57 protein-coding genes and 1 pseudogene are annotated in these 55,443 nt (G+C 60.1%); 29 read left to right on the plus strand and 29 right to left on the minus strand.

The annotated features are described in order from the left end of the window. Window positions 1-498 precede the first annotated feature (498 nt). The 5 genes from EJD88_RS07440 (at window position 499) to EJD88_RS07460 (ending at window position 3,465) form a co-directional block, all read left to right on the plus strand. Window positions 499-828 (plus strand): hypothetical protein, encoded by a 330-nt coding sequence (locus EJD88_RS07440; protein WP_158877496.1) that lies wholly within the window; start codon window positions 499-501, stop codon window positions 826-828. Between the two features lie 74 nt (window positions 829-902). Next, on the plus strand, window positions 903-1,274 hold the full coding sequence (locus EJD88_RS07445) for a PH domain-containing protein (RefSeq protein ID WP_053257892.1): 372 nt from the start codon (window positions 903-905) through the stop codon (window positions 1,272-1,274). Window positions 1,275-1,517: 243 nt separating this feature from the next. Continuing rightward, window positions 1,518-2,681: an S-type pyocin domain-containing protein gene (locus EJD88_RS07450; RefSeq protein ID WP_158877498.1), complete on the plus strand. Its 1,164-nt coding sequence runs from the start codon at window positions 1,518-1,520 to the stop codon at window positions 2,679-2,681. Window positions 2,682-2,695: 14 nt separating this feature from the next. After that, window positions 2,696-2,983 (plus strand): colicin E3-like toxin immunity protein, encoded by a 288-nt coding sequence (locus tag EJD88_RS07455; protein WP_158877500.1) that lies wholly within the window; start codon window positions 2,696-2,698, stop codon window positions 2,981-2,983. Next, entirely contained in the window at window positions 2,980-3,465 is a 486-nt protein-coding gene (locus EJD88_RS07460; protein WP_158877502.1) for a hypothetical protein, read from the plus strand. The genes EJD88_RS07455 and EJD88_RS07460 overlap by 4 nt, the downstream gene beginning before the upstream one ends. Before the next feature lie 8 nt (window positions 3,466-3,473). Here EJD88_RS07460 and EJD88_RS07465 read toward each other — a convergent pair whose 3' ends face one another. The 3 genes from EJD88_RS07465 to EJD88_RS07475 form a co-directional block, all read right to left on the minus strand. Next, window positions 3,474-4,046 (minus strand): hypothetical protein, encoded by a 573-nt coding sequence (locus tag EJD88_RS07465; protein WP_099587295.1) that lies wholly within the window; start codon window positions 4,044-4,046, stop codon window positions 3,474-3,476. A gap of 201 nt (window positions 4,047-4,247) precedes the next feature. After that, the gene (locus tag EJD88_RS07470; protein ID WP_099587294.1) at window positions 4,248-4,625 is read right to left on the minus strand and encodes a cytochrome c family protein; all 378 of its coding nucleotides are present in this window, start codon (window positions 4,623-4,625) and stop codon (window positions 4,248-4,250) included. A 41-nt stretch (window positions 4,626-4,666) separates the two neighbouring features. After that, window positions 4,667-5,200: a demethoxyubiquinone hydroxylase family protein gene (locus EJD88_RS07475; protein WP_256674393.1), complete on the minus strand. Its 534-nt coding sequence runs from the start codon at window positions 5,198-5,200 to the stop codon at window positions 4,667-4,669. 172 nt (window positions 5,201-5,372) lie between these two features. Between EJD88_RS07475 and EJD88_RS07480 the strand changes: the two genes are divergently transcribed. From EJD88_RS07480 to EJD88_RS07490, 3 genes are all read left to right on the plus strand, one after another. Continuing rightward, the gene (locus EJD88_RS07480; RefSeq protein WP_099587293.1) at window positions 5,373-5,753 is read left to right on the plus strand and encodes a response regulator; all 381 of its coding nucleotides are present in this window, start codon (window positions 5,373-5,375) and stop codon (window positions 5,751-5,753) included. A gap of 194 nt (window positions 5,754-5,947) precedes the next feature. After that, window positions 5,948-6,562, plus strand: coding sequence for a biliverdin-producing heme oxygenase (locus EJD88_RS07485; RefSeq protein WP_158877504.1), 615 nt, complete (start codon window positions 5,948-5,950; stop codon window positions 6,560-6,562). Further along, window positions 6,559-8,802, plus strand: coding sequence for an ATP-binding protein (locus EJD88_RS07490; protein WP_158877506.1), 2,244 nt, complete (start codon window positions 6,559-6,561; stop codon window positions 8,800-8,802). Before EJD88_RS07485 ends, EJD88_RS07490 begins: the two co-directional genes overlap by 4 nt. Before the next feature lie 27 nt (window positions 8,803-8,829). On the opposite strand, the pseudogene EJD88_RS07495 reads toward EJD88_RS07490, so the two are convergent. Beyond that, a pseudogene (locus EJD88_RS07495) lies at window positions 8,830-9,176 on the minus strand (sensor histidine kinase); the annotation flags it as partial. Between the two features lie 41 nt (window positions 9,177-9,217). Between EJD88_RS07495 and EJD88_RS07500 the strand changes: the two are divergent. The 4 genes from EJD88_RS07500 to EJD88_RS07515 all read left to right on the plus strand — a co-directional run bounded on the left by EJD88_RS07500 (window position 9,218) and on the right by EJD88_RS07515 (window position 13,506). Beyond that, the gene (locus EJD88_RS07500; protein WP_158877508.1) at window positions 9,218-10,003 is read left to right on the plus strand and encodes a VacJ family lipoprotein; all 786 of its coding nucleotides are present in this window, start codon (window positions 9,218-9,220) and stop codon (window positions 10,001-10,003) included. A 129-nt stretch (window positions 10,004-10,132) separates the two neighbouring features. Further along, complete coding sequence (locus EJD88_RS07505; RefSeq protein WP_158877510.1) at window positions 10,133-10,336, plus strand: hypothetical protein; 204 nt, start codon at window positions 10,133-10,135, stop codon at window positions 10,334-10,336. A gap of 120 nt (window positions 10,337-10,456) precedes the next feature. Then, window positions 10,457-12,355 carry an alkaline phosphatase D family protein gene (locus EJD88_RS07510; RefSeq protein ID WP_158877512.1) on the plus strand — a complete coding sequence of 633 codons (1,899 nt, stop codon included), beginning with the start codon at window positions 10,457-10,459 and terminating at the stop codon, window positions 12,353-12,355. A 137-nt stretch (window positions 12,356-12,492) separates the two neighbouring features. After that, complete coding sequence (locus tag EJD88_RS07515) at window positions 12,493-13,506, plus strand: sensor domain-containing diguanylate cyclase (RefSeq protein ID WP_158877514.1); 1,014 nt, start codon at window positions 12,493-12,495, stop codon at window positions 13,504-13,506. Window positions 13,507-13,511: 5 nt separating this feature from the next. Here the strand turns inward: EJD88_RS07515 and EJD88_RS07520 are convergent, their stop codons facing one another. Beyond that, window positions 13,512-14,540, minus strand: coding sequence for an amino acid ABC transporter substrate-binding protein (locus EJD88_RS07520; RefSeq protein WP_158877516.1), 1,029 nt, complete (start codon window positions 14,538-14,540; stop codon window positions 13,512-13,514). 223 nt (window positions 14,541-14,763) lie between these two features. Here EJD88_RS07520 and EJD88_RS07525 point away from each other — a divergent pair, with 223 nt between their 5' ends. Both EJD88_RS07525 and EJD88_RS07530 read left to right on the plus strand, forming a co-directional pair. Continuing rightward, window positions 14,764-16,014 (plus strand): aspartate aminotransferase family protein, encoded by a 1,251-nt coding sequence (locus tag EJD88_RS07525; protein WP_158877518.1) that lies wholly within the window; start codon window positions 14,764-14,766, stop codon window positions 16,012-16,014. A gap of 225 nt (window positions 16,015-16,239) precedes the next feature. Then, the gene (locus EJD88_RS07530) at window positions 16,240-16,956 is read left to right on the plus strand and encodes a hypothetical protein (protein WP_158877520.1); all 717 of its coding nucleotides are present in this window, start codon (window positions 16,240-16,242) and stop codon (window positions 16,954-16,956) included. Between the two features lie 57 nt (window positions 16,957-17,013). Here the strand turns inward: EJD88_RS07530 and EJD88_RS07535 are convergent, their stop codons facing one another. Continuing rightward, the gene (locus EJD88_RS07535) at window positions 17,014-18,096 is read right to left on the minus strand and encodes a pyridoxal phosphate-dependent aminotransferase (RefSeq protein WP_158877522.1); all 1,083 of its coding nucleotides are present in this window, start codon (window positions 18,094-18,096) and stop codon (window positions 17,014-17,016) included. A 144-nt stretch (window positions 18,097-18,240) separates the two neighbouring features. Then, window positions 18,241-19,596: a serine hydroxymethyltransferase gene (glyA, locus tag EJD88_RS07540; protein WP_158877524.1), complete on the minus strand. Its 1,356-nt coding sequence runs from the start codon at window positions 19,594-19,596 to the stop codon at window positions 18,241-18,243. 306 nt (window positions 19,597-19,902) lie between these two features. Between glyA and EJD88_RS07545 the strand changes: the two genes are divergently transcribed. Further along, window positions 19,903-20,505, plus strand: coding sequence for a helix-turn-helix transcriptional regulator (locus tag EJD88_RS07545; RefSeq protein WP_158877526.1), 603 nt, complete (start codon window positions 19,903-19,905; stop codon window positions 20,503-20,505). Then, window positions 20,492-21,370, plus strand: coding sequence for a queuosine precursor transporter (locus EJD88_RS07550; RefSeq protein ID WP_099587279.1), 879 nt, complete (start codon window positions 20,492-20,494; stop codon window positions 21,368-21,370). Before EJD88_RS07545 ends, EJD88_RS07550 begins: the two co-directional genes overlap by 14 nt. 77 nt (window positions 21,371-21,447) lie before the next feature. Here EJD88_RS07550 and queC read toward each other — a convergent pair whose 3' ends face one another. From queC to hmpA, 8 genes are all read right to left on the minus strand, one after another. Beyond that, a complete protein-coding gene (gene queC / locus EJD88_RS07555; RefSeq protein WP_158877528.1) occupies window positions 21,448-22,158 on the minus strand; it encodes a 7-cyano-7-deazaguanine synthase QueC in 711 nt (236 codons plus the stop codon). A 104-nt stretch (window positions 22,159-22,262) separates the two neighbouring features. Next, window positions 22,263-23,150, minus strand: coding sequence for a heme o synthase (cyoE, locus tag EJD88_RS07560; protein WP_019817484.1), 888 nt, complete (start codon window positions 23,148-23,150; stop codon window positions 22,263-22,265). Between the two features lie 11 nt (window positions 23,151-23,161). Further along, a complete protein-coding gene (cyoD, locus tag EJD88_RS07565) occupies window positions 23,162-23,503 on the minus strand; it encodes a cytochrome o ubiquinol oxidase subunit IV (RefSeq protein ID WP_010206434.1) in 342 nt (113 codons plus the stop codon). Continuing rightward, window positions 23,503-24,129 carry a cytochrome o ubiquinol oxidase subunit III gene (locus EJD88_RS07570; RefSeq protein WP_017734786.1) on the minus strand — a complete coding sequence of 209 codons (627 nt, stop codon included), beginning with the start codon at window positions 24,127-24,129 and terminating at the stop codon, window positions 23,503-23,505. Before EJD88_RS07570 ends, cyoD begins: the two co-directional genes overlap by 1 nt. 3 nt (window positions 24,130-24,132) lie before the next feature. Further along, window positions 24,133-26,151, minus strand: a complete 2,019-nt coding sequence (gene cyoB / locus EJD88_RS07575) for a cytochrome o ubiquinol oxidase subunit I (RefSeq protein ID WP_033896216.1) — start codon at window positions 26,149-26,151, stop codon at window positions 24,133-24,135. A 3-nt stretch (window positions 26,152-26,154) separates the two neighbouring features. Further along, window positions 26,155-27,096 carry a ubiquinol oxidase subunit II gene (gene cyoA, locus EJD88_RS07580; RefSeq protein ID WP_043205874.1) on the minus strand — a complete coding sequence of 314 codons (942 nt, stop codon included), beginning with the start codon at window positions 27,094-27,096 and terminating at the stop codon, window positions 26,155-26,157. Between the two features lie 794 nt (window positions 27,097-27,890). Continuing rightward, the gene (locus EJD88_RS07585) at window positions 27,891-28,397 is read right to left on the minus strand and encodes a disulfide bond formation protein B (RefSeq protein ID WP_032885619.1); all 507 of its coding nucleotides are present in this window, start codon (window positions 28,395-28,397) and stop codon (window positions 27,891-27,893) included. 164 nt (window positions 28,398-28,561) lie between these two features. Continuing rightward, a complete protein-coding gene (gene hmpA / locus EJD88_RS07590) occupies window positions 28,562-29,743 on the minus strand; it encodes an NO-inducible flavohemoprotein (protein ID WP_099587276.1) in 1,182 nt (393 codons plus the stop codon). A gap of 147 nt (window positions 29,744-29,890) precedes the next feature. Between hmpA and norR the strand changes: the two genes are divergently transcribed. Continuing rightward, entirely contained in the window at window positions 29,891-31,435 is a 1,545-nt protein-coding gene (gene norR / locus EJD88_RS07595) for a nitric oxide reductase transcriptional regulator NorR (RefSeq protein WP_158877530.1), read from the plus strand. Window positions 31,436-31,579: 144 nt separating this feature from the next. On the opposite strand, the gene EJD88_RS07600 is transcribed toward norR, so the two are convergent. Further along, entirely contained in the window at window positions 31,580-32,455 is an 876-nt protein-coding gene (locus tag EJD88_RS07600) for a DMT family transporter (RefSeq protein WP_158877532.1), read from the minus strand. A gap of 138 nt (window positions 32,456-32,593) precedes the next feature. Between EJD88_RS07600 and EJD88_RS07605 the strand changes: the two genes are divergently transcribed. After that, window positions 32,594-33,466, plus strand: coding sequence for an AraC family transcriptional regulator (locus EJD88_RS07605; RefSeq protein ID WP_099587273.1), 873 nt, complete (start codon window positions 32,594-32,596; stop codon window positions 33,464-33,466). Here the strand turns inward: EJD88_RS07605 and EJD88_RS07610 are convergent. The 3 genes from EJD88_RS07610 to EJD88_RS07620 all read right to left on the minus strand — a co-directional run bounded on the left by EJD88_RS07610 (window position 33,463) and on the right by EJD88_RS07620 (window position 39,353). After that, window positions 33,463-35,964 (minus strand): LuxR C-terminal-related transcriptional regulator, encoded by a 2,502-nt coding sequence (locus EJD88_RS07610; RefSeq protein ID WP_158877534.1) that lies wholly within the window; start codon window positions 35,962-35,964, stop codon window positions 33,463-33,465. The two genes, EJD88_RS07605 and EJD88_RS07610, sit on opposite strands and share 4 nt — an antisense overlap. A 222-nt stretch (window positions 35,965-36,186) precedes the next feature. Then, window positions 36,187-37,545: a DUF1329 domain-containing protein gene (locus EJD88_RS07615; RefSeq protein ID WP_099587271.1), complete on the minus strand. Its 1,359-nt coding sequence runs from the start codon at window positions 37,543-37,545 to the stop codon at window positions 36,187-36,189. A 26-nt stretch (window positions 37,546-37,571) separates the two neighbouring features. Further along, a complete protein-coding gene (locus EJD88_RS07620; RefSeq protein ID WP_099587270.1) occupies window positions 37,572-39,353 on the minus strand; it encodes a DUF1302 domain-containing protein in 1,782 nt (593 codons plus the stop codon). Between the two features lie 79 nt (window positions 39,354-39,432). On the opposite strand from EJD88_RS07620, the gene EJD88_RS07625 reads away from it, so the two are divergent. Then, window positions 39,433-39,675 (plus strand): hypothetical protein, encoded by a 243-nt coding sequence (locus tag EJD88_RS07625; RefSeq protein ID WP_158877536.1) that lies wholly within the window; start codon window positions 39,433-39,435, stop codon window positions 39,673-39,675. Between the two features lie 161 nt (window positions 39,676-39,836). On the opposite strand, the gene EJD88_RS07630 is transcribed toward EJD88_RS07625, so the two are convergent. The 4 genes from EJD88_RS07630 to EJD88_RS07645 form a co-directional block, all read right to left on the minus strand. Beyond that, window positions 39,837-40,748 (minus strand): SDR family oxidoreductase, encoded by a 912-nt coding sequence (locus EJD88_RS07630; RefSeq protein WP_099587269.1) that lies wholly within the window; start codon window positions 40,746-40,748, stop codon window positions 39,837-39,839. Window positions 40,749-40,866: 118 nt separating this feature from the next. Then, window positions 40,867-41,769, minus strand: a complete 903-nt coding sequence (locus tag EJD88_RS07635) for an alpha/beta fold hydrolase (RefSeq protein WP_099587268.1) — start codon at window positions 41,767-41,769, stop codon at window positions 40,867-40,869. After that, window positions 41,769-42,551, minus strand: a complete 783-nt coding sequence (locus EJD88_RS07640; RefSeq protein ID WP_112196715.1) for a class II aldolase/adducin family protein — start codon at window positions 42,549-42,551, stop codon at window positions 41,769-41,771. Before EJD88_RS07640 ends, EJD88_RS07635 begins: the two co-directional genes overlap by 1 nt. 185 nt (window positions 42,552-42,736) lie before the next feature. After that, on the minus strand, window positions 42,737-43,195 hold the full coding sequence (locus tag EJD88_RS07645) for a flavodoxin (protein ID WP_158877538.1): 459 nt from the start codon (window positions 43,193-43,195) through the stop codon (window positions 42,737-42,739). A gap of 128 nt (window positions 43,196-43,323) precedes the next feature. Between EJD88_RS07645 and EJD88_RS07650 the strand changes: the two genes are divergently transcribed. Next, window positions 43,324-43,791, plus strand: coding sequence for a PAS domain-containing protein (locus tag EJD88_RS07650; RefSeq protein WP_158877540.1), 468 nt, complete (start codon window positions 43,324-43,326; stop codon window positions 43,789-43,791). A gap of 60 nt (window positions 43,792-43,851) precedes the next feature. Continuing rightward, on the plus strand, window positions 43,852-44,457 hold the full coding sequence (locus EJD88_RS07655) for a hypothetical protein (protein ID WP_099587264.1): 606 nt from the start codon (window positions 43,852-43,854) through the stop codon (window positions 44,455-44,457). Between the two features lie 2 nt (window positions 44,458-44,459). Here the strand turns inward: EJD88_RS07655 and EJD88_RS07660 are convergent, their stop codons facing one another. Continuing rightward, window positions 44,460-45,419, minus strand: a complete 960-nt coding sequence (locus EJD88_RS07660) for a MerR family transcriptional regulator (protein WP_158877542.1) — start codon at window positions 45,417-45,419, stop codon at window positions 44,460-44,462. A gap of 214 nt (window positions 45,420-45,633) precedes the next feature. Here EJD88_RS07660 and EJD88_RS07665 point away from each other — a divergent pair, with 214 nt between their 5' ends. Genes EJD88_RS07665 through EJD88_RS07690 form a run of 6 tightly spaced genes read left to right on the plus strand, consistent with a single transcriptional unit; the run spans window position 45,634 to window position 48,564 of the window. After that, window positions 45,634-46,194: an antibiotic biosynthesis monooxygenase gene (locus EJD88_RS07665; protein ID WP_099587262.1), complete on the plus strand. Its 561-nt coding sequence runs from the start codon at window positions 45,634-45,636 to the stop codon at window positions 46,192-46,194. Between the two features lie 57 nt (window positions 46,195-46,251). Next, entirely contained in the window at window positions 46,252-46,962 is a 711-nt protein-coding gene (folM, locus tag EJD88_RS07670; RefSeq protein WP_158877544.1) for a dihydromonapterin reductase, read from the plus strand. A gap of 20 nt (window positions 46,963-46,982) precedes the next feature. Continuing rightward, entirely contained in the window at window positions 46,983-47,543 is a 561-nt protein-coding gene (gene folE, locus EJD88_RS07675; RefSeq protein ID WP_099587260.1) for a GTP cyclohydrolase I FolE, read from the plus strand. A gap of 2 nt (window positions 47,544-47,545) precedes the next feature. Beyond that, complete coding sequence (gene folX, locus EJD88_RS07680) at window positions 47,546-47,917, plus strand: dihydroneopterin triphosphate 2'-epimerase (protein WP_003194073.1); 372 nt, start codon at window positions 47,546-47,548, stop codon at window positions 47,915-47,917. Window positions 47,918-47,933: 16 nt separating this feature from the next. Continuing rightward, window positions 47,934-48,230, plus strand: coding sequence for a DUF1244 domain-containing protein (locus EJD88_RS07685; RefSeq protein WP_158877546.1), 297 nt, complete (start codon window positions 47,934-47,936; stop codon window positions 48,228-48,230). Beyond that, window positions 48,223-48,564, plus strand: coding sequence for a HopJ type III effector protein (locus EJD88_RS07690; protein ID WP_158877548.1), 342 nt, complete (start codon window positions 48,223-48,225; stop codon window positions 48,562-48,564). Before EJD88_RS07685 ends, EJD88_RS07690 begins: the two co-directional genes overlap by 8 nt. A gap of 124 nt (window positions 48,565-48,688) precedes the next feature. Here the strand turns inward: EJD88_RS07690 and trxB are convergent, their stop codons facing one another. After that, window positions 48,689-49,651, minus strand: a complete 963-nt coding sequence (trxB, locus tag EJD88_RS07695; RefSeq protein WP_158877550.1) for a thioredoxin-disulfide reductase — start codon at window positions 49,649-49,651, stop codon at window positions 48,689-48,691. A gap of 281 nt (window positions 49,652-49,932) precedes the next feature. Here trxB and cysZ point away from each other — a divergent pair, with 281 nt between their 5' ends. Together cysZ and EJD88_RS07705 are read left to right on the plus strand one after the other, a co-directional pair. Beyond that, entirely contained in the window at window positions 49,933-50,697 is a 765-nt protein-coding gene (cysZ, locus tag EJD88_RS07700; RefSeq protein ID WP_158877552.1) for a sulfate transporter CysZ, read from the plus strand. Window positions 50,698-50,751: 54 nt separating this feature from the next. Then, complete coding sequence (locus EJD88_RS07705; protein ID WP_158877554.1) at window positions 50,752-51,954, plus strand: glycosyltransferase family 1 protein; 1,203 nt, start codon at window positions 50,752-50,754, stop codon at window positions 51,952-51,954. Here the strand turns inward: EJD88_RS07705 and EJD88_RS07710 are convergent. From EJD88_RS07710 to proB, 4 genes are all read right to left on the minus strand, one after another. Continuing rightward, window positions 51,923-53,026 (minus strand): NADH:flavin oxidoreductase, encoded by a 1,104-nt coding sequence (locus EJD88_RS07710; RefSeq protein ID WP_099587256.1) that lies wholly within the window; start codon window positions 53,024-53,026, stop codon window positions 51,923-51,925. The two genes, EJD88_RS07705 and EJD88_RS07710, sit on opposite strands and share 32 nt — an antisense overlap. A gap of 188 nt (window positions 53,027-53,214) precedes the next feature. Next, window positions 53,215-53,697, minus strand: a complete 483-nt coding sequence (locus EJD88_RS07715; protein WP_158877556.1) for a glutathione peroxidase — start codon at window positions 53,695-53,697, stop codon at window positions 53,215-53,217. 101 nt (window positions 53,698-53,798) lie between these two features. Next, the gene (locus EJD88_RS07720; RefSeq protein WP_099587254.1) at window positions 53,799-54,263 is read right to left on the minus strand and encodes a CreA family protein; all 465 of its coding nucleotides are present in this window, start codon (window positions 54,261-54,263) and stop codon (window positions 53,799-53,801) included. A gap of 15 nt (window positions 54,264-54,278) precedes the next feature. Further along, the gene (gene proB / locus EJD88_RS07725; RefSeq protein ID WP_026013771.1) at window positions 54,279-55,397 is read right to left on the minus strand and encodes a glutamate 5-kinase; all 1,119 of its coding nucleotides are present in this window, start codon (window positions 55,395-55,397) and stop codon (window positions 54,279-54,281) included. Window positions 55,398-55,443 lie beyond the last annotated feature (46 nt).

Here is a 55,443-nt window from a genome sequence, read left to right on the forward strand (position 1 = left end):
AACACCTCTTTTTCAACTTCCTTTTGGCTTCGATGAACTGAAGCAACCCGCTGCCGAAAACTGCGTAACTCATTGTTTACCAAGGAGTTTTCCGTTTCGACTGCGCCGGAAGTGGGGCGAATTATAGGCTTCCAGAATCTGCGGTCAAGCGTTAATTTGGTTTTTCTATCAAATGGCAAGCAGACCTGCAAATCCTTCTATATATAGAACGCCCCCCCACGTAAGAAGGTGTATTTGAAGCTCGCCATCAAGCTACGCGCGGCGTCGACTCGCCAGTGCTGAAAGGTGCTTGGGCATGGGATGACTGCATGGGTTGCGTCCTTGTCTTTGTGGGCGTTTGCCTTGCACCCGATCCATGTGGTGACTGGATACGCTCGCCAAGGCGAGTTGGAACCTGGCCAATAAATATTGTTCCTCCTGCATCCAACCCGGCAGGTCTTTTTTTTCACGCCGATAACGGTGATCATCGCCCTCCCCGCCCCCAGAGGAACCGACACCATGGAATTGACGCTGGAAGCTGTTGCGCTCTTTGCACTCAAACTCGTGCACGAGGAGGACGGCGGCAGTCCGGTATTGAGGGATGACCTGGTGATGGATGGGTATGAGCGGGAGGTGTTTGGGTTGCTTGTGCGGCAAGGGGACTTGCCGACGATCCAGCTCAAGTTGCGTGCGTGTGTTGACCAGGCACTGGCAGCACTGGGCGGCGCGGATACGGTGTTGGGGCGGGAGTTGCAGCGATTGGCGGGTGAGGTACGGCAAGCCCGCACGCTGGAGGAACTGAGCCCACCGCTTGACGCACTCAAGGACTACCTAAAAGCCATCCACTGACGCCATGTGGAGGGCTTGCCCCGATGGACGCCAACGATAACGCGCTCTAATTGACTCACCACAAGGACCGTCAAATGATCGACTTCAACAACAAAGGCTTCTTCAAGCTCAAGCAAAACAACGAATACGCCGAACGCGTCTCGGCCCTGCTGCTGGACGGCGAAGAAGTCATCGACGCCTACAAAGCCATGCGCGACGGCGTGGTCTTCACCACCAAACGTATCATCGCCGTAAACGTGCAGGGCATTACCGGCAGCAAGAAAGACTTCACCTCACTGCCGTACAAAAACATCGTCGCGTACTCGGTGGAAACATCCGGCACGTTTGACCTGGATTCGGAGCTGGAGATTTACTTTTCGTCGCTGGGGAAAGTGAAGTTTGAATTTACGGGGAAGACGTCGATCGTTGAGATTTCGCGGATCATCTCCAAGCATCTGCTGAGCTGATCCGCGGATATACACCGATCACAATGTGGGACGGGCGGTGCGACGATTCGACTTGCCCCCGATAGCGCCCTCCCCCACACCATCAAACCACAGCGGTTTCTTCAGGACCTGGAACGTAGCAAACGTCCCGCTGATATAGAGAGCACGCTTACTTTTCCCACAACCACCATCGAAAAATGCCAATTCCATCCCCCTGACCGCTCCCCGTAGCCTCACTCCCTCGCACAAGGAAGTGAGCCCCTCATGTCAGAACGCTTTTACCCTCCCACCGACGAGCAACTACGCAAGCAGCGCATCCTGACGCCGCATCCAAAGCGTGCCGCCTATTCACCGTCGATTGATTTATTCGAACCATTCCCTGCCGCAAAATCTGCACCCGCAAAAGCGCCTGGCTGTGTTTTCGTGAAGCCTTGCCAACTGCCCGACGGCCACACCCACTACTCAGATCCCACTGCCTACGTACCACTTGAGCTGATCGCGGAGTACGGCCATTTCAGCCTGTTGGGCGGCCGTGAAGTTGACAGCCGGGGCGCTGTTGCCCTGCGCAAGATCAGCGGCAGCGCCTTGCCCGTTGGCTTGGGGCAACTGGCGTTGCGTACGGCGGTGGTGGAGTCGGCCGCTGCCGCAATCGGTTCTGTGGCCGCGCCTCTGTTAGGCGGGTTGGTAGCGCTGGTGTGGCCCGGGGAGCTGGGCGATAGCGCGCTGTATAGCGAGGAGCAATTACGCTCGATGCAGCAGGCGCGTTCGCAGATGCGTTTACATATCGAGCAGCGGGAAGACGGTACGCTCAAGGGCTATGGTTTTTACACCGGCGACAACCCCGCCTGGCAGATGATTGAAGTGGTGCAGCTCCAAACACGCAGCGATCAGTTCGTAGCGGATTTGGGTGAGGGTATTGAGCTGATCTGGACGCCCGCCGTTGACCCAAGTGACACGCTGGGAATTCCGGCGTTGCAGGGTGCGCCGCAGGCGCCGGTGATCTGGATTTACCCGCCTACGGAGAAGGCGGCGCAGATTCTGGTGAACCCGATTTACCCGCCGCAGTATCGGGATTTTATTCTGGTGTTCCCCGTGGGGTCTGGGGTTCGGCCGCTGTATGTGGTGGTGAGTGAGCCGCGGAAAGGGCTGAGAAACTCAGATTACGATTACTTTCCTGCCCCCAGAACAGAGGACATCACTGGTTTTCCAGGTTTGATTGAACTCAAGAAGAAAAATAGTAAACGTAGTGGTGGCGGCCTTCGTGAGCGATGGAAAGACGCCAAAGGAAAGAGGCTTTTTGAATGGGATTCAGAAAAAGGCGAACTTGAAGTCTATAGGTACAGCGATGTGAAACACCTAGGCTCCTTTGACCCCTATACCGCTGAGCAACGCGGCCCGGCAAAAAAAGAACGACGTATACAAAAGTGAGTGGCGGATTCGTTATGACGATGAAAATACGACTGCAATGGTTCAACAAAATAAATGAACACTTGGAGGCAGACGAATACTCAGCAAACTTTGAGGAGGACGACAGTATTCTTAACGCACTTGGTCTACAGGAGGAACCACAAATCTACGCAGGGGGTTTTGACGTTCAGCCAAACTGGATCGCAATTCTCCAACCTCATTTCCGGCAGGTGATAGAGCCGGACCTTTTCGACTACCAAATCTCCTTCCGCTACCAAGGCGCCTGGCCGCCACGTCCAAAACAACCCAAGGAAGCGTCATGAGAGCCACAGCAAAAAAGCCCCTCCTCTACCGCTCCGTCAACACCCGAACCCATGGCGTGCGCCACGGCAGTTGTGGCGCTTACCGGTACGAACGGAATACCAAGACCGAAAAAGACACGCTCGCCACCCGAGGTTCAATGCACAACCATCAACGCCACGGTTTTGATTACACGCCGCTGTTCCGCTTCCTGTTGTCCAAGGTCGGTCAGCCATGGGACGCGGTTTTCAGCGAAGCCAACGCACGCCTGGATCGGCCGAATCCGGTGTTCTGGGTGGTTGCGCTACATGAAAGCGAGAAACAGGATTACGTGAGAACGGATGAAAACAGCTACTACAGCGGCCTATACGTCGACGAAGCAGGCCTGCTGCAAAAGGTAGAACCACAACTGACACCCGAAAACATGAAACCTTATTGCGACTGCTGCACCCACACCTTCAACGGGGTGGTCGTCACGCAAGCGGTGGGCTATGCCCACCGCTGAATAACCGCTTAACCCGCCTTCGTCTCACCCCCCGCCCCACCAATCAACACCCGATTCGCTGGGTCCGTAATATCAAACACCTGCTGCATACACGCCGAACGACTCGGCGAGAACTGGAACTCCACCAGATACACCTTGGCCTTCTCCGGAACGAACGTGCTCACCGGCGGCACGCAGCTGTAAAAATCCCCATTGCCGATGCTGCCAGCGCTGCCGAATACGGTGAGTTTCTTACCCGGATCGGCCTGGGTTTCCAGCTGTGGAAAACGCCGGAACCCGGCGCTGGTTACTGTTTGGACAGTTTTGGCGATCCAGTTGAAGACTTGGCCTTCGCCGTTGTACACCACGGTGCCGAGGATTTCCGGGCGTTGGTCGGGGTCGCCTTCGCGGCTGATGGCGAATTTGACGGGGTTGTTGCCGCCCACGGCTTTCATGATGACTTTGGCGTGTTCGGCGTCGACGGTCACGGTTTTCTGGCGAAACTGGATGCCGTCTTTAAGCAGGGTCGGCGAGGAGTCGCGTTGGTTGGATTGGCAGGCGCACAGGGCAAGGGCGAGAGAGAGCAATGCGATTCGCTTCACGGGATGTCCTTATCGGTGTGAGGGGGGTGTGATGACTGGACTCAGAATTGAACGGAATGTTCCGCACTCTCCAAACCTTGAAGGCTGGCCACGATCTCTCTGGTGAGCGTTTTTTTGTGGAGAGCAGGCTTGCCGATGCCGACCTGATCGAGCATCGGTTGCGCGCGCTCCTGACTACGGCGCAACAATGTGCGCAAGTGATTATTTGGGCTGGAAGGTCTCAAGGTACGCCAGGATATTTTCAATCTTCTCCTGATCACTGATCCCCCAGAAGATCATCCGCGTACCACTCACCACCTTCTTCGGCGCCTCGATGTAGGCGGCGAGTTTGTCCCGCGTCCAGACCACGCCGGAATTTTTCATCGCATCGGAATACTGATAGTCGGTGGTGGTGCCGGCAGGCCTGCCGATGATGCCATTGAGTTCCGGCCCAAACCCGCCGCGCGCGCCTTCGCCGACGCTGTGGCAACCGCCGCAGGTCTTGGTGAACAGCTTGCCGCCCGCCTCGGCATCGCCGGCCGCCAGGGCTGCATGGGTGTTGAAGATCAGGGCGAGGGTCATCACGGCACGGTACTTCATAGGGACTCCACATCGGCTGGTGCGACGATTATGCCTGTTTGTCAGGAACGCATGCCCATCCAGATCACCGCTTCGGTCCATGCAGTGACCACGGGCGTCAGCATTTTGAACCAGGGATCATTCACATCGATCTGCGCCGCCGACTGGTCGTGATGGTGCTGTTCCTCATCCACAATCGAAGCAATGGCCGCCACCGCCAGCGGGTCGATGTTGCGCAGGGCGTGCAGCTGATGGGCCAGATGTCTAAGCACCACGCTTTCGACCGCCACGGTGGTGGTCATGATGGCTTTGCGACCACAGAGACCTGTGAGCAAACCCAACGCCAGCCCACCGAGCCCGCACAGCCAGTAGCTGCGGCAACGCGGGTATCCTCGGCGCTGCAACTCGGCGTTGAACACGGCACGGTGGCGGCGCTCGTCGCCGAGGAACTCGGTGAGTTCCGCGACCAGGCTCGGGTTGAACAGCCGGGCTATAAACAGTTGGCCGCTGTAGATGCAAATCGCGCCATGCTCACCGGCGTGGTCGACTTTAAGCATGCGATTGCCGAGGTCATGGTCGATCAAGTGAACGTTCACGGTTGATAGCCTTTTGCGTGGGTTACAAAGCACAGCCATCGTGCCGCACCTCCCGCCAAATACGCAAACTAGACACTCTGAATGACCACCCATCGTTTAGGACATATCCAATCGAACCTATCCCGCCGCGTTCGACTCCACCTTACTAACCCCTGATGGTGGAGTAAGGATCATGGCTCAGCCATCGATTTTAGTGCTGGAAGACGACGAGATCATTCGCTCGTTAATGGTGGATGTACTGGAGGAATTCGGGGCGCATGTCACCTCGTTTCCTTCGGCGGATGAAGGGATGATTTTTCTGGAGCGTGATGATGAACAGGTCGACCTGATTGTCAGTGATGTTCAGATGCCTGGTTTGCTCAACGGCTACGACTTGAGTCGGGTGGTGGCTCATAGATGGCCGGAAGTGCAGGTGGTGCTGACATCCGGCAACACGAAGATCGCGGCGCAACTGGGGGGGTCGGTGCGGTTCCTGCCAAAACCGTGGAGCGCCGAACACCTGCTTGAGTGTGTGCAAACGGCGCTGACGCAACAAGGCTCGCGCCTGCATTGATGGCGTCGCGACATCACTTAAACCGAACTTTGGGACAAGCGCTGCTGTCATTAATGAGCAAGGAGCGATTTTTCTGATCCGCTGGTCAGGCTCTTCGCCTTGTGCATACAGCCAATGGCCATGAGATGTGTAGAATCGTCGCCCACTTCTATGCGTCATTTACGGCCGGCAGGCCCACAGTTCGAGCTTACTGAATGCATTCACAGGTCCCTGACGTTGCTGCGCCCTCATTGCTGGAAGCGTTGCGCACAGGCACGGCCCTACTGCATGTCGCGCTGGAAAAGCGCCTGCCGTTTTTCAGCGAACAACTGGATGCCGACTGGTATCGACGCTTGCTCCAAGCGTATTACGGTTTTTATGGACCAATGGAAGCAGCGCTGTATGACTGTGAGTTGATCCCCGAAGGATTCGACCCTGTACTGCGTGTGAAAACCCCGACGCTGTTGAACGATCTTCATGCCCTTGGCCTGAATGACGACGCCATCAACGCGCTGCCCTGCCGCCCCCACCTCCCGCCACTCGACACCCCCGCCGCCTGCCTCGGCGCTTTGTACGTGCTGGAAGGCGCCACCTTGGGCGGCCAGGTGTTGCGCCGGGAAATGGCTAAGCGCCTGGACCTGGATGCCGACAACGGCGGTGCGTTTCTCAATGTGTATGGCGCCGAGACCGGTCGGCGCTGGAAAGACTTTCTCGACTATCTGGGCCGCCAGCCGCAGGACGCGTCAGCCAGACAGCGTGCAGTGGACGCGGCCCGTTCGACATTCAGCTGCTTTGAGCAATGGCTCGACAGCCAGGAGGTACTGCTATGAAACCCGATGATTTTGAGGAACTGCTTGCCAACTGTGCCGACGAGCCGATCCGCTTTCCGGGGGCGATCCAGCCCCATGGTGTGTTGCTGACGCTGTCCGATCCCGACCTGAAGATCATTCAGGTCAGTACCAACGTCGCCAGCCTGTTCAACCATGCGCCCGAAGCCCTGTTGGGCCAACCACTGCATACGCTACTGGGCGCCGAGCCTGCTGCCGCCGTGCAACACATGGTTGAGCACAACAACTTTATCGACGCGCCGCCGCTGCACGTGACCTTCAACGGTGCCAAGTTCGACGGCCTGCTGCATCGCCATCAGGGCGTGCTGGTGCTGGAGTTCGAACCCTTGCTGGAAAACTTCCGGCCACGGGCAGTGAAGGGTCGCACCAGTGATCTGGGCAAGATGCTGCAACGTTTGCAGGCGGCGAAAACCCTACAAGCGCTGTACGAAATCAGCGTGAATGAAATCCAGGCCATGACCGGCTACGACCGTGTGCTGATTTACCGTTTCGAAGAGGAAGGCCATGGCCAGGTGATCGCCGAAGCGTCGGCGCCGTCCATGGAACTGTTCAACGGGCTGTTCTTCCCCGCGTCCGACATCCCCGAGCAGGCCCGCGAGCTGTATCGCACCAACTGGCTGCGCATTATTCCCAACGCGGCCTATGAGCCGGTGCCACTGCTGCCCAAGCTGCGCCCGGACAGCGGCGAGCCGTTGGACCTGAGCTTCGCCACCCTGCGCAGTGTGTCGCCGATTCATTGCCAGTACATGCAGAACATGGGCGTGCTGTCGTCCATGAGCATCTCATTGATGAAGGGCGACAAACTCTGGGGCCTGATCAGTTGCGGTAACCGTGAACCACTGCTGGTACCCAACGAGTTGCGCACCGCCTGCCAGACCATCGGTCAGGTATTGTCATTGCAAATCAGCGCCATGGAAGCCCTGGACCTGAGCCGCCAGCGCGAGGAAAAAGTCGAGGCCCTGGCGCTGCTGAATCAGGCGATGAAAGCCTCAGCGGACAACGTGTTCGATGGCCTCGCCCAGCAAGGCCAAGTGCTGATGGACCTGACCCTGTCCGGCGGCATCGCGATCATCGAAGACAAACAACTGCACCGCTACGGCAACTGCCCGGAACCGGCGCAGATCCGCGCGTTGCACAAGTGGCTGCAAGGGAGCGGCGAGCCGGTGTTTTCCAGCCATAACCTGGCCTCGGTCTACCCGCCAGCCGCTGAGTTCCAGCAAGTGGCCAGCGGTGTCCTGGCCATGAGCCTGCCTAAACCGGTGGACAACGGGGTGCTGTGGTTCCGCCCGGAAGTGAAAGAGAACATCAACTGGAGCGGCGACCCGAACAAGCCGCTGGACCTGGAGAACTCCAACGCTGGCCTACGCCTTCGCCCACGTACCTCGTTTGAAATCTGGAAAGTCGAAATGGCCGGCATCTCCACCAAGTGGAGCCATGGCGACCTGTTCGCCGCCAACGATTTGCGTCGCTCCGCCCTGGAAAACGACCTGGCCCGCCAGGTGCTGCGCGAGCAACAAGCCGTGCGCGCCCGCGACGAACTGGTGGCGGTGGTGTCCCACGATTTGCGCAACCCGATGACGGTCATCTCGATGCTGTGCGGCATGATGCAAAAGGCCTTCAGCTCCGACGGCCCACACACTTCGCGGCGGATTTCCTCGGCCATCGACACCATGCAGCAAGCCGCCGGACGCATGAATGTGTTGCTGGAAGACTTGCTCGACACCTCGAAAATCGAGGCCGGGCGCTATGTGGTCAAGCCGGTGGCGCTGGATGTGAGCCAGATGTTCGAAGAGGCCTACTCGTTGCTCGCACCGCTGGCGATGGAAAAAGGCATCGACCTGTCGTTCAACGCCGAGCCTGGTCTGTTGATCAACGGTGACCCGGAGCGGCTGTTCCAGGTGCTGTCGAACCTGATCGGCAACGCCATCAAGTTCACGCCACGCCAAGGCAATATCGGCATCAGCGCCATGAGCAACGGCGAAGAAATCGTGTTCTCGGTGCGCGACTCCGGCGAAGGCATTGCGCCAGATCAGTTGCCCCATGTGTTCGACCGCTACTGGACCCAGACCGAAAACAACCCCACCGGCAGTGGCTTGGGGCTGTATATCACCCAAGGCATCGTCCAGGCCCATGGCGGCAAGATCGTGGCGGAGAGTGAGGTGGGCCGTGGCAGTGAGTTCCGGTTTACCGTGCCGAAGGTGATTGGAGACTCACACACCTGACACTCCCACCGTGATCTGGTGTTGTCATCACACCGGCAACACCACCACCTCCAACCCACCGCCCGGGCGTTCTGCCAGGGTGAGAGTGCCGCCGTGCTCCAGCACAATAGCGCGGGCAGTAGACAGGCCAAGCCCAACACCGCCGGTGCTTTTATTGCGTGAATTTTCCAGGCGATAAAACGGCATGAACACCTGTTCGCGGTGCTCGGCGGCAATCCCCGGCCCGCGATCCCGCACGCGGATCACCACTTGATGCGCCCTTGTTGCAGTTCGATTTCCGGCGCGTGCCCATAGTGAATGGCGTTGTCCATCAGGTTGGTCATCACGCGCTTGAGGCCCAGGGGCCGGCCGAAGTACACCAGGCGTGGCGGGCCGCAGCGCCAGAATCGGCGTCCCTTTTGCGGAGACTGTGCCCATGCGTGCGCTGACCTACCCCCACCACCTGGCTCGCCAGGCGGTACTGTTGCTGACTGTGTCCTACCTGGCGGGCTGTGCGAACCCGACGAAAGCGCCGTCCACCCGCTGCGCGCAGGTGAACTACCCAGTGCATGACCCGGCCGAACGGGTCAACCGTAGTGTGTTTGCATTCAACCGAGCGGTGGACAACTACGCGCTGGCGCCTGTTGCTCGCGGTTACCGCTACCTCCCGGAATTTTTCCAGCAGGGTGTGCATAACTTCGCGAGCAACTTCAGCGAGCCGAAGGTATTTATCAACGATCTACTGCAAGGCAACCCACGCCGTTCGGTCAACACCCTTGGCCGTTTTGCAGTGAATACCACGGTAGGTGTGGTGGGGCTGATTGATGTGTCGGACCGCCTGGGCATCCCGCGCCACTCCGCCGACTTTGGCCAAACGTTCGGCGTATGGGGCGTGGGTGCCGGGCCGATTGTCGAATTGCCATTGCTCGGCACCAGCAACAGCCGCGATGCGACAGGCAAGGTGTTGCGCTTCCTGGTTTCGCCGCTGGGAGACAGCGATACCGTGCAGACATTGGGCACCATCAGCCTGGTGGGCGGAACGGTCGACACCCGGGCGTCATTGTTGCCGCTCACCGATAGCCTGCAAAAACTGCCGGATTACTACAGCGCGTTACGTAATGTGGTGGCACAAAACCGCGCAGCCTTCGTGCTGGAAGGCAAGGAAGGCGCGACATCCCCTGCCACCGAAGGCTGCGCAAAGGGCGCCGCTGATGACTTTTGACTACGCTCGTCACGGCCGTCATATCTTGCAGTAAGGCGTTTATAGCTCGCCCTTCCTCGCCCTCTGTAAGTTTGGCGCCACTTCGCTCTAAAGGGCGAAGTCCCCCTAGACTGATAGAAGGATACTTCCATGCTCAGCCCTATCAACTCCGCAGTGCCCCCCCTTCAATACCCCGCAGCGCCGCAGGATGACGCCGCCCTTCAACGCAAGAAGCGCAGCATCGATGAACCTCGATCGCAACTGGAGCCTCAGGAGTCCGACGGTTCAGCGCGCAACAGCCGACGCACGGGCAGCGGTGGCCTGGACAGCCTGGGCAAGGGTAACCTGCTCTAAATCGTCGCACGAAGGGCTGTGCACAGCCCTTCGTCTCCACAAGCCGCCACGCCTTAACAAAACACTGACATCCATTGCGCTAACCTTGCCGGTTCAACCCTGGCCGGAGCCTTTTACTGCATGCCACATCCCGACACCTTGCCCGCCGTGCTCGCCGGCCCTCTGCTGCGACGCCTCGAACCCCAGCGGCTGGTGCTGTGGCTGGTGGGAAGCCGAGCATTGCCACTGATGCTGAGGCTGCAATGTGCCGAGCAACGCCTGGATATCCCGCTAGGCCAGGACCAGTGCCAAGTCGTGCCGGTGGGACGCGAGGCGTTTGTCCACCTGATTGATGTACGACTGGAGGAAGCGCTGCCGCAGGATGTAGTGATCGACTATGACCTGCTCGTCGACGGCATTGGCATTGCCCAATGGGCACCCCACTTGCTGTACGCCAACGCCCAATATCCGAATTTCGTGCTGCACAGCCGCATCCATCAACTGGTACACGGTTCGTGCCGCAAACCTCACCACAGCGCCGACGAAGGCTTGCTCTGCGTCGATCGCCTGCTGGCCGATGCACAAACACCCGCCGACCGTCCGGCCTTGTTGATGATGAGCGGCGACCAGGTGTATGCCGATGATGTAGCCGGGCCAATGCTGCGGGCGATCCACGGGCTGATTGCGCGCCTGGGCCTGTTTGACGAATCTCTGGAAGGCGCCGTGGTCGACAACAGCGCCAGCCTCTACGCACATAGCGCCAGCTACTACAACCGCGCCGATCTGCTCCCGGCGCTGGACAGCAACGAGACCCTGCGCGAGCGGTTTTTCGGCGGCGTGAAAAAGCCGATTTTCACCAGCAGCACCGCCGACAATCACCTGGTGACCTTTGCCGAGGTCATGGCGATGTACCTGCTGGTGTGGTCGCCCACGCCCTGGAGCCTGATCACTCCGCCGCCGCCCCAACTGAGCGCCGATGAATCCTCGCGCTATACTCGCGAGCAGGTGACGGTGGATAAATTTCGCGAGGGCTTGCCGGGTGCTGCGCGGGTTTTCGCCCATCTGTCCACACTGATGATCTTTGACGACCACGACATCACCGACGACTGGAACCTCAGCGCGCAATGGGAAGAAACCGCCTACGGCCATCCATTTTCCAAGCGCATCATCGGTAACGCCCTGCTCGCTTACCTGCTGTGCCAAGGCTGGGGGAATAACCCGGATGCCTTTGATGAGCTGGTGGGCCAAACCCAGGCACTGGCAACCCAGACGCAGAACAATCATCTGGATGCCATCGCGCAGGACAATTTGCTGGCAACCCTGCTGAAATTCCAGCAGTGGCATTACGTCCTGCCCACCACGCCGGCCCTGGTGGTGCTCGATACCCGCACACGGCGCTGGCGCAGCGAATTCACCCTCAAGCAACCGTCCGGCCTGCTGGACTGGGAAGCCTTGAGCGAACTGCAGCAGGAACTGCTCGATCACCCCTCGGCCATCATCGTCTCGCCCGCGCCGATTTTTGGCGTCAAGCTGATCGAGACCGTGCAGAAAATCTTCAGTTGGTGCGGCCATCCATTACTGGTGGACGCCGAAAACTGGATGGCCCATCGCGGCGCGGCCCAGGTGATCCTCAACATCTTCCGTCACTCGCGCACGCCGGGTAACTACGTGATCCTCTCGGGCGACGTGCACTACTCGTTCGTCTATGAAGTACTGATCCGCCACCGCGACGCTGGCCCCAGGATCTGGCAGATCACCAGCAGCGGCATCAAGAACGAATTCCCACCGCGACTGCTGGAATGGTTCGACCGTCTCAACCGCTGGCTGTACTCGCCGCGCTCGCCTCTGAACTGGTTCACTCGCCGGCGCACCATGCAGGTGGTGCCGCATATTCCGGAACATGCCGAAGCCGGTGAACGGTTGTGGAATTCAGCAGGGATCGGCCAGGTGTTTTTCAACGAGCGGGGGCAGCCTGAGGCTATTTACCAGCACAACGCCGATGGGAAACCTCGGACAAGAATGGCGGCGCCAAAGCAGTAGCCTACTGCCACCATCCAACAGCACCACAACCCCCCTATTCAAAGCGTTCAATCACCGTTGTAAAGTAGCCCCAGCCACGGAGTATCGGCGTCAATATTGGTAGGCCTTGGTTGCCTGCCGCGGCAAGGAATGCGCAGATGAACGATACTTCCGGCAACAACCCGCTCAATCATGCTTTTACTCACTTTAACGCCGACATGTTGCACACCGTGCTGGAGCTGGTCAGCGACGGCATTTGGGACTGGAACGCCAATACCGGGTTCGTCTACCGCAGCCCAGGCTGGTACGAAATGCTGGGCTACCCTAGCCACTCCCTGGAAAACAGTGTGTTCACCTGGGAGAGCGTCATCCACCCGGAGGATTACCCCCACGTGATGACGGTGTTCGATGATTACATCCACCGGCGCACGCCCCATTACCAGACCGAATACCGTTGCCGCAAAAACGATGGCGGCTACCTGTGGATTGAAGACCGTGGTTACGTGATTGCACGCAATGAAGACGGTTCGGTTGCACGCATGGTGGGTGCCCATCGCGATATCCATCTGCGCAAGTCCTCGGTCGAGCAGTTGGAGCGACGCAATCAATCCCTTGAGGCGCTGGTGGCCGAGCGTACGCGCGAGCTGTCGCGGGTCAATCAGCAGTTGCAATTACAACTGGACGAAAACCGCTCACTGGCCGAACGGGATGCCTTGACCCTCGTCGCCAACCGTTACCGCCTGGAAAAAGTGCTGCTGGAAGCCTGCGACCGCGCCCAGCGTTTTCGCCTGCCACTGGCACTGATCGCGATGGATATCGATGACTTCAAGCCGATCAATGACCGACACGGTCACGGCGTAGGCGACCAAACCCTGGTGCAGGTCGTGGAATGCCTGGAGAGCTGCATCCGCCCAGGCGACCTGCTGGCGCGCTGGGGTGGCGATGAATTCATGGTGGTGCTGCCAAAAAGCTCGCTGGAAAACGCCAGGACCCTGGCCGAGAACATCTGCCGAACGATGCGCAACATGCCGATACGCGATGACCTCATCGTCACCCTGAGCCTCGGCGTGGCCGAGCGGCGCATGGATGAATCCCCCGCCGCCCTGATGGCACGTGCCGATCAGGCGCTGTATCGCGCCAAGGCGGCGGGGAAAGATGGCGTGTCGGCGTAGCCCTGTCAGCGCACCGGCGGCGCGTACTGGATGCCGCCGTTGTTCCAAAGGGCATTGAGGCCGCGCTTGATCTTCAACACGCTGCCCTGGCCAATATTGCGCTCGAACACCTCACCGTAGTTGCCCACCTGCTTGACGATCTGCACCACCCAATCCTTGCGCAGTTTCAGGTCCCGACCGTACTCGCCATCAGCGCCGAGCAGCCGCGCAACGTCCGGGTTCCTGGTGGTCTTGGCCTGCTCTTCGACATTCTGCGAGGTGATGCCCATTTCCTCGGCGTTGATCATCGCGAACAGAGTCCACTTGACGATGCTGAACCACTCGTCATCGCCCTTGCGCACCAGCGGGCCCAGCGGCTCCTTGGAGATCACTTCCGGCAACACGACGAATTCATCCGGATGGGCCATCTTGATGCGCTGTGCGTACAGCCCGGACTGATCGGTGGTCAGCACATCGCAACGCCCGGCTTCCAGGCCCTTGGCGCTTTCGTCGGCGGTGTCGAAGGTGATCGGCGTGAACTTCAGGCCGTGGGTGCGAAAGTAATCGGCAACGTTGAGCTCGGTGGTGGTGCCGGCCTGGATGCACACGGTTGCGCCGCCCAGTTGCTTGGCGGCCGTGACACCCAGTTTGTTGTTCACCAAAAAGCCGATGCCGTCGTAGTAGGTGACGCCGGTGAACACCAGGCCCATGCCCGAATCGCGGGAGCTGGTCCAAGTGGTGTTGCGTGAGATCAGGTCGATTTCGCCGGACTGCAGCGCGGTGAAACGCTCCTTGGCGGTCAACTGGGTGAACTTCACTTTGGACGCATCACCAAACACGGCCGCCGCTACGGCGTGACACACATCCACGTCAATGCCGGTCATCTTGCCGTGGCTGTCGGGCACGCCAAAACCGGGCAACCCGTCGCTGACACCGCATTGGATAAAGCCTTTTTTCTGGATCGCGTCCAGGGTCGAACCGGCATGCGCGGTGCTGGCCAGTCCAAAGACGGCGGCGGCACTGATCATGGCCAAGGTGGTTTTAAATGGGTTCATGCGAGGCTCTCCCTGTCGTTCCTTATTATTCGGCACCGCACAGCCTGCGCCGGTTTCTGATGTTGCCGGGGCAGTATTGACGGGTTTGGTGCGCTGCCACAAACGACCTTTTGGCAACAGCTCCTTCCGATTTGGAATGACCCGGCGACTTTATTTCGTTTGCGACAAGGCCAGGCCCACGGCTTAGATAAAAAGACGCCCGTCACTGCCGAGTCCAGGATTCATGAGCCGCGAAACCATCAGCCAGTCGATTTCCATCGTTCATCCCATCAGCCTCAGCCACGGCAGGAATGCCGAGGTCTGGGACACCACGGGCAAGCGCTATATCGATTTTGTCGGCGGCATCGGTGTGCTCAACCTCGGCCATTGCCACCCCGGCGTGGTGCAGGCCATTCGTGAACAAGCAACGAAGTTGACCCACTACGCGTTCAACGCCGCGCCGCATATGCCCTACATCGAACTGATGAACCGCCTGACCGCGTTTATCCCGGTGGACTACCCCATCAGCGGCATGCTCACCAACAGCGGCGCCGAGGCCGCAGAAAATGCCTTGAAAATCGTACGCGGCGCCACCGGCCGTACGGCGGTGATTGCCTTTGACGGGGCTTTCCACGGCCGTACGCTGGCCACCCTCAACCTCAACGGCAAAGTGGCGCCCTACAAGCAAAAGGTCGGCGTCCTGCCCGGCCCGGTGTATCACCTGCCCTACCCCAGCGCCGACAATGGCGTGAGCTGCGCTGAGGCGCTGAAGGCCATGGACCGCCTGTTCAGTGTGGAAATCGACGTCAGCGACGTAGCCTGTTTCATCCTTGAACCGGTGCAAGGCGAGGCCGGATTCCTCGCCCTGGATATCGAGTTCGCCCAGGCCCTGCGGCGCTTCTGCGATGAACACGCGATCCTGCTGATTGCCGACGAAATCCAATCCGGTTTTGGCCGCACCGGCCAGCGTTTTGCCTTCTCGCGCCTGGGCATCGAACCGGACCTGATCCTGCTCGGCAAAAGCATCGCCGGCGGCGTGCCATTGGGGGCGGTGGTCGGGCGCAAGCCGTTGATGGACAACCTGCCCAAAGGCGGGCTGGGCGGCACTTACTCCGGTAACCCCATCGCCTGCGCGGCGGCACTGGCCACGCTGGACGCTATGACGGATGAGGCGTTACACGCCTGGGGAGCCCGGCAGGAGGCCGCTATTGTGAGCCGCTATGAAACCTGGCGTGCGCAGCACCTGACGCCCTTTTTGGGCCGCCTGACCGGCGTCGGCGCCATGCGCGGTATCGAACTGGTGAATGCCGACGGCACACCTGCGCCCCAGCAACTGACCCGACTGCTGGGCCTGGCGCGGGATGCCGGGTTGCTGCTGATGCCCAGTGGCAAGTCGCGGCATATCATTCGGCTGCTGGCACCGTTGACGATTGAGCCCGAGGTGCTGGAGGAAGGGCTGGTTATTCTTGAACGGTGCCTCAAGCAGTTGGAGTAATCGCGTCAGCGCCATTACGCTGGACCAATGCGTGCAGGCTCGCCGATTATCCACGACACCTCTATACCGTAGGTTTGTTTTGCGGACGAGCGGTGCGCTTGCAGCGGGCGCTTACTGCCTTGCACCGCGATTAAGGGCATTGTGCTGCCTTGACCTGATCCCCCTCCCCCCTGAAAATGCGCGACGCTTTTTGTCTTCCCCGTTTACTGAATTAGTGAAATTTCAATGTCCGATTCTTACACCGAACACTCCACCGAAGAATCCGTAGTCGCCCTGCACGCCAAAGCTGAATACGAAAACGCCATCAATCTTTCACAGCATGTGCCAGCCGCCAAGATCATCAGCGAGATGGTGCTGGACGCGTTTCACACCTCCAAGGAAAGCGACCAGATCCGCGAGTTGCGCCTTGCCATCCGCCAGGCCCACGACGCGTTCGATGACGATAAGGCCTACGACCTGATGGGCCAGCTCAAGCAGCTCAAGGACGCCGAAGCCGCCGACAACATCGCGCTGGAAGACCTGAGCAGCAAATTCTCCATCAGCCGCATCCTGTCCAGCTTCAAGGACGACCCCGAGTTCCAGGAGCTGGTCTACGGCCTGGCCCTCAAGGTGCTGAACCAGTCTCACCAGGCCATCAGCAACCCCAGCGCCGGCAAGGGCAAGGCTTCCCGTCCCAAGAAAGAAGCCGAGGTGTTTGTGATCAGCAAGGACGGCATCAGCGTCACCCTGCCACTGCGCACGCCACGCTCCAAGCTGAACATCGACCGCGAGGCGTTTGAGTTCCTGGGCTTCAGCTTTGTGGGTGAAGGCGATGAAGCCGAGCTGGAAGTCGAGAGCTTTGTGGATAACTCGGGGGCTGAACAGCCGCTGACCCGCAAGAGCGTGATCAGCGCACTGCAGCAGCAGAGCGCGTTTGATGGATACAGCATCGCGCAACAGTGACACCACTGAACTGAATGTGGGAGGAGCTGCTCCCTCCCACATGAATTCAATACTGCGTTAGACCGTTGCCGCAAATACCTCGCGAAACCGCGCCATTTCTCGCTTGTTCCCCACCGTCACTCGCACCCACTGCGGCCAGTTTTGCCACACACGCCCGATCAGTACGCCATGGCCGGCAAGTGCGTCGATGACCTGCTCTGCCGGGCGCTTCACGTCGATCATGAAGCAGTTGGCCTGGGATGCCGTGCAGGTAAAACCACTGCCTTTGAGCCAGGAAATGGTGTCTTCGCGCAGTTGGGCATTGAGCGCCTTGCGTTGTGGCAGCAGCTTCACATCTTCCAGGCTGGCGAGGCCGCCGAGCAAGGACGAGCCGGCCGGGACGTTGTCGCCGCCAAACACCGCCAGGCGTTCCAGCAATGCTGGATGGCCGATTGCCAGGCCCAGGCGGGCGCCGGCCATGCCGTAGATTTTCGAGAAGGTGCGCAGCACCAGCAGGTCGTCGTGGTCCTTGACCCAACTCACCACGCTCGGGGCCTCGGCGAAGTCGATGTAGGCCTCGTCCACCACCAGCACACAGCCTTTGGGTTTGTTCGCCAGGGCCTGGCGGATGGCGTCGGTCGACGTCACGGTGCCCGTCGGGTTGTTGGGGTTGCACAGGTAGAGCATGCCGGCCTGGGGGTCAGCCGCCAGCATGGCCGGGATGTCGTGGGCATGCTCGCCGTCGAGGGCGACTTCTTTGACCGGCGCCTTGTTTGATTCGGCGGACTGGCGCGGCACTTCGTAGGACGGCGTAGCCATCACCAGGCCGCGGGTTTCGCTGGTAAATGCCAGCACCGCGTAGCGCAGGGCTGCCATGGAGCCGGAAAACACCGCCACCTTTTCTTCGGCAATCCCTTGTTGCTGGGCAAACAACTCAGCCAAGGCGTACATGTGTTTATAGGGATAACGCCCCGCGGTGGCGATGCCGCGCTGCATCGCTTCGCGGGCCGCCGACGAAGGCCCGTAGGGGCTTTCGTTGTAGTTGAGCAACACCTTGTCAGTCTTGGCCGACGGCGACGCGGCAACCGCCCAATCCAGGCGTCCGAGCAAAGGCAGGGCGGCGCCGAGGGCGAGAAGGGATCGACGACTGACGCTGACCATGGTGACTACTCCTTGTAGGCGGATGATGGATTCGCACTGCTCGTATAGATGAATATGACGAGACAAGGGTCGGCTGATTTAACCGAGCGCCCATGAAAAAGCCCCGTACGGCTTTCGACGACGGGGCTTTTTCATGGGCGGGTTTCAGTGCTCCCAGTAGTCTGCGATGGGGTATTGGGCGCACAAACGCTCAAGTTCAGCGCGAAATTGCAACTGCACAGCGGGCTCGACATGGTATTCGTGTTCGCCAAGCGGCGTGATCTGGCTAAGTACCCGGCACACCAGATCGACGACCTGCCGGCAGCCCTGCGCATCGACATTGCGTTGCGCCATGGAGCCGGTGCCGATACACAGGCCACTGGTAACGGCAGACGAACGGGTCTCGCCAGGTACGCGACTTTTACTGACCACGATTCCGCAGCCTTCCAGCGCCGACTCGGCGATGGCACCGGTCATATCCCCGCGCAGACGGATCAGCACGGTATGGTTTTCACTGCGCCCGCCGACCACTTCATAGTCATGGGCCTGGAAGGCGTAGGCCGTTTCGTCGGCAAGGGCGCGAACACGCCCCATGCAGACGTCGAATTCCGCTGTCATCGCGTAGCCCAGCGCGGCGGCTTTGGCGGCGATCATATTGACCGCCGGCGCGCCCTGCATCCGCGGAAATACGGCTTGATCCAGCACACGGCTGAAGGTCGCCCGCAAGCCCGGCACCTTGGTATGGGCGTCGCGGCCGGACAGGATCAGACCACCACGTGGGCCACCCAGCTGCTTGTGGGTGCAGGTGGTGGTGACATGCGCCGCGTTGATCGGGCTGGGGTGCCGACCGGTCACGACCAGCCCGGCAATATGGGAAATATCGGCCAGCAGGATCGCGCCCGCCTCGTCGGCAATGGCGCGAAACCGCTCGAAATCCAGCACACGTGAATACGCCGATGCACCGCAAATGATGATGCGTGGACGATGGGCCAGCGCCAGGGTGCGCACCTGCTCGTAATCGATCAGGCCTTCGGCAGTGGTGCCGTAACGAATTGCCTTGTAGTAGGCGCCGGTAAACACCGCAGGGCTGCCGTGGGTCAGGTGGCCACCGTGATCGTGGGCCATGCCCAGCAAGGTGTCCCCTGGTTCCAGCAGGGCGGACAGCACTTGGGCATTGGCATTGGAGCCCGAGTGCGACTGCACGCCGGCGTAGTGGGCGTCGAACAGTTCACGCGCCCTGCGGATCGCCAGTGACTCGACCAGATCGACGTTTTCACAGCCGGCGCGATGACGCTTGCCGGGCGCGCCCTCAGCGGTGACGTTGACCAGTGCAGACGCGGAGGCCACCAAAGTACGGGCCTTGACCGCACAGGAGGACGCGACCAATGAGAGTGTGCGGTGCTGGCGCGCCACTTCGGCGTCCAGCAGCATCGCCAACTCCAGGTCCTCGGCGCGCAGGTCCGCCATGCCTCGGCGCAACAGATCGGCCTGATCCTGCAGGTGTACGGTATTGACGGGCATCGGGGGGGTGTCCTTTCCTTGGTCGCTGCGTGTCAGTTCGTCCTGAACCGTGGCGTTCAATTAAACAGGAAATTAAACATTTTCCAAATTAAATGTTCGCTTTTGTCCCCCTTTACCGAGCGGATGGCCATTTGCCCTGCGCGCAGGCGCTGACGCGCATCCGGGACTTTATTGTTAGGCCGCACGCGTGCAACACTTGCGCCCGCCGCGATGCCTGGAACGCCCTGGATGGGCTTTTTTTGCTGAACAATCTGTACGGCATCTTCAACGCAACGGTTTTTACTATAGGGAAGTGGTGAGCGCGTGATGCACAGACGAGAAAAAACCGAGCACTTGAAGAGCAACATCAAGTACTTGATCAAGAGCCGTGGTGAGACCCAGCTGTCGCTATGCAACGCCGCCGGCCTGACCCGCACCACGATCTACAACATCCTCGAAGGCAAGGTCGTCAACGTTCAGCAGGCGACCCTGCGCAAGATTTCCGACTTTTTCGGTGTGTCCTACGAAGAAATCGAGACCATCGATTTTGAAGCCAAGGAAATCATCGAGAGCAGTGCCTCGCCCCAAGGCAACATGAACCCCGCAGCCGTGCCGGTGCTCAAGGAAAGCCAGGTCATGCAGCACCTGGATAAACGTATTGGCGAACTGGCGATCCTCTACCCGCTCACGTACTACTTCGGCACCTCCCATAACCTGATCGGCGTGCAACTGGAGCGCGCCATACCGGGCGTGAATGAGCCAGGCGACCTGTTGATCATCCAGAAGGGTTCGTCCAGCGACGATAAGGAAAAACTGGTGTTCGACCGGGCCACCCAAACGCTGTTCATCAGCCGTGAAGCCTGCGCCAGCTCAGAACAACTGTGTGTCCTGGGGGATATCATTGAGGAGCGCTTCAATGACCACGTATGAAAGCGAGATCGAAAACAGTAAATACAAACTGCTTGGCTTCGAAAATGACAAGCGCCTGGCGGTGATCATGATCATCGCCACGGGCAAGATCATTAGGGTCAAGTTGAGCGAAGTCTTAAACAGCGAAATCATGGATAACCTGAACAAAATGGAAGTTAAAAACCTGTACAAGAAGTACTACTCCCAGGCCGGTACGGTGACGGCGTACGACCTCAACGACCGCAATGAAAGTTCGTGGATGGTCTACATCGTCCTCAACCTGCTGCTCTTCACCTTTTATATCTTCACCAGCATTGCCGCGACTAAACCGATCTACATCGAGTCCCTCGACATTATCGTGACGCCGGGCACTTTCCTGTATCCGCTGACCTTCCTGATCGTGGACCTGCTCAACGAAAACTTCGGCCTCAGGCTCGCCAGAAAGGCCATCCTGTTTGCCTTTGCCAGCAACGCGATGATCATCGTTTTGCTCTACGGCTCGACCTTCCTGCCCGGTTTACCTGGATGGAAGCTCGACGGCCCCTACAACGATGTGATTGTGCAGGTGTCGTCGGTGCTGATCGCCTCTTCGATATCGTTCCTGGTGTCGGAAAACATCAACTCGTATTTGCTGTGCAAGATCAAAGAGCTGACCAACTCCAAGTACCTGTACCTGCGCATCTTCCTCAGTACGTTCTTCGCGGTGATTATCGACAGTTTCCTGTTCTGCTTTATCGCGTTCTACGGCGCCATGCAGACCAGCGATATCCTGAGCATGATCTATGTGCAGATCGCAATTAAGGTGGGCTTTGCGTTCTTCAATATCCTGCCGGCTTATGGCGCGCGTTCGCTGTTCAAGCGCTACCTGACCAACGCCAAGGCCTGATCCAGGCAAATCCCTCACCGGGCAACTGCACGTTTTGGGTCGTAGCAGCTGCCGAGGCCGGCCCGGCAAGACGGGATCTACATGGGGATCATGTCGAGCTGCAGTTTTTGCTTGAGGTTCTGCATGACAGCCGTCTTGTTCTGCAGGTAATCATTCAAGCCCCGTGCGCGCAGGTTGCACGCATCACACTCGCCGCAGCCAGTGCCAAGGACGCCGTTGTAACAGGTCAGTGTCTGCTCGCGAACCAGATCCAGTTTCTGGTGGTAGTCGGCCAAGGCCCAGGTCTCGGCCTTGTTCAGCCACATCAGTGGGGTTTCCAGGCGCACGTCGTATTCCATGCCCAGCTTGAGTGCCTGGTTCAGCGCCTTGACGAATTCATCGCGGCAGTCCGGGTAACCGGAGAAGTCAGTTTCGCACACGCCGGTGATGACCGTCTCGGCCTTCACCTGGTAGGCGTAGATCGCCGCCAGGGTCAGGAACAGAATATTGCGCCCCGGCACAAAGGTGCTGGGCAGGCTTTCACCTGAGCTGTTCACCGTCGGCACAGGAATGTTGTCGCGGGTCAGGCTGCTGATGGCCAGCTCATTGAGCAACGACACGTCCATCACTTTGTGAACGGTGGCCCCCAACTGACTGGCGAGCTGCTGGGCGACTTCGACTTCTGCCACATGGCGCTGGCCATAATCGAAGGTAATGCAGTGCACTTCATCGTAGTGCGGCAGTGCGTGGATCAAACAGGTGGTGGAGTCTTGTCCGCCACTGAATACGATTACAGCTTTTTTAGTCATCGTTCTGCGTCCTGCATAGGTAGGATTTGGGCATAGTTTAAAGCTCACTCAATAAAAAACCCCGCGCTTCTTTCGAAGGCGGGGCCTTTTTACTGCTCAGGCACTCAGTGTGCGTAGGTCAGCAACAGCTCTTTCGGCACTTGGAAATCCAGGGACATCATCACGCTGAGCGCGGTGATGGTGAAGATCGAGAACACGAACAGCTTGCGCGCCCAGACGGTGTCGTCCACCGCCTTGTAGCCGGTCCAGGCCATGTACAACCAGTACATGCCCATGGCCGCGGCGACGGCAAGGTAGCTCATGCCGGCGTAGCCACTGAAGGTCAACATCAAGGTCGCCACGAGGAAGGCCAGGATGTAGAGCAGGATGTGTTTCTTGGCGACCTGGATGCCACGCTTGACCGGCAGGACCGGAATCGAAGCAGCCAGGTAGTCGTTGAAACGGAAGATCGCGATGGCGTAGGAATGCGGCATCTGCCACAGGCTGAACATCACCAGCAGCACCAGCGCAGCCATGTCGAAGCTATTGGTCACAGCCACATAACCAATCACCGGCGGCATCGCCCCCGACAGACTGCCCACCAGCGTGCCGTGAACCGACTTGCGCTTGAGGTACAGGCTGTAGAGGCCGACGTAGATGACAAAGCCGATCACGGCAAACAGCGCCGCCAACGGGTTGGCCACCTTGTACAACAGGGCCACACCGGCAACACCCAGGACGGTCGCGAAGATCAGTGCCAGCTTCAGGGAGATAAGGCCCTGGACCAGCACGCGATTCTTGGTGCGCTCCATCTTGATATCGATGTCACGGTCGATGCAGTTGTTGAAGACACAACCGGAAGCAACCACCAGGGACGTGCCGATCATCGCAGCCAGGAAGATGGCCAGATCGACATGTCCCTTGGAGGCCAGGAAGAAACCGCCCGCCACAGAAAGCACGTTACCGAAAATGATCCCCGGTTTGGTGATTTGGATAAAGTGCTTAAGCGACATCGGGTCTTACCTCACTTCGCCATCATGAACGTATGGATGCTGAACATGATCCATATCGACAGGCCAACCAGCAGCAGGATCACAAGACCTGCGAACACGAACGCAATCACGTTATCGCGCTGTTCCTTGGAACGATCCAGGTGCAGGAAGTACACCAGGTGAACCAGAACCTGAATCACCGCGAATGCCAGCACGATCATCAAGGTGATCGACTTGGGCAGGGTCGGGTACATCACCAGACCGAACGGGATGAGCGTCAGGATTACCGACAGGATGAAGCCGATGGCGTACGACTTAACGCTGCCGTGGCTCGCATCATGGCTGTCATGGTCATGGGAGTGTGCATTAGCCATTACAGAGTCCCCATCAGGTAAACAACGGTGAAGACGCAGATCCAGACCACGTCCAGGAAGTGCCAGAACAGGCTCAGGCAGCTCAGGCGGGTCTTGTTGGTGTTGGTCAGGCCGTGCTTATTGACCTGATACATCATCACCGCCATCCACAGCAGGCCGGCAGTTACGTGCAGACCGTGGGTGCCGACCAGCGTGAAGAACGCCGACAGGAAGCCGCTGCGGTGCGGGCCGTAGCCTTCGGAGATCAGCAGGTGGAACTCGTTGATCTCCATGCCGATGAAGCCCAGGCCGAACAGGAAGGTCAGGCCCAGCCAGCTCAGTACGCCTTTCTTGTTGCCCTTGTAGAAGGCCAACATGGCGAAGCCGTAGGTGATCGAACTGAACAACAGCAAGGCGGTTTCGCCGAGCACGTAAGGCAGTTCGAAGATGTCGTGGCCCGACGGGCCACCCGCTACGTTGTTTACCAGTACCGCGTACACCGCGAAGATCGACGCAAACAAGATGCAGTCGGTCATCAGGTAGAGCCAGAAACCGAAAACGGTCATCGGCCCCGAGTCGTGGTGATGGTCATCGTGCCCATGGTCATCGACATGGGCGTGTCCAGCATTGGTCACTAAGTTCGACATGGTTTAAGCCTGTTCCAACGAGGTTTCTACACGGTTGGCCGGGATCTTCTTCTCGGCTACCAGGCGAGCGTGTTGCTCGGCTTCGATGCGTTCGATCGTCTCGACCGGCACCATGTAGCCTTGATCGTCACGCGCGGCGTGAACGATGAAGTAACCGATAGTGCCAACCAGGCCCACGATTGCCAGCCACCAGATGTGCCAGATCATCGCGAAACCGAACACGGTCAACAGCGCACCCATCACCACGCCAGTGGCGGTGTTGTTTGGCATGTGGATCGGCTCGTAGTGCTTAGGACGCTGGTACGCAGTACCGTCTTCCTTGGCTTCGGTGAACGCATCAATGGTGTTCGCAGTAGGGATCACGGCGAAGTTGTAGAACGGAGGTGGCGACGAAGTCGACCATTCCAGGGTGTGGCCATTCCATGGGTCGCCGGAGTCGCAAGCGTTCTGCTTACGGTCACGGATACTCACGTACAGCTGGATCAGCTGGCAGGCGATACCCACGGCGATCATGATCGCACCGAACATGGCGACGTACAGGTACGGCACCCACTCAGGGTTGGTAGTAGCGTTCAGACGACGGGTCATGCCCATGAAGCCCAGTGCATAGAGCGGCATGAACGCGACGAAGAAGCCCGAGATCCAGAACCAGAATGCAGCCTTGCCCCAGCCTTCGTGCAGCTTGAAGCCGAACGCTTTCGGGAAGTAGAAGCTGAAACCAGCGATGTAACCGAATACCGCACCGCCGATGATCACGTTGTGGAAGTGAGCGATCACGAACAGGCTGTTGTGCAGGACGAAGTCAGCACCCGGAATGGCCAGCAGTACGCCGGTCATGCCGCCGATGGCGAAGGTCACCATGAAGCCCAGAGTCCACAGGACCTGGCTGGTCATGCGCAGACGACCGTGGTAGATGGTGAACAGCCAGTTGAATAGCTTCACCCCCGTCGGGATGGAAATCAGCATCGTCGCCAGGCCGAAGAAGGCGTTGACGCTGGCCCCCGAACCCATGGTGAAGAAGTGGTGCAGCCACACCATGAAGCCCAGTACCGAGATCGCACCCGATGCGTAGACCATCGAGTGGTGACCGAACAGGCGCTTGCCGGTAAAGGTCGAGATCACTTCGGAGAAGATACCGAACGCTGGCAGGATCAGGATGTACACCTCAGGGTGACCCCATGCCCAGAACAGGTTCACGTACATCATTGGATTGCCACCAAGTTCATTGGTGAAAATGTGGAAATCCAGGTAACGGTCAAGCGACAGCAGCGCCATGGTAGCGGCCAGGATCGGGAACGAAGCCACGATCAGGACGTTGGCCCAGGTGCAGGTCCAGGTGAAGATCGGCATGTCCATCAGTTTCATGCCAGGGGCGCGCATTTTCAGGACGGTGGCCAGGAAGTTGACCCCCGTCAATGTCGTCCCGAGCCCTGATAACTGTAGCGCCCAGATGTAGTAGTCCACACCCACGCCAGGGCTGTATTGCAGGCCCGACAATGGCGGATACGCGACCCAGCCGGTCTTGGCGAATTCGCCGACGCCCAGGGACAGGTTGATCAGCACAACGCCGGAAACCAGCAGCCAGAAGCTCAGGGAGTTCAGGAACGGGTAGGCAACGTCACGGGCACCAATCTGCAGCGGCAAGGCAAGGTTCATCAGGCCGGTGAAGAAAGGCATCGCCATGAAGATGATCATGATCACACCGTGAGCGGTGAAGATCTGGTCATAGTGTTCAGGCGGCAGATAGCCAGGCGAACCCTCGGTGGCCATGGCCAACTGGGTACGCATCATGATGGCGTCGGCAAAACCACGCAGCAGCATGACCATGGCAACGATGACGTACATGACACCGATTTTCTTGTGGTCGACAGACGTCAGCCACTCGGTCCACAGGTAGGTCCATTTCTTGTAATACGTAATTGCTGCAAACAGTGCCAGACCACCCAGCGCGATCATGGCGATGGTCACCATTACGATCGGCTCGTGGAACGGGACCGCATCCCAACTTAATTTACCAAACATCGTTTACTCCTCTGCCCCAGCAGTTGAATGCGAGCCCGTGTCAGAACCTTCAACCGCGGCCACTTCTTTCTTCTCGTGCTTGACCGGCTTGCCTGGCTTCATACCTTCGTACTTGTCGACGATTTTCTGAAACAGGTTCGGCTCATACGTGGAGTACAGGGCGACTGGGTTGTTCTGGCTTGGTTTGGTCAGGGCGTCGTATTCAGCTTGATCAAGCTGTTTAGGTGCGGCCTTGACTTCGGCTACCCAGGCGTTGAAATCTTCCTGGCTCGTCGAGATCGCTTTGAATTTCATGCCGGTGAAGCCAGCGCCGCTGTAGTTCGCGGAGATGCCTTCCATTTCAGCTTTTTCGTTGGCGATCAGGTGCAGGCGGGTCTGCATGCCTGCCATCGCGTAGATCTGGCCACCCAGGGCTGGGATGAAGAACGAGTTCATCACGGCGTCGGAGGTGATCCGGAAGTTAAGCGGGGTGTTCTCCGGGAAGCGGATCTGGTTGACCGTGGCGATACCCAGGTCCGGGTAGATGAACAGCCACTTCCAGTCCAGCGCGACCACTTCGATGTTGATCGGCTTGACGTCGGACTCCAGCGGACGGTACGGGTCCAGCTCGTGGGTCGACTTATAGGTGATGTAACCCAAGGCGATGATGATGAGGATCGGGACCAGCCACACCGCGATTTCGATCTTGGTGGAGTGCGACCACTTGGGCGCGTAGGTCGCGTTGGTGTTCGACGCGCGGTATTTCCAGGCGAAGGCGAAGGTCATGATGATCACAGGCACCACGACCAACAGCATCAGCAGCGTGGCGGTGATGATCAGGTTTCGTTGATCCAGACCGATCTGTCCTTTCGGGTCCATCAAGGTCCACTTGCAGCCTCCCAGCATTAACATCATGCCAAGCAGCGGCAAAAAGCCTAGTAATCGGGGGTACCTGTTTTTACTCATCTCACGACCTCTAAAGCAGCTTGCGCAATGCAGTTGGGTTTTGATCGCCAACACTTCACCCTGCCAAGGGTTGGCATTTCTCTTCGATTGAATAAGAGCCTGCCCGGCACGCCATAACGGAGCGTTTCACGGACCTGCGGTGAGTTCTTATTCGATTTCGTGGTTAAAGGCCTTGTTACAGACCAATTCCATTTGGTGCGGATAGTTGAAAGGCTGCCGGAACCTTGGGGTCGCACAGAGCCATCCATCTGCCCCTCGACCGCTCCGGTGCTCAAATATTGAACAGCACCGGACATTCAGTGCGGGCGATTGTAGTTAGCTAGCGATGTATAAACCATGTCTTATAAAGAAATAATTTTTATCGATTACAGCAATAATCCTTCACCCATATTGCAAGGGTTCGCGATCTTATCGCGTTAGATTCCCAACAAAAACCACAAAAATTGCCGTGTTATTGGCGCAACCGCCGCAGCCCTTACATCGCGTAAGGGCATGCAAAACCTATCCAACCCCCCAGAAAACAAGGCATTCGGACATCACGCCAAGGCGTGTACGGCGTGAGGCGCATGGCCTCTCGCGAACCACGAACTGACAGCACATCTTGGGCGTTTTTTGCAAATTTAAGCGATGGTTTGGCGGGTCAGAAACGTCCTGCGGCGGCCTCCGTGTGACAACATGTCGCACGCTGCGCGCACCCCACCGTTGTCCGGCGTCACGCTCTGTTCACAAAAGCCTACAGGCAAAAACGCCCCGGCCCTCCTTAAAGAAGGACCGGGGCGTTTTCATGGAAGAGGTCAGGCCTTGCGTTGGCGATTGCGATAGATGCCCAGGGGCACCAGGATCACCGTTAGCACGAACGCCACCAAGGCCCACTGCGCCAGGGACAGGCCCAGCACCGGCGGATACGGCGTGCTGCAGAAGCCGTCGACCTGGAAGCCCAGCGGGAAGACCTTGGCCAGGGGCAGGTCATCGACGATAGGTTGCAGCACATCGATGCCACAGCTGACCTGCGGGAAGAACTGGGTGTACACGTGGTGTCCCGCCGCGGCCACCCCGCCGACGGCGCTGAGGATCACCAGGCCTTCGAAAAAGGTCAGGGCGCCCTTGGTGCGCATGGCTGCGCCGATGAAGGCGAAGATCGCAATCAACAACAAGGCATAGCGCTGCAGGATGCACAGCGGGCACGGCGCCTCGCCCAGCACCACCTGCATGTACAAGGCCCCACCGATCAGCGCCAGGCAGATGATGCCCAGCAACACCAGAAAGCGCCGCTCCCTGCCTAAACGCAATTCGTCACTCATCCCCGTATCCCTTTGTTTGGTTGTGCCAATGGCCGCAAGTTTACACACAGGGAGTGGTTTAAACAGAGGGGGGTTAACGGGGGATTAATCGGGCAGGACACAGATCAAAATGTGGGAGCGGGCTTGCTCCTCCCACATTTGGAACAGTGGTATTTCTGGGAGGGCTATTCCAGGGCGGCTGCGGGGCCGAAGAATTCGTAGCGGGCCTGCTGCTCGGGTACGCCCAGGGCTTTCAGGTGGCGCTTGATGGCGGCCATGAAGCCTTTGGGGCCGAGGAAGTAGGCGTCCAGGTCGCGCTGTTCGGGCAGCCAGGCGGCCAGTTGTTCCTGATTCAGCAGACCTACCTTGTCGGCCGCCGGGCTGATGCCGTCGTCCTCGGCATAGCAGTAGAAGCGTTTGAGCTGCGGGTGCTGCGCCGCCAGGCCATCCACCCAATCGCGAAACGCATGCACCCCGCCGTTACGCGCACAGTGGATAAAGTGCACCGGGCGCTGCGTAGCCAAGGCCGCTTCGAGCATCGGCAAGGTCGGCGTGATGCCCACGCCGCCGCTGATCAGCACCAACGGTTTGTCGCTGGCCGCCAGGGTGAACTCGCCCGACGGCGGGAACAGGTCAATGGTTGCGCCGACGTGCAACTGGTCATGCAGGTAGTTGGACACCCGCCCACCGGCCTCGCGTTTGACGCTGATACGGTACAGGCCCGCATCGCTCAAGGCCGACAGGGAATAGTTGCGGCGCACTTCTTCGCCATCCAGCACCAGCTTCATGCCGATGTATTGGCCTGGGGCCGCTGCGAGAATCGCTCCGTTATCCACCGGGGCGAAGTAGAACGAAACGATCTCGTCGCTCTCTTCCACCCGCTTGACCAGCAGGAACGGCCGCGCACCGCGCCAGCCGCCGGGAGCCTGGGCTTTCTCGTCGTAGATGGCGGCTTCGGCGCCGATCAGGATGTCTGCCAACTGGCCGTAGGCGTTACCCCAGGCCGTCATCACTTCAGGCGTGGCAATCTCGCTGCCCAGCACTTCGGAAATCGCCCGCAGCAGGCAGGCGCCAACGATCGGGTAATGCTCCGGCAGAATCTGCAAGGCCACGTGCTTGTTGATGATCTTCGCCACCAGGTCGCCCAGTTGATCGAGCTGGTCGATATGCCGCGCGTACATCAACACCCCATTGGCCAGGGCGCGGGGCTGGTCGCCGCTGGCCTGGTGGGCCTGGTTGAACAGCGGACGGACTTCGGGGTACTCCGAAAGCATCATGCGGTAGAAGTGGGTGATCAGCGCTTCACCGCCGCTTTCCAGCAGGGGCACGGTGGATTTGACGATGGCACGGTCTTGGGCACTAAGCATGGGAGCCTCCTGGGCTTCTTTACTGATTGCCCTTAGCTACTCAGTATTCGTGCCAACCTATAAACCTATATTTTTCAATGAGTTAAATAATACATAGTCAATATGACTTCCTACACTTTATAGTCATAAGGACTACAAGGAGTCATTATGACTGCGCAATCGCTGCTCACCACCCTGCTACCCCTGGTCGCCGACCTGTCCCGTGACCTGCCTGAAGGCGAGCGTTACCGTCGCCTGCTGCAAGCCATGCGCGCCCTGCTGCCGTGCGACGCCGCCGCGTTGCTGCGCCTGGACGGTGAATGGCTGGTGCCGCTGGCGGTCGATGGCCTGAGCGCCGACACCTTGGGCCGGCGCTTCAAGGTCAGCGAGCACCCGCGCTTCGCCGTGCTGCTCGGCAGCCCCGGCCCGACGCGCTTTGACAGCGACAGCGAATTGCCCGACCCCTACGACGGCCTGGTTGATGGCTTGCACGGACACCTGCAAGTGCACGACTGCATGGGCTGCCCGCTATTCATCGACGACCAGCCGTGGGGCCTGCTGACCCTGGATGCCCTCGACACCGAGCGCTTCGAACGGGTTGAACTGGACGCCCTGCAAGCCTTCGCCAGCCTCGCCGCCGCCACCGTCAACGTGGCCGAACGCATCGAACGCCTGGCCCTGCGCGCCGAAGACGAGCACCAGCGCGCCGAGATCTACCGCCAGGCCAGCGGCCAGCAGCACAAGGAAATGATCGGCCAGAGCAAAAGCCACAAGCGCCTGATCGAAGAAATCAAACTGGTGGGCGGCAGCGACCTTACCGTGCTGATCACCGGCGAAACCGGGGTGGGCAAAGAGCTGGTGGCCCAGGCTATCCACGCGGCCTCCCATCGTGCGGACAAACCACTGATCAGCCTCAACTGCGCCGCCCTGCCGGAGACACTGGTGGAAAGCGAGTTGTTCGGCCACGTACGCGGCGCCTTTACCGGCGCGCTGAACGAGCGTCGCGGCAAGTTCGAACTGGCCAATGGCGGCACCTTGTTTCTGGATGAAGTGGGCGAGCTGTCGCTGACCGTGCAGGCCAAGCTGCTGCGGGTGCTGCAAAGCGGCCAGTTGCAGCGCCTGGGCTCGGACAAGGAGCACCAGGTGGATGTACGCCTGATCGCCGCCACCAACCGCGACCTCGCGGACGAGGTGCGCAACGGCCGCTACCGCGCCGACTTCTATCACCGCCTGAGCGTATACCCGCTGCAAGTGCCGGCACTGCGCGAGCGCGGGCGCGATGTGTTGTTGCTGGCGGGCTTCTTCCTGGAGCAGAACCGCTCACGCATGGGCCTGGGCAGTCTGCGCCTGAGCAGCGATGCCCAGGCGGCGCTGTTGGCCTATAACTGGCCAGGTAATGTGCGCGAGCTGGAGCACTTGATCGGACGCAGCGCGTTGAAAGCACTGGGGAGCTGTCGTGAGCGGCCGAGGATTCTGAGCTTGAGTGCCCTGGATCTGGACTTGCCCGATGTCAGCGCACCGGTGATCGAAGCAGCGGCAGAAACAGCCTTGGCCGTTACCGGCGATCTGCGCCAGGCCACAGAGGCCTACCAGCGCCAAGTGATCAGCGCCTGCCTGGAACGCCATCAGCACAACTGGGCCAGCACCGCCCGCGAACTGGGCCTGGACCGTGCCAACCTGGGCCGCATGGCCAAGCGCCTTGGCCTCAAATAGCAAGGACAACTCGGCCAAATGTATGAAATGCAGGAAATGTGGGAGGGGGCTTGCCCCCGATAGTGGTCTGGCTGACACGCTGCCATCGGGGGCAAGCCCCCTCCCACACTAAACCTGCTTTGCCTGAAGGATCGGAGTCGTCGGTTAAACCGCCTTCGGCTTGCGAAACACCAACACATTCCCCAGCATCACCAGCACCAACCCCGCCAGCGCCGGCGCGGTCCATTGGTAGCCCTCGGCAAACGCCGACACATTCAGCGCCACCACCGGGAACAGCACCGTGCAATACGCCGCCCGCTCCGGCCCCATGCGCCCTACCAGGGTCAAGTAGGCCGTAAAGCCGATTACCGAACCCGGAATCACCAGGTACCACAGGGCGCCGACATACCGTGCGCTCCAGTCCATCTCAAACGGAATGCCGCGCACCAGGCAATAGGTCGCCAGCATCAAGGCGCCGTACAACATCCCCCAGGCGTTGGTGGTCAGCGGCCGCAGGCCGGCCTTCTGTTGCAGGCTCGACAGCATATTGCCGGCCGAGAAACACATCGTCCCCAATAACGCCAGGCCCAGACCAAGCAAGGTCTGCGGGCTGGCGGTGTGCCCTGCCAGTTCCGGCCAGAACAACAAGCCCAACCCCGCCAGACCAAGACCGCCACCCATCAACACGTTACGTGCCACCCGCTGGCCGAAAAACACCCGGGCGTTGAGTGCGTTCCACAACGTGGCGGTGGAAAACACCACCGCCACCAACCCGCTGGGAATCCACTGGCTGGCGGTGAGGAAGCACATGAAGTTGACGCAGAACAGGCACAGCCCCTGGGCCAGGCAGATCAAGTGCCCGCGCCGGTTCATCACCTGCAACTTGCGACTGAGCAGCAACAATGCAAACAACACCAGCGCCGCCAGGCCAAAGCGATAGACGATGGACACAGGAATCGCCACCACGCCCAATTGCCATTTGAGAGCGATCCAGGTGGTGCCCCAGATCAGCACGGTGAGTAAATACAGGGAAAGGTTCATAGCGGGCTCCATCGATTGAGCCACAGTGTCGCCTTCAACGTTCGTAACGTTCTTGCACATTCTTGCGCTTTTGTCGGGCGCTGGGCTCACAGCGCCTGCCGTGCGGAGTAGGATGCAAGGCGTCGGAGAACACACACCATGTCAGATCTGGAATCCCTGCAAGTCTTTCAAGCGCTTAACCGTTCGCCCAACGCACGCCTTGAAGCCTGCGCCGAGCTCGGTGACGGCTTGTCGGCGGCCTTGTGGAGCAATCATCACGATTCCCAGGACTACCAGGCGCCCAGCCACCACACGCTGTCCTGCTACATCGGCGGTGGCACCGGCACGTTTCGGCGTGACCAGCCGGGCACCAAGGGCGGCCCCGACAAGCTGTGCATCCTGCCCGCCGAGCATCAGTCGGCGTGGGTGATCAACGGTGAAATCCGCCTGGCCCACGTGTATTTCAGCCCCGAGCAATTTGCCTTGGGCTGCGTCACCCTGCTCGACCGCGAGCCGCGTACCTTGGAGCTGCGCGAAAGCACCTTTCTGCAAGACGACAGCCAGGCCCGACGTTTCCACCAGTTGATCGCGCTCAATTGGCAGGAGCCCGCCGAACGCCTGCTGACCAGCAGCCTGGCCCATGAAATGCTCAGCCACACCCTGCTCAGCCAGGTAGGCGCCCGAGAAGGCCTGCGCTTGAAAGGGGGGTTGGCGGCATACCAGCGACGGTTGTTGGTGGACTACATCGACCAGCACCTGGAAGACCCCATCAGCCTGGGCCAATTAGCTGGCCTGTGCGCGCTGTCGGAATACCATTTTGCGCGGATGTTCCGCCAAAGCTTCGGCCTGCCGCCCCATCAATATCTATTGGCGCGTCGGCTGAGTCGTGCGCAAAGCCTGCTGCGCGGCGGTGCCCTGCCCCTGGGCGAGATAGCCTTGCTGTGCGGATTCTCCAGCGCCAGCCACTTCACCCATCGCTTCCGCCAGGCCATGGGTGCTACGCCCGGCGACTACCGTCTGGCGTTCATTTAGACCATCAAGCCCAACGTCTTGGCCTTGGCCACCGCCTGGGTGCGCCGCTCGACGCCCAGCTTGCTGTGGATGCGCCGCGCGTGGGTCTTGACGGTGTGCAGGGAGATAAACAGCCGGTCGGCGATTTCCAGGTTGGAGCTGCCCTGGGCGATCAGTTGCAACACTTCCAGTTCACGCTGGCTCAAAGGATTTTCCAGCGTGCCGGGGGTTGATGCCTGAGGCTCCATGCCCAGCTCGCTCAACAGTCCCGGCGAGCGCAAGCGCAGCTCGCGAATCGCTTGTTGCACCTGGCAACGTCCGGCCAGGTCCAGGCCGGTTTGCAGCGAACGGCGCGCCAAGGCCGGGTCGCCCAGTTGCCACGCCACCTCACCCAGGACCAGGTGCAGCTCGGTTTCCAGGCAGAGCATGCCGCGCTGGTGGGTGGTTGCCAGCAACACGTTGAGCCGTTCTATGGGTTGCTCGGCGCAGCCCAGTTTTACCTCCGCCAGCACCAGCAGGTATTCCAGGCGCGGGATCAGTTCCAGGGTGGCCGGCGGCGCTTGTTTGCCCTGGGGCCCACGAAAGTGGCGCAGCACACGGCGCACTGCTTCCACGGTCAATTCGGCGCGGCCTTGCTGCAACCAGAAATGCCCGCTGACCAACAACAGCACCGCACGGTACACAGTGTCCGGCACCTGGCGTTGCTGCATCAGCCGTTCGGCTTCGCGCAGTTGGATAAACGCCTGGGCGTAATCACCCCGGTTGGCAGCCAGCAGCGCCAGGCCGAGATATCCGTAGAGCACGCGCTTGTCCTGGCTGTGCAGGCACATCTTCAAGCCAGTCTCGAAACACTCGGCGGCCAGGCTGTCCTGGCCCTGGCGCAGCGCCAAATGCCCGCGCCGCAACGCAATGCGCCCCACCAATGGCCCGGCCTTGAGTCGCTGCTTGAGCAACATCGCCTGCACCGTTTCCAACAGGCTCTGCGCCCGATACGGCGCGCCGCGCTGTTCCAGCAATTGCGCGTGATCCAGTTCCAGCAAGGCCTCCAGCAGCAACGAACCATGGGCGCGCGCCAGGCACAGCGCTTCACGGTTCAGGCCTTGGGCGACGTCCAGCTCGCCGCGCAGCAAGGCTTGCTGAGTCAGGCCCGACAGGCACATCAAGCGGGACGTCCAGGCGCTGTCGGGCAACGCTTGCAGGGCCTCTAGAAAATGCAGACGAGAGCCCTCGGCATCGCCGCCCAGGTGCAGTAACCAGCCCCATTGCGCCTGCCAGCGCGCCAGTAGATAACGCTGTTGCGCCGCCGAGGGTTGCGGGGCAAATCGGGCCAACTGATCGATGCACGCAGCCGCCTGTTCGAAGCGCCCGGCAAACAGCAATGCGGCGGTTACCAACCCCACCAACTGCGCCGAGCCGAGCATCAATTCATCGCCATGCTGCTCATGCAGGCGCAACAGCAAGACGGCGTTCTGCTGGCGGAACAGATCCTCGAAGCTGAAGTGCTGCAACAAGCTCACGGCCATTTCATATTCTTCGGCCAGCAGCGCTTGTTCGAAAGCCGCCTGCCAGTCCTGTTCGGTGCAAAACCATTGGCAAGCGCGACGATGCCAGGAGCGTTTGGCCGGCCAGGGTTCGTCGTGCATCAGTTGCGCCAGCGGCGGGAAAACCTGCAGCCAGTCAGTGGCTTCCCACGGTTCGATAAATGCGCCGAGCGCCTGCAAATCCCGCAGGTACTGGCCACCGTCGCCCGCGCCGAACAAATGCTCGCACAGGCCCGCATTGAAGCGCGGCAGATGGGCCAGCACGCGCCAGGCCTCGGCCAGCTCCGGCGGCAGCGTGCTGAAGAGTTCATGTTGCAGGTAGTCGAGCAGCGTCTTGTCGGGATGACCGTCGCCCAGCAACGCGATGCGTACACCCGCGCACCAACCGGCGCTGAACTGCATCACGCTGTCGACGGACTGAGCCGGCGCATGGCCGAGCAGAGCCTGAATTTCCGAAGGGGTAAAGGCCAGTTCAGCGCCGCACTCAAGCAACTCATCATCAAGCAACAGTCGCGGCCAGTTACAGGTCGGACGCCTTCGAGCGCCCAGCCACCAGGTCAGCGCCGGGCTGCTGGCGGTGAGCAGGCGGTCGAGCAAGGCGTCGGTGTCGGGAGCGGGCAAGCGGCAGAAATCATCGAGGAACAACCACGCCGGCGCCTGCCAACGACTGAGGTCCAGCAGCAAGGTAGTTTCGTCGGTAAACGTCAGGCCCAGGTTTTGCGCCAGTCGCTGGCACAGGTCGAGAGGGCTGAGGGACGCGCCATTGAGCGGCAACCAATAGACTTGGCAACCCGCAGGCGCGTGCAACGCGCACTCGGCGAGCAACGCGCTCTTGCCACTGCCGCCAGGGGCGCACAACAACTTGACGCGCGCCTGCGCCACCAGCAAAGGCTCGGCCAGGCGGGGGCGCAGCAGATGATGGGCGGACAGCCGGGGCATGAATCCAGGACGGTCCAGGCAGCGTGTCATGGCAGTCATTGCTGCATCCTGCGTTCTTATTGTTATGCAACGTGTTGCGTACCCTAGTCCTGTGGCGGGGGGTTGTTGAAGAAGTATTCAGCAGGGTGATTGAAGGCCATGCACAGAAGTGGGAGGGGGCTTGCCCCCGATGGCGGTGTATCAGTCAACCAATCCAGTGACTGATACTCCCTCATCGGGGGCAAGCCCCCTCTCACATGTTGACTGCGCTTCGATCCGGGATCAGCGTACGCCTTCAGCCCTCAACGCGGCCGGGGTGTAGTCCGCTGCCTTGGCGGCGAAGCCGAACACGAAGCTGCTTTTCTCCTCGTTTTTCATGCCCAGTGCGATGTAGCGACCGGCAATGATGTCGTACAGGGTTTCGACGGTGTAGGCCGGCACCTGGTGGTCGTAGTAGAACTGCGCATGACCTTCGGCGACACGCCACAGTTGGCCGCGACCGTCGTAGTGATCCACCAGCGCGACTTGCCAGCTGTCTTCGTCAATGTACATGTGGCGCTTGGCGTAGATGTGCCGCTCGCTCGGTTTGACCGTGCCGACCACTTCCCACACGCGGTGCAGTTCGTAGCGGGTCAGGTCCTGGTTGATGTGGCCGGCCTTGATGATGTCGTCGTACTTGAGGCTCGGCGAATCGAGTTTGTAGCTGTTGTAGGGGATGTACATCTCCTTCTTGCCCACCAGCTTCCAGTCGTAGCGGTCGGGGGCGCCGGAGAACATGTCGAAGTTGTCGGTGGTGCGCAGGCCATCGGACGCGGTGCCCGGCCCGTCATAGGAGACTTGCGGCGCACGGCGCACGCGGCGTTGACCAGCATTGTAGATCCAGGCCAGGCGCGGCTCCTTCACCTGGTCGAGGGTTTCGTGCACCAGCAACACGTTGCCCGCCAGACGCGCCGGGGCGGTGACCGACTGCTTGAAATAGCTCAGCACGTTGGCCGCCTTGGCCGCGTCGATATCTGGGATCGCCTGAGGCACCGCCACTTCTTCTTCGAAGCGGATCGGCGTGTAGCTGCCGTTGGTCTGCGGGGTGGCCTGGGTGATGATGCGGCGCAGGTTGCCGCCGTGATAACGGGTGATGTGGTTCCACAGCACTTCCACGCCATTCTTCGGAATCGGGAACGCGTAGTAACGGTTGCCGGTGAAGTTCTCCAGACCGTTGCCGTCGTTGATCGCCTTGACGTTGAGCGCGCTGCGCTTGATCGACTCGTAGATGTCCGCCGGCAGGTTGACCGTGCGGTGGCTCGGGTACACCGGGATCTTGTAGGTCTCGGGGTAGCGCTTGAACATCGCCACCTGGCCGTCGGAGAGTTTGTCTTTGTACTTGTCGACGGTGGCGGCGGTGATCACGAACAGCGGTTTTTCACTGGCAAACGGGTCGGCCAGAAAGCCTTTGCTGTCCACCGCGCCGGCGTTTTTCGGGATGCCGCCGGTCCAGGCCGGAATCGAGCCGTCGGCATTGCCGGCTTTTTCGGCGCCGACTGGCGTGAGGGTGGTGCCCAGCTTGGCCGCTTCTTCCGGCGATACGGCTGCCATCACGTGGGCGGCCAACAGACTCAGGGCCAACACTGCAATTGTCTTACGCATAGGTTCTTGTCCTTCTTTAAGCCAAATCAGAAGTTCACGCCGAAGCTGAGGGCGAGGAAGTCGCGGTCGGTCAGGGTGTTGTAGTCGCCGCCGAAAAAGTCGGTGTAGCTGAGGCTGGCGGTGTAGGTGCTGCGGTAGTCCGCATCCACGCCGACGCTGATGGCCTTGGCGCCTTTGTTGAAGATCCCGTTGGGGCCGTAGCCGGCGACGTCATGGGACCAGGACAGGTTGGGCTTGAGGTTCACCCCGAAAATCGCGTTGTTGTAGTCGAGGATCGCCCGCGCGCGGTAGCCCCAGGAGGTGGAGGTGACAAAACCGTCGGTGTCACCCTGGAAACCGTAGGCGCCGTAGACCGAATCACGGCCATAACGCAGTTTGGATTTGTCCTCCAGGCCCGCCACGTGCACGACGGCCGCCTCGCCGACCAGGGTCAGGCGTTCGGCGCCGAGGACCTGGTCGAAGAACTGGGTCATGGTGCTTTGGATCTGGGTGATTTCCTTGCGGCGGTAGCCTTTGTTGTCGCTGCCGAAATTGCTGCGGATGGGTGAGGCCAGTTGGCCGGCGATAGGGTTGACCAGCGCCAGTGTCAGGTCAGTGGTGTTCAACTGCACCGGGGCATTGGGCCGGTAGCTGATTTCCCCGGTCCACGCGGTGCCGGTGGGTAAGGTGGTGGAGAAACTCGCGCCGAACAGGCGGATGTCTTCCGGGTAGTCGAGATAGTACTGGCCACGGCCGAGCATGGTGCTCTGGGCCAGGGCTGAACCGAAACCTGCAGGAGCGGCGGCGGCGATGCCACCAATGGTCGCCAGGTTCGTATTGGCGGTAATCGTGCCGACAGTGGGCGTACGGCTGTGATAGTTCATGAAGTAGAGGCCGTACTCGGTGTCATCACCCAACCAGCGCAGGGCTGCACCGAATTGGCCGGAGTCCCGCGCATCACGGTCGCCGGCACGCTGCACCACCACACCCTCGCGGGTCACCACAAAGCCTTGGCCGCGTGATGCGGCGATCGGTTGCAACGCTGCGATCCCCGGACTGCCTACGGTGTAATTACCCGTGCAACCATCTGCCGCTACGTCACCGCCAAAGAAGGTGCCGCAGTTGTCCAGTACGGTCTGGTCCCACTCCAACTGATAAAACCCTTCCACAGTCAGTTGGTTGGTCAGGCTCTGGGACGCAAACAGCATGTTCACCGGGATCAAGCCTTCCTTGATCTCGGCACCGGGCCGGCGGAACGCCGACACGTCAATCGGGTTGATGCTGTTGATGGAGTTGCCGATGAAGGTGCTTTCGCCCCAACTGACCACCTGCTTACCGGCGCGCACGGTGCCCGGCAGGTCGCCCAGGGAGTAGTTGTGGTAAACGAACGCATCGAGGATCTGCGCACCGCTGGACTTGGCGCCTTCCTTGCGGTTGTGGTCGCTGATCTGCTTGAACTCGCGGTCTTCGTCCTTGAGTTCAAAGTCATACCAGTACTTGCCACGCACGAACACACCGGTGTCGCCGTACTTGAGTTCAAGGTCATGCAGGCCCTTGAAGATTTTCGAGAAGGTCTCGCCCTTCTTGAAATTGAGCCGCCCGTCATCCCCCGTGGAAGCCTGGCCTGTGCCGCCATTGACGGTACCAACCAGGCTCTTGTCGGCATCGCGCATGCCCCAACTCGACCCCACCGACAACGACGAATCGAATTGCCCTTCGATCTCGCCAATATTGAACGAAACAGCCTGAGCCTGGGCGCAGCAACCCAAGGCAACCGCAGCGGCCAGCGCCTGTGGCGTGAAGATGGCGCGCATTGTTGTTTTTGTCATGCGTCTTCCCCGGTGAGTGACAGAAGGCCCCACCCTACTGCCGCGCATCAGGAGCGATAAGCGCACCAAGGAGGGATTCGTGTTGTCGCTCGAAAGGATTACCGGGCGCTCTGGCCTGGGTCTGGGCGGGGGCATCGACCGGGTGGATGGCGGGTTATCAGGGGCGTGGATGGCGAGCGCCGTAACTGTTGCAGTTTTGACAACAGTGCATGTCGTGAATCGCTATTACTCATGCTGTTACAAACGACTATTCTTGCCGGGCTTTCAGGGCAAACAGTCCGCTTCCTGCCAACGGAAGAAAAGCCAGATTCAAATGGATTGATGTCTTTTTTCAATCTGTTACCGGTGTTCACTGACGTTGATTTGTCGCTCCTTGATCCAACGTCTTACTTCAGCCGCTGCGTTTGCAGTGGCTTTTTTTTGCCTGAAATAAAACGAGGCGCCATCAGCGCCCCGTAGGATTCAATCTTTTTCAAGCAACGATCAGAGGCTGTATTTCTGCAAGTTGGCCATCATCTCCTTCAAGGCCTCGATGTTGTCCTTGGGATGAGCCGCTCCTTCGAAGTCGCAGATCTGCTGCCAGTGCGCGGCCACATCATCCGGCGAAAAGCCGGCTTCGGGATCAAAGCCCACGCCCAGGCTGCGCTCCCAGCGGGTCTTGCCGATCCAGCCACCGCCCACTTCAAACAACCCCGAGGTTTCCTGGCAGGCTTCGCTGCCCAGGTACACCACCAGCGGGCTGACCAGTTCCGGCTTGAGGCGCTCGAACACTTGCGGCGGGATCAGGCCTTCGGTCATGCGCGTGGCGCCCGTGGGGGCGATGGCGTTGACCAGGATGTTGTTCTTGCGCCCTTCCAGCGCCAGGGTGCGGGTCAAGCCATACAGGCCGAGCTTGGCCATGCCGTAGTTGGACTGACCGAAGTTGCCGTAGATACCCGAGGTGGACGCGGTGAAGATCACCCGGCCGTAACCTTGCTCACGCAGATGGGGCCAGGCGGCGCGGGTGACTTTGTAGGCGCCTTCGACATGCACGCGGTACACCAGGTCCCAGTCGGCGTCTTCCATTTTGTGGAAGGTTTTGTCGCGCAGGATGCCGGCATTGTTGACCACCACGTCGATGCGGCCAAAGGCGTCGAGGGCGTTCTGCACAATCTTGTCACCGTCGGTGACAGAGTCGTGGTTGGCTTCGGCGATCCCGCCCGCTTCGCGAATCTCGGCCACCACCCGGTCGGCCGCCGAGGCATTGGCGCCTTCGCCCTGGGTGGAACCGCCCAGATCATTGACCAGCACCTTGGCCCCGTGTCTGGCGAACAACAGCGCATGGGCCCGGCCCAATCCGCCGCCGGCACCGGTGACGATCACGACCTTATCCTGGAACTGCACTGACTCACTCATACCGAACTCCAATGGCGACAATGGGAATGGGTCGAGTGTCGGGCACCCAGCCTCTGGTCACAATAAAGACGGCCAGGGCTGAATGGTGCTCGATAAGGCAGAGGGATGATCCTAGGGTCTAGGAATAAGCCAGGCGCGGCGCGGCCAGCCCAATTCGATCACGAAACGCCTGGTAGTGCTTGAGCACCAGCACCGGCGCCTCGATCTGCGGGTAGTGGCCGATATTGGCCAACAGTACCGTGTCGGCGTTGGGCACCAACTGGCGGTAGCGCTCCACCATATGGATACCCGAGATAGGGTCGATCTCGCCGTCGATCACCCGCAACGGCACGTCAGCGTGCTGCATCGCCGCCACCCAGCGATCACGCAGGCGCCGACGCTGGGGAATGTAGGCGATGAGTTTGTGCAGGATGCGCGTGCCGTCGTTGCAGTCGATCAGGCTCCAGAAATCGTCAAGGGCGCTTTCGCTGGGGCGGGTGTTGGGGCCGAATATCTGGTTGAAGCTGTCGGCCAGGGCATTGCGCCCGAACGCGCGGCCGATCATCCAGCCCAGCGGGCTGAGCAAGAGCTTTTGCACCAGCGCCGGGCGATGGGTTTCCGGGAACAGCCCGCCGTTGAGAAACACACAACTGGCCATCTGGAAGCGGCCTTCATAGTGTCGGGCCAACAGTTCCTGGGCGACGCTGTCGCCGTAGTCATGGGCCAACACATGCACCGGCTGATCCAGGCGCAGATGCTCAAGCAGCGCCTGTTGCAAGTCGGCCTGTTCGAGCAAGCAGTAGCCATGGTCCAGCGGCTTGTCCGAATCGCCAAAACCGAGCATGTCGCAGGCGATGACCAGGTTGTGCTGGGCCAGGGGTTGCCACACGTAATGCCAGTCCCAACTGGCGGTGGGAAAGCCATGGATCAGCAGTAACGGTTCGCCCTGCCCCGCCGTCCAATAACGGATGGTGCGACCGCGAAAGTCGAAACTCTGGCTGCGCTTGCGCCAGGCTCTGAGCGGGATCTCGGCGAGTGGCATCAGCTTTTATACCCAGGATCTTGAGCATCCAATTTGCGCAGCAACGCCGGCCAGGCCAGCGCGCCCCCCATACCCTGGGCGCTCTTTGTGACAGCCGCGACCATGGCCTTGGCGCCCGCCAGAATCTGCGGGCCAATGGCGATCAATTCAGCGCCGCCGTTTTGCGCCAGCACCTGGATATCGCAGGCGCGCTGAAAGGTGAACATCATCAGGAAGGTGTCGGCGATGGTACTGCCACAGGTGAGCAGACCATGGTTGTGCAGCATCAGGAAATTGTTGTCGCCCAGGTCGGCCTGCAGGCGCGCCTTCTCTTCGTGGTTCAGCGCCACACCTTCGTAGGCATGATAGGCCAGGCTCGACAGCACGAAGATCGATTGCTGGCTGATCGGCAGCACGCCTTGTTTCTGCGCCGCCACCGCCACGCCGGCGGCCGTGTGGGTATGCAGCACGCAGGTGACATCGTGGCGCACTTCATGGATGGCGCTGTGGATGGTGTAGCCCGCGGGGTTGATCTCGTAGGGGCTGTCCATCAGCTTGTTGCCGGCCTGGTCGACCTTGACCAGGCTCGACGCGGTAATCTCGTGAAACATCAGCCCGTAAGGGTTGATCAGGAAATCATCGGTGCCCGGCACCTTGGCCGAGATGTGGGTAAAGATCAGGTCGTCCCAGCCATGCAGCGCCACCAGGCGATAGCAGGCCGCCAGGTCGACACGGGCTTGCCACTCGGCAGCGCTGACCTGATCTTTGACAGTCTGTGGCGATACAACAGGGGCTAGGCTCACGGCAACGACCTCCTTGGCGCACTTCTTATTGTTTTTTGAGTGATGGGCCAGTCTAGTCAGACGCCCTGGCAGACGGAGTTGCCTTCGCAGCCAGCTTGATGACCGTACGAGTCAGCTAGGAGAATAGTTTAAATCTGTGTAAACGGCGTCAAAGAGACGCCGTCAATAAAGCCACTGCGAACCGCTCAGTCATCGCCCAGTGCGGTGACCAGCTCAGCCAGCCAGGGCTCGGCGTCGGTTTCCGGAGTGACGCTTTCGCTGGCGTCGAGGCGCAGCATCGGCAGGACTTCGCGCACGCCCAACTCGCCAAACAGTTCGCGCATTTGCTCACCGCCACCACAGAAGGTGTCGCCGTAGCTGGCGTCGCCCAGGCCGATCACCGCACCGGGCAAACCGCGCCAGGCCGAAGGCAACTGGTCGCGAATCGTCGAATACAACGGTTGCAGGTTGTCGGGCAGTTCACCCATGCCGGTGGTCGAGGTCACCGCCAGAAACGCCTCGGGGGCAAACGCCTGCACATCCGCCAGGGTTGCACGGGGGTTGTGCCAGGCTTCAAAACCGGCGTCTTTGAGGATGCCGACGGCGTGGCGGGCGACTTCTTCAGCCGTGCCGTAGACCGAGCCGGAAAGGATGGCGACTTTCATCAATCTGATCCTGTAGTTGAGCGAAAGCCTGGGATATTAACAGCGACGCAAATATTTCGGGCCACACCGTGCAAGATTCAGGACTTGCCATAAACTGCCCATTTCAACAACCAGCCATGGATCGCTCAATGATTAACGCCAAGCTGATGCAAATGGTGATCGACGCTTCCAACGACGGCATCGTGGTCGCCGAACGGGAAGGCAAAGACAAGCCGCTGATTTACGTAAACCCCGCATTCGAACGGCTGACCGGCTACACCCTGGATGAAATCCTCTATCAGGACTGCCGCTTCCTGCAGTCGGGTGACCGTGACCAGCCAGCGCTGATGGCTATACGGGACGCGCTGGAGAATGGTGGGGCGTGCCGGGAAATCCTGCGTAATTACCGCAAGGACGGCAGCCATTTCTGGAACGAGCTGTCACTTTCGACGGTGCATAACGCGGCCGATAAACAGACGTATTTTGTCGGCGTACAAAAAGACGTCACGCTCCAGGTCAAGGCCCAGCAGCGTGTCGCGCAGTTGGAAGGCGAATTGGCCCAGGTCAAGGCCGAGCTCGCGGCGCTCAGGGCGACCAGCGGATTAAACAAAACTTAGAAAATGCGGCCATATGAGCAGATAATGGCACTTTAATGCCCTCCCTACTGAGCCCGTACGATGCAACGCGATGCGCTTCTGACCCAGGATGAGCTGGATTTCATTCAGAACATGCAACACAACCCGCAACTCAACTTGCGGGATGCGTCGTCGAGCCTGACCGTCAACGGCGGTGCGCAGATTCGCGACTTGCTCACCCGCCTGGCCGCCCACGACCATGTCACCATTCAGGCACAGTTCGACAACCAGCAACTGACCTTTCCCCTGCACTTGGTGGAGGATGAGTTCAATGCCGTGCATCTGCGTCTGGGGGTGCCGAGCATTTTCGAAGACGGCCCAGTGATCCGCGCCTGGCGGCTGGCGCTCGAAGCACCGGTAGCCCTGGAAAACATCAAGGGCACGGCGAGCGCGCTGTGGGTGCATGAAGTGTCATTCAAGGGCGTGCTGGTGGAGATTCGGGGCAGGATCAAGCCGCCAAAAACCTTTTCCCTGTGGTTCAGCCCTTCCGGCTATGAGCGCATCAGCCTGCGCGGCGCGTTCGAGCGGGAAACGGCGCGGGGGTTGTTTGCCTATCGCCTCAGCCAAAGCGATACGGATGAAATCGAGCGCCTGCGCCAGTTCATCCTGCATCAGCACCGCCTGGTGCACCCGCAGATGCACGCCTGAGATCAGGTATCCAGGTTACCGCTGAGGAACTGCTGCAAGCGGCGTTGCATCTCGCGCCCTTCGCTGCCCAGGCAACCGACGGAGGAGCCTGCCAGTGCGCTCTGCGCCAGGTCCGACGCGGCACCCGCCAGAAACAATGGGCAATCGAGGGTCAACGCCAAGCGATTGAGGCGCCCTGCCAACTCAAGGTTATGGGCGTGATTGGAGAGGATGACCAGCGCCTGGGGCTGAATCTTTTCACACACCAGGGTCAGCTCATCAAACGGCTGGCCCATGCCCAGCACCTTCACGGTCAAGTCATCACGACTCATCAACAGCGCCGCCACCAGCAACTCCAGTTTGCGGCATTCGCCGGGCATGGCGGTCAGCAGTACCCTGGGCACCAGCGACCCACTCGCGACGTGCAGCCGCAGGAAGGTTTGTACACGCAGGAAGGCGTCGAAAAACAGCCATTCGCTGGCCTGACCGAAACCTCCCTGGTGGCGCAACAGCTCGTTCCAGAGGGGCATCAGGATGTCCTGAAACGCCACACTGAGGGGATAAGTGGTAAAAATCTGGCCGTACACGCTCTCCAGCTGGCGGTCATCAAAGGCACTGATCGCGGTCATCAGGCGCGCCCGCCACTGCGGCCATTCGGCGTCTTCAAGGGTGTCACGCTCAGCACGAATCATTTCGGCCTGCTGATCGTCGCGGGCGAGAATCTTGCCGACCTTGCTCACGGCCACTCCCCGCTCGATCCAATCAAGAATGCGATTGACGGTCTCAATGTCGGACTTGGAGTAGAGGCGATGCCCACTTTCGGTGCGCATGGGCTGGATCAGACCGTAACGGCGCTCCCAGGCACGCAGGGTGACCGGGTTGATGCCTGTCAATCTTGAGACTTCACGGATTGGAAACAGCTCAGAGGCGTCAGTTGAATCCAGATGCGAAGTGCTATCAGTGGGAGCAGTAATCACGGGCATTTGAGACCAAAAAACCGTTTGTAGTCGGGTGCTCATTTAACGCCTTTAGACCTGTCTTTTTCAAGGTCTGGGCTTTTCGGACCAATGTCGCTGGTGTATTTCGGCAAAACAGGAATAATCCTTGCCTGCTTTTTACACGTCGCTGCAACACCCCGCAGCTTCGTCTGTGCGCCGCCTACCCGGTTCAGCGCACCCGTATATTTGGAGATACACAATGTCTACCTCTCCCGTCACCTTGATGGTTGCGCGCCGCGTCGCCAAAGGGCGCTACGAAGAACTGATGGCCTGGCTGCGCGAAGGCGAGCAATTGGCCACCGACTTCCCCGGTTACCTGGGTTCCGGCGTGCTGGCACCGCCGCCCAACGATGACGAATTCCAGATCATTTTCCGTTTCGCCGATGAAAAGACCCTGCACGCCTGGGAGTTTTCCGCCTCCCGTGGTGCGTGGCTGAGCCGTGGCAGCGAGTTGTTTGCCGACCCATCCGAGCACCGCGTACGTGGCATCGACGGCTGGTTTGGTGCGGCTGGCGCGCGTCCGCCGCGCTGGAAACAGGCGGTGGCGATCTGGCTGGCGTTTTTCCCGGTGTCGCTGCTGTTCAATTTCGTCCTGGGGCCATTGCTCAATCAGCTCGACCTGGTGCCGCGCGTGCTGGTCAGCACGATGGCACTCACGCCGCTGATGGTTTACTGGTTCATTCCGCTGTCGACCCACCTGCTGGCGAACTGGCTGCATCCCGCGCCAACACCGCGCAAGGCCGCCGAAGCGGCGGCGTGAGTACAGGGGCGACCCGTCGCTGGTATGATTTGCGCCTGCCAGCGACGCGAGCCTCCCATGACTGCAACCCATGCACCGATCCTGATCACCGGCGCCGGCCAACGTGTCGGCCTGCATTGCGCCCAGCGCCTGCTGGACGAAGGCCAACCGGTGATTTTCAGCTATCGCAGCGAACGCCCCGGTGTGCAGGCCCTGCGCGAACGGGGTGCGGTCGGTGTGTTTGCCGACTTCTCCAACGAAGCTGGAATCCTGACGTTTATCGCTGACCTGCAGACCCATACTCAAAGCCTGCGCGCGATCATCCACAACGCCTCGGCCTGGGTCGCGGAAACCCCGGGCGACGAAAGCCGCGCCTTCAGCGACATGTTCAGCGTGCACATGCTTGCGCCGTACCTGATCAACCTGCATTGTTCACCCCTGCTGCAACGTTCTTCACCAGCCGACATCGTGCACATCAGCGATGACGTGGTGCGCAAGGGCAGCCGCCAGCACATTGCCTACTGCGCCACCAAGGCCGGGCTCGATAGCCTTACGCTGTCATTTGCCGCGCAGTTCGCGCCGCTGATCAAGGTCAACGGCATCGCCCCGGCGATGGTGATGTTCAACGAAGACGACGACGCGGCCTATCGCAGCAAGATATTGGCCAAGTCTGCCCTGGGCATCGAGCCCGGTCCCGAGGTGATCTACCAGAGCGTGCGCTACCTGCTGGACAACCCCTATGTCACCGGTACCACCCTGACCGTCAACGGCGGGCGGCATATCAAGTAAGCCGTATGTGAGGATGTTGTATGACCTTGTCCCTGCCCCAACACTACCGCGAGATTCTCAAAGGCCTCGGCGAAGACCCAGAGCGCGAAGGCTTGCTCGACACGCCCAAGCGCGCCGCCAAAGCCATGCAGTACCTGTGTCATGGCTATGAGCAGAACCTGGAAGAGATCGTCAACGGGGCGCTGTTCTCTTCCGATAACGACGAGATGGTGATCCTCAAGGACATCGAGTTGTACTCGCTGTGCGAACACCACCTGCTGCCCTTTATCGGCAAGGCCCATGTGGCCTATATTCCGACTGGCAAGGTGCTGGGCCTGTCGAAACTGGCGCGTATCGTCGACATGTTCGCCCGGCGCCTGCAGATCCAGGAAAACCTCACGCGGCAGATCGCCGACGCCATCCAGGACGTGACCCAGGCCGCCGGTGTGGCCGTGGTGATCGAAGCCAGGCACATGTGCATGATGATGCGCGGCGTGGAGAAACAGAATTCAACCATGAACACCTCGGTGATGCTCGGCGCTTTCCGCGAGTCGAACACCACGCGCATGGAGTTCCTGCAACTGATTGGACGGAGCAAGTAGCAATGCCACAACTTCAACCAGGCATGGCGCGCATCCGGGTCAAGGACCTGTGCCTGCGCACCTTCATCGGCATCAACGAGGACGAGATCCTCAACAAGCAGGATGTGTTGATCAACCTGACCATCCTGTACGCCGCCCAGGAGGCGGTGCGCGACAACGATATCGACCACGCGCTGAACTACCGCACCATCACCAAGGCGATCATCGCCCACGTGGAAGGCAACCGCTTTGCCCTGCTGGAGCGTCTGACCCAGGAACTGCTGGACCTGGTGATGAGCAATGAATCGGTGCTGTATGCCGAGGTCGAAGTGGACAAGCCCCATGCGCTGCGCTTTGCCGAGTCGGTTTCGATTACCCTGGCGGCCAGCCGCTGATATTCAAGTGAACCCTATGAACGATCAACAACGCCTCGAACTCGAAGCTGCCGCCTTCCGCCGGCTGGTGGCCCATCTGGACAGCCGCAAGGATGTGCAGAACATCGATCTGATGAACCTCTCCGGTTTCTGCCGTAACTGCCTGTCAAAGTGGTACAAGGCCGAGGCCGACGAGCGCCACATCGAGCTGAGCCTCGATGATGCCCGTGAAGTGGTGTACGGCATGCCGTACGCCGACTGGAAAGCCCAATACCAGAAAGAAGCCAACGCCGACCAACAGGCGGCGTTCGCCAAAGGAAAAACCCATGAATGATCTGAACACCCTGCGCGCCAGCCTCAACAGCGGTGACCATGCTTTTGCCGATACCCTGGCGTTTGTTGCCGCAGGGTATGACTACCAGCCACAAGCCTTCACCAACGGCGCGGTGGAAAACGCTGCCGGGCAGAATGAAGGGTCGTGCAAGACGCTGGGTCTGGCGGTGCTGGAAGGCTTGAGTGACCAGGAAGCGCTGCTGGCGTTTGGCGAGCATTACCGCTCGGTAATCGCTACGCCTGAGGGCAGCGACCACGGCAATATCCGCGCATTGATCGCCCATGGTCTGGCCGGTGTGAAATTCACGGCCCAGCCACTGACCCGCAAATCCTAAGTCAGACGCAGATCAAAATGTGGGAGGGGGCTTGCCCCCGATGTCGGTGTGTCAGTCAGTACATTTGATACTGAACCACCGCTATCGGGGGCGAGCCCCCTCCCACATTGTTTTACGGCGTTTGTTAGAACGAAGCGTCCTTCAGGCCGTCGAGGTAACGCTCGGCATCCAGTGCGGCCATGCAACCGGCGCCAGCCGAGGTAATGGCCTGACGGTACACATGGTCAGCCACGTCGCCGGCCGCGAAGATGCCTTCGATGTTGGTGGCAGTCGCATTGCCTTCACGGCCGCCCTGCACCACCAAGTAGCCGTCTTTGGCTTCCAGCACGCCTTCGAACAACGAGGTGTTCGGGGTGTGGCCGATGGCGATGAACACGCCGTCGACTGTCAGCTCGTCGAAGCTGCCGTCGTTGTTCTTCAGGCGGGCACCGGTCACGCCCATGTTGTCGCCCAGGACTTCATCCAGGGTGGCGTTGAGCTTGAGGATGATCTTGCCTTCAGCGACACGGGCGTGCAGCTTGTCGATCAGGATCTTCTCGGCGCGGAAGGTCTCGCGACGGTGAACCAGGGTCACGGTGCTGGCGATGTTGGCCAGATACAGCGCCTCTTCCACAGCCGTGTTGCCGCCGCCGACGACCGCAACTGGCTTGTTGCGGTAGAAGAAACCGTCGCAGGTCGCGCAGGCAGAAACGCCTTTGCCCATGAACGCTTCTTCCGATGGCAGGCCCAGGTAACGGGCGCTGGCGCCAGTGGCGATGATCAGCGCGTCACAGGTGTAGACGCCACTGTCGCCGGTCAGGCTGTAAGGTTTTTTGGAGAAGTCGACCTGGTTGATGTGATCAAACACGATCTCGGTTTCAAAGCGCTCGGCGTGTTCTTTCATACGCTCCATCAGCACCGGGCCGGTCAAACCGTGGACGTCGCCCGGCCAGTTGTCGACTTCCGTGGTGGTGGTCAACTGACCGCCCGCCTGCATGCCGGTGATCAGCAGCGGCTTGAGGTTGGCCCGGGCAGCGTAGACCGCAGCGCTGTAACCGGCAGGGCCGGAACCGAGAATAATCACTCGCGAATGACGGGTATCAGACATGACTCACTCCTATCGACCGCCCGGACTACAAGGCGGCTGGAATAAAAAAGGACTGCGAAGCACTTGGGGAAGGCTTTAACTCGCAGATCCTGAAAATAATGGGTGCAGCGTATAGAGGGGGGCAAGATTAAGGAAATACGGTTTAACAATCCAGCTCATAGGCGGTCTCTATGCTGTCAGTTGGCCTGATCGACGCCTTTGTTAACTTTGATGTCGCGGCTTTCACCTTGAATGTAAAGCCGGTAAGGTCGGCGCGATCGCCATTCTGCTCGGAGTTCTCCATGCCCGCCCCTGCTCTTTCCGGCCCGCAATACCTGCGTGAAGGCCTCAAACTGGTATTGAGCCCTGGCCTGCGGCTGTTTGTGCTGCTGCCCCTGGCGATCAACCTGGTGCTGTTCGTCGGATTGATCTACTTCGCCGGTCATCAGTTCAGCCTGTGGGTCGACCACTTGATGCCGACGCTGCCGAGCTGGCTGAGTTTTCTTAATTACCTGTTATGGCCCTTGTTTGTGGTGTTGGTGGTGCTGATGGTGTTTTTCACCTTCACCATGCTCGCCAATATCATCGCGGCACCGTTCAATGGCTTTCTCTCGGAGAAAGTCGAAGTGGTGGTGCGCGGTACCGATGACTTCCCCGCGTTCAGTTGGGGCGAGCTGATCGCCATGGTGCCGCGCACCCTGGCTCGGGAAATGCGCAAGCTGGGCTACTTTCTGCCGCGGGCGATCGGTCTGTCTATCCTGTCGTTTATCCCCGTTGTGAACCTGATTGCGGCGCCGCTGTGGCTGCTGTTCGGCGTGTGGATGATGGCGATCCAGTACATCGACTACCCGGCCGACAACCACAAGCTGGGCTGGAACGAGATGCTCGCGTGGCTGCGCCAGAAGCGCTGGCAGAGCATGAGCTTCGGCGGGATTGTTTATCTGGTGCTGCTGGTGCCGGTGGTCAACCTGCTGATGATGCCGGCGGCGGTGGCCGGGGCGACGCTGTTCTGGGTGCGCGAGCAAGGCGCCGAGGCGATGGCCACGCCCAAGGTGCCCAGGTCATAAATCCATCATCTGGATGACACAATGGCGACATGGCCCACCAGGACACTATGGGTCATGACGACAGCTTCGCTCCATATCACCCTGATCACCGAAACCTTCCCGCCAGAGATCAACGGGGTGGCCAATACCCTTGGTCGCCTGTGCGACGGTTTGCGTGCGCGCGGCCATCAAGTCGAGCTCGTGCGCCCACGCCAGGGCGCTGATCAGAGCCGGCTCAGCGACGACGAACTCTTACTGTGCCGCGGCTGGCCGCTGCCGGGTTATCCAGGCCTGCAATGGGGCCAGTCGTCGATGCACAAGTTATTGCGACGGTGGACACGCCAACGCCCGGACGTACTCTACATCGCCACCGAAGGCCCGCTGGGATTGTCCGCACTGCGTGCAGCACGCCGCCTGGGAATCAGTGTGGTCAGTGGCTTTCACACCAACTTCCAGCAGTATTCAAACCAGTACGGTTTGAGCCTGCTGAGCCGTGTGGTCACGCATTACCTGCGCTGGTTTCACAACCGTTCGACCCTGACCCTGGTGCCCAGCGCCAGCCAACGCCTGGAGTTGGAGCGCCGGCATTTCGAGCGCCTTGGCATGTTGTCGCGCGGTGTCGACAGCCAGTTGTTCCACCCGGCCAAGCGTGACAATGCACTGCGTGAAAGCTGGGGTCTGGAGAACGACGATATTGCTGTGCTGCACGTTGGCCGCCTGGCCCAGGAGAAAAACCTCGGGCTGCTCAAGCGCTGCGTCGATGCGCTTCAAGCTACGTATCCATCGCGCCGCATGAAGCTGATCATCGTCGGCGACGGCCCGCAACGCGCACTGCTTGAGCGCGATCTGCCCGACGCGGTGTTCTGCGGCACTCAACGCGGCGAAGAGCTGGCACGGCATTACGCCTGCGGTGACCTGTTTCTGTTTCCCAGCCTGACCGAAACCTTCGGCAACGTGGTGCTGGAAGCCATGGCTTCAGGTCTTGGTGTGGTGGCCTACGATCAAGCGGCCGCAAGCCAGCACCTGCGCCACGGCTATAGCGGCGCACTGGCGATGCCGGGGGATGAAAATGCGTTTTGCGATGCGGCCATCTGGCTACTGGAAGAGCGCGAAACGTTGCGCAGGGCGCGCCTGAACGCGCGCCAACATGCCAGTCGCCAGGGCTGGCCGGCGATTATCGAACAGTTTGAACGCCAGTTGCGCGGAGTGTGCAAGGACGGCCACCCAGTGCCCGCCCTGACGCCACTCAGACCAGAGTCGTCAACGCCTCACGACTGAACGGCAGAATGTCGCCCTCGCGACCTTCACGCACCTTCACGGCCCAATCCGGGTCAACCAACAGCGCACGACCTACGGCAACCAGATCGAACTCGTCGTTATTCAAGCGCTCCAGCAGTTTTTCCAGGCTGGCCGGCTGCGCGACCTTGTCGGTGTTGACCATGAACTGCAGGAACTCTCCGTCCAGCCCGACGCTGCCGACGGTGATGGTCGGTTTGCCGGTGAGCTGACGGGCCCAGCCGGCCAGGTTGAGGTCGGAACCTTCGAATTCCGGCTCCCAGAAACGGCGGGTGGAACAGTGGAAAATATCCACGCCGGCGTCGGACAAAGGCTTGAGGAATTCACCCAATGCCTCAGGGGTTTGCACCAGACGCGCGGTGTAGTCCTGCTGCTTCCACTGGGAGAAACGGAAGATGATCGGGAAATCCGGGCCAACGGCGGCGCGGGTGGCCTCGATCAGTTCGATGGCAAACCGCGAGCGGTTGGCGAGGCTGCCGCCGTATTCGTCGGTACGCTGGTTGCTGCCTTCCCAGAAGAACTGATCGACCAGGTAGCCGTGGGCGCCGTGGATTTCCACACCGTCCATGCCAATGCTTTGGGCGTCTTTGGCGGCTTGGGCGAAGGCGTTGATCACGTCCTTGATGTCCTGGGCGGTCATGCCGTGGACGACCACGTTGCCGTCCTTGAGTTTTTCCATCGGACCGTAGGCGGGAACGCTGGCGTCAGGCTCGGTGCCGATACGGCGCACGCTGCCTACATGCCACAGTTGCGGGACTATCTTGCCGCCTTCGGCGTGTACCGCATCGACTACTTTCTTCCAGCCGGCCAAGGCCGCCTCACCGTAGAAATGCGGGACATTCGGGTAGCCGTTGGAGGCCTGGTGACCGACCACAGTACCTTCGGTGATGATCAGGCCCACGCCAGCGGCAGCGCGGCGGCGGTAGTATTCGATCACTTTGGAATTGGGTACGCCACCCGGAGAAAACGAGCGGGTCATCGGCGCCATGACCACGCGGGTCGACAGTTGCAATGCGCCGAGCTGGAAAGGTTTGAACAAGGCTTGGACGGGCATGGGGGCACTCCACGGGAGACGGGGTTTATGATGCGGATAATATGGAGAGTGCACAGCGCTGGGTAGCACTATTGATTGGGGTGATTAAGGGGTAAAAGCGGTGAGGTATTGGGCTGCTACGCAGCCCAGCGCGGGCGGTGCGACGATTCGACAAGCCCGCTCACCACACAAGCCCGCCTGCCAAAGGTTCAGCTCAGGGCTTTTTCGATGGCCTGGACGACTGCTGGATCATCCGGCGCTGTGCGCGGTGAGAAGCGCGCGAGCACGCGACCATCTTTACCGAGCAGGAATTTTTCGAAGTTCCAGGTGATATCCCCAGGAAATTCGGCGCCCTCACCTGCCAGCAAACGGTAGAGTTGGTGACGCTCCGGGCCGTTTACATCGAGCTTGCTGCCCAAGGGAAAGGTGACACCGTAGTTCAGGCTGCAGAACTCGCGGATTTCCTCTTCGGTACCCGGTTCCTGGCCGGCAAACTGGTTGCACGGCAGGCCCAGCACGGTAAATCCCTTGTTCTTGTACTGCTGATAGAGGTTTTCCAACGCCGCATATTGCGGGGTCAGGCCGCATTTGGAGGCCACATTGACCACGAGCACCACGTGCCCCTTGAAGGGCGCCAGTGGCAGCTCTTGTCCGTCCAAAGCTTTGAGTTTCAGGTCGTGGAAAGCACTCATGACGAACTCCAGATGTCCCATGTTCTTTACGTTGCGGCTCATCGAGATTACAACTCGCAAGCCTGCAATCATAGACGCCGATTACAAAACCCGCCTGCGGATTACTGAGCGGTCGGCCACGGCAAAATCGGAATCGCGGTCACGGCGTTCTGTGGGCTGCCTTCGATCAGGCGGTCGCTGTAGACCAGATACACCAGGGTGTTGCGCTTCTTGTCGAGGAAACGCACCACCTGCATGGTCTTGAACACCAGTGAGGTGCGCTCCTTGAACACTTCGTCGCCGTCCTTGAGCTCACCCTTGAAGCGGATCGGGCCGACCTGACGGCAGGCAATCGACGCTTCGGCACGGTCTTCGGCCAGGCCGAGGCCGCCCTTGACGCCGCCCGTCTTGGCGCGGGACAAATAGCAGGTCACGCCGTCGACCTTGGGGTCGTCAAACGCTTCCACGACAATCCGGTCATTGGGGCCGACAAACTTGAACACCGTCGACACCTGGCCAATCTCTTCGGCCGAAGCCAGCAGCGGCGTCAGCAACAGCAGGCCCAGCGCGAACTTCACTAAACGCATCGTATATTCCTTTGGTTAAACCAGGATCAGGTTGTCGCGGTGAACCAGTTCCGGTTCGGCCATGTAACCCAATAGTCCGACAATCGCATCCGACGATTGTCCAATAATTTTCTGAGCTTCCAGGGCGCTGTAATTAGCCAGGCCGCGAGCGATCTCACGACCGTCGGGGGCCACGCACACCACCATTTCGCCACGGCGGAAACTGCCTTGTACCAGTTTGACGCCCACCGGCAGCAAGCTCTTGTTGCCTTGGGACAGCGCCGACACCGCGCCATCGTCCAGTACCAGGGTGCCACGGGTTTGCAGGTGACCGGCCAGCCACTGCTTGCGTGCCGCCAACATGCCGCGTTCCGGCGACAGCAGCGTGCCGATGCGCTCCCCAGCCTTTAGGCGATCCAGCACGCGCTCCAGGCGCCCACCGACGATGATGGTGTGTGCCCCGGACCGTGCAGCCAAGCGTGCAGCTCGCAGCTTGGTCTGCATGCCGCCACGGCCCAGGGCACCGCCGACACTGCCGGCCACGGCGTCAAGCGCCGGGTCATCGGCACGCGCTTCATAAATAAGCTGGGCATCGGGATTGTTGCGCGGGTCGGCGTCGAACATGCCGTCGCGGTCGGTGAGGATCACCAACAGGTCGGCTTCCACCAGGTTGGCCACCAGGGCGGCCAGGGTGTCGTTGTCGCCGAAACGGATTTCGTCGGTGACCACGGTGTCGTTCTCGTTGATCACCGGGATGACCTTGAGCTCCACCAGTGCACGCAACGTGCTGCGGGCGTTGAGGTAGCGCTTGCGGTCGGACAGGTCATCGTGGGTCAGCAGGATCTGCGCCGTGTGGCGGCCATGCTCGGCGAAGCTGGATTCCCAGGCTTGCACCAGGCCCATCTGGCCGATGGCGGCAGCGGCTTGCAGTTCGTGCATCGCGCTGGGTCGCGCGGTCCAGCCAAGGCGGCTCATCCCGGCGGCTACCGCCCCGGACGACACCAGCACCAACTCGACGCCTGCTTCATGCAAGGCCACCATCTGCTCGACCCAAACGCTCATTGCTGCGCGATCCAGGCCTTTGCCATCCGCTGTCAGCAGCGCACTTCCGATCTTTACGACCCAGCGCTGCGCACCTGTCACTTTGCTCCGCATCATCTTCAACCTTAGATTGAGGGCTGCGCGACCCAGCGCGGCCCAT

Origin of the sequence: Pseudomonas sp. PB105, assembly GCF_009764655.1 — a bacterium.
GTDB classification, from domain to species: Bacteria; Pseudomonadota; Gammaproteobacteria; order Pseudomonadales; family Pseudomonadaceae; genus Aquipseudomonas; species Aquipseudomonas cyclaminis.

What these genes read in the sequence shown, in the direction of transcription:
- EJD88_RS07440 (WP_158877496.1), top strand. Translation starts at nt 499, where the DNA reads ATGGAATTGACGCTGGAAGCTGTTGCGCTCTTTGCACTCAAACTCGTG.
- EJD88_RS07445 (WP_053257892.1), top strand. Translation starts at nt 903, where the DNA reads ATGATCGACTTCAACAACAAAGGCTTCTTCAAGCTCAAGCAAAACAAC.
- EJD88_RS07450 (WP_158877498.1), top strand. Translation starts at nt 1,518, where the DNA reads ATGTCAGAACGCTTTTACCCTCCCACCGACGAGCAACTACGCAAGCAG.
- EJD88_RS07455 (WP_158877500.1), top strand. Translation starts at nt 2,696, where the DNA reads ATGACGATGAAAATACGACTGCAATGGTTCAACAAAATAAATGAACAC.
- EJD88_RS07460 (WP_158877502.1), top strand. Translation starts at nt 2,980, where the DNA reads ATGAGAGCCACAGCAAAAAAGCCCCTCCTCTACCGCTCCGTCAACACC.
- EJD88_RS07470 (WP_099587294.1), bottom strand. Translation starts at nt 4,625, where the DNA reads ATGAAGTACCGTGCCGTGATGACCCTCGCCCTGATCTTCAACACCCAT.
- EJD88_RS07480 (WP_099587293.1), top strand. Translation starts at nt 5,373, where the DNA reads ATGGCTCAGCCATCGATTTTAGTGCTGGAAGACGACGAGATCATTCGC.
- EJD88_RS07485 (WP_158877504.1), top strand. Translation starts at nt 5,948, where the DNA reads ATGCATTCACAGGTCCCTGACGTTGCTGCGCCCTCATTGCTGGAAGCG.
- EJD88_RS07490 (WP_158877506.1), top strand. Translation starts at nt 6,559, where the DNA reads ATGAAACCCGATGATTTTGAGGAACTGCTTGCCAACTGTGCCGACGAG.
- EJD88_RS07500 (WP_158877508.1), top strand. Translation starts at nt 9,218, where the DNA reads ATGCGTGCGCTGACCTACCCCCACCACCTGGCTCGCCAGGCGGTACTG.
- EJD88_RS07505 (WP_158877510.1), top strand. Translation starts at nt 10,133, where the DNA reads ATGCTCAGCCCTATCAACTCCGCAGTGCCCCCCCTTCAATACCCCGCA.
- EJD88_RS07510 (WP_158877512.1), top strand. Translation starts at nt 10,457, where the DNA reads ATGCCACATCCCGACACCTTGCCCGCCGTGCTCGCCGGCCCTCTGCTG.
- EJD88_RS07515 (WP_158877514.1), top strand. Translation starts at nt 12,493, where the DNA reads ATGAACGATACTTCCGGCAACAACCCGCTCAATCATGCTTTTACTCAC.
- EJD88_RS07520 (WP_158877516.1), bottom strand. Translation starts at nt 14,540, where the DNA reads ATGAACCCATTTAAAACCACCTTGGCCATGATCAGTGCCGCCGCCGTC.
- EJD88_RS07525 (WP_158877518.1), top strand. Translation starts at nt 14,764, where the DNA reads ATGAGCCGCGAAACCATCAGCCAGTCGATTTCCATCGTTCATCCCATC.
- EJD88_RS07530 (WP_158877520.1), top strand. Translation starts at nt 16,240, where the DNA reads ATGTCCGATTCTTACACCGAACACTCCACCGAAGAATCCGTAGTCGCC.
- EJD88_RS07535 (WP_158877522.1), bottom strand. Translation starts at nt 18,096, where the DNA reads ATGGTCAGCGTCAGTCGTCGATCCCTTCTCGCCCTCGGCGCCGCCCTG.
- glyA (WP_158877524.1), bottom strand. Translation starts at nt 19,596, where the DNA reads ATGCCCGTCAATACCGTACACCTGCAGGATCAGGCCGATCTGTTGCGC.
- EJD88_RS07545 (WP_158877526.1), top strand. Translation starts at nt 19,903, where the DNA reads ATGCACAGACGAGAAAAAACCGAGCACTTGAAGAGCAACATCAAGTAC.
- EJD88_RS07550 (WP_099587279.1), top strand. Translation starts at nt 20,492, where the DNA reads ATGACCACGTATGAAAGCGAGATCGAAAACAGTAAATACAAACTGCTT.
- queC (WP_158877528.1), bottom strand. Translation starts at nt 22,158, where the DNA reads ATGACTAAAAAAGCTGTAATCGTATTCAGTGGCGGACAAGACTCCACC.
- cyoE (WP_019817484.1), bottom strand. Translation starts at nt 23,150, where the DNA reads ATGTCGCTTAAGCACTTTATCCAAATCACCAAACCGGGGATCATTTTC.
- cyoD (WP_010206434.1), bottom strand. Translation starts at nt 23,503, where the DNA reads ATGGCTAATGCACACTCCCATGACCATGACAGCCATGATGCGAGCCAC.
- EJD88_RS07570 (WP_017734786.1), bottom strand. Translation starts at nt 24,129, where the DNA reads ATGTCGAACTTAGTGACCAATGCTGGACACGCCCATGTCGATGACCAT.
- cyoB (WP_033896216.1), bottom strand. Translation starts at nt 26,151, where the DNA reads ATGTTTGGTAAATTAAGTTGGGATGCGGTCCCGTTCCACGAGCCGATC.
- cyoA (WP_043205874.1), bottom strand. Translation starts at nt 27,096, where the DNA reads ATGAGTAAAAACAGGTACCCCCGATTACTAGGCTTTTTGCCGCTGCTT.
- EJD88_RS07585 (WP_032885619.1), bottom strand. Translation starts at nt 28,397, where the DNA reads ATGAGTGACGAATTGCGTTTAGGCAGGGAGCGGCGCTTTCTGGTGTTG.
- hmpA (WP_099587276.1), bottom strand. Translation starts at nt 29,743, where the DNA reads ATGCTTAGTGCCCAAGACCGTGCCATCGTCAAATCCACCGTGCCCCTG.
- norR (WP_158877530.1), top strand. Translation starts at nt 29,891, where the DNA reads ATGACTGCGCAATCGCTGCTCACCACCCTGCTACCCCTGGTCGCCGAC.
- EJD88_RS07600 (WP_158877532.1), bottom strand. Translation starts at nt 32,455, where the DNA reads ATGAACCTTTCCCTGTATTTACTCACCGTGCTGATCTGGGGCACCACC.
- EJD88_RS07605 (WP_099587273.1), top strand. Translation starts at nt 32,594, where the DNA reads ATGTCAGATCTGGAATCCCTGCAAGTCTTTCAAGCGCTTAACCGTTCG.
- EJD88_RS07610 (WP_158877534.1), bottom strand. Translation starts at nt 35,964, where the DNA reads ATGACTGCCATGACACGCTGCCTGGACCGTCCTGGATTCATGCCCCGG.
- EJD88_RS07615 (WP_099587271.1), bottom strand. Translation starts at nt 37,545, where the DNA reads ATGCGTAAGACAATTGCAGTGTTGGCCCTGAGTCTGTTGGCCGCCCAC.
- EJD88_RS07620 (WP_099587270.1), bottom strand. Translation starts at nt 39,353, where the DNA reads ATGACAAAAACAACAATGCGCGCCATCTTCACGCCACAGGCGCTGGCC.
- EJD88_RS07630 (WP_099587269.1), bottom strand. Translation starts at nt 40,748, where the DNA reads ATGAGTGAGTCAGTGCAGTTCCAGGATAAGGTCGTGATCGTCACCGGT.
- EJD88_RS07635 (WP_099587268.1), bottom strand. Translation starts at nt 41,769, where the DNA reads ATGCCACTCGCCGAGATCCCGCTCAGAGCCTGGCGCAAGCGCAGCCAG.
- EJD88_RS07645 (WP_158877538.1), bottom strand. Translation starts at nt 43,195, where the DNA reads ATGAAAGTCGCCATCCTTTCCGGCTCGGTCTACGGCACGGCTGAAGAA.
- EJD88_RS07650 (WP_158877540.1), top strand. Translation starts at nt 43,324, where the DNA reads ATGATTAACGCCAAGCTGATGCAAATGGTGATCGACGCTTCCAACGAC.
- EJD88_RS07655 (WP_099587264.1), top strand. Translation starts at nt 43,852, where the DNA reads ATGCAACGCGATGCGCTTCTGACCCAGGATGAGCTGGATTTCATTCAG.
- EJD88_RS07660 (WP_158877542.1), bottom strand. Translation starts at nt 45,419, where the DNA reads ATGCCCGTGATTACTGCTCCCACTGATAGCACTTCGCATCTGGATTCA.
- EJD88_RS07665 (WP_099587262.1), top strand. Translation starts at nt 45,634, where the DNA reads ATGTCTACCTCTCCCGTCACCTTGATGGTTGCGCGCCGCGTCGCCAAA.
- folM (WP_158877544.1), top strand. Translation starts at nt 46,252, where the DNA reads ATGACTGCAACCCATGCACCGATCCTGATCACCGGCGCCGGCCAACGT.
- folE (WP_099587260.1), top strand. Translation starts at nt 46,983, where the DNA reads ATGACCTTGTCCCTGCCCCAACACTACCGCGAGATTCTCAAAGGCCTC.
- folX (WP_003194073.1), top strand. Translation starts at nt 47,546, where the DNA reads ATGCCACAACTTCAACCAGGCATGGCGCGCATCCGGGTCAAGGACCTG.
- EJD88_RS07685 (WP_158877546.1), top strand. Translation starts at nt 47,934, where the DNA reads ATGAACGATCAACAACGCCTCGAACTCGAAGCTGCCGCCTTCCGCCGG.
- EJD88_RS07690 (WP_158877548.1), top strand. Translation starts at nt 48,223, where the DNA reads ATGAATGATCTGAACACCCTGCGCGCCAGCCTCAACAGCGGTGACCAT.
- trxB (WP_158877550.1), bottom strand. Translation starts at nt 49,651, where the DNA reads ATGTCTGATACCCGTCATTCGCGAGTGATTATTCTCGGTTCCGGCCCT.
- cysZ (WP_158877552.1), top strand. Translation starts at nt 49,933, where the DNA reads ATGCCCGCCCCTGCTCTTTCCGGCCCGCAATACCTGCGTGAAGGCCTC.
- EJD88_RS07705 (WP_158877554.1), top strand. Translation starts at nt 50,752, where the DNA reads ATGACGACAGCTTCGCTCCATATCACCCTGATCACCGAAACCTTCCCG.
- EJD88_RS07710 (WP_099587256.1), bottom strand. Translation starts at nt 53,026, where the DNA reads ATGCCCGTCCAAGCCTTGTTCAAACCTTTCCAGCTCGGCGCATTGCAA.
- EJD88_RS07715 (WP_158877556.1), bottom strand. Translation starts at nt 53,697, where the DNA reads ATGAGTGCTTTCCACGACCTGAAACTCAAAGCTTTGGACGGACAAGAG.
- EJD88_RS07720 (WP_099587254.1), bottom strand. Translation starts at nt 54,263, where the DNA reads ATGCGTTTAGTGAAGTTCGCGCTGGGCCTGCTGTTGCTGACGCCGCTG.
- proB (WP_026013771.1), bottom strand. Translation starts at nt 55,397, where the DNA reads ATGCGGAGCAAAGTGACAGGTGCGCAGCGCTGGGTCGTAAAGATCGGA.